The organism is Vibrio renipiscarius (genome assembly GCF_000827885.1).
Classification (GTDB): Bacteria; Pseudomonadota; Gammaproteobacteria; order Enterobacterales; family Vibrionaceae; genus Vibrio; species Vibrio renipiscarius.
Window position 1 is genome coordinate 460,725 of the sequence record NZ_JTKH01000006.1, and the last position, 57,671, is coordinate 518,395.

Sequence of the window (57,671 nt, forward strand, 5' to 3'; positions counted from 1 at the left end):
GCTTTTTGACCGCGCAATAAAGATGCTCGACTTAGAGAAAATCACCAATTCGTATTACCAGCAACCTGACTGGAAGGCGACACTGCAAAGTGAGCAGCAATTGGCTCGTAAAAGCATCGCTATTGTGGTGTTGGGGCTTGTCGTCTCCGTTTTGATGAGCTTATATCTGCACCATCAATCAAACACGGACAACCTCACCCGTCTCAAGAATCGACGTGCATTACAGCGACGCTACAGAAAAGGCATTCAGCCTAATGTGACGTTGGTTTATCTGGATGTGAATAAATTTAAACCGATTAATGATACCTATGGCCATGAAATCGGTGATCAAGTCCTCAAACATATCGCCAAGCAGATATTGCGGTATTGGGATGGGCAGAGTTATCGAATTGGTGGAGATGAGTTTATTCTGATTGGCGCCGTTGATAACATCGCGTTAAGTTATGCATTATTAAATTTACAAAAAATGATGTTCACATCGAGCGATACGGATATTAGTTTAAAGGTTTCCATTGCTTTCGGCGTGTCGAAACCAAGAAAGGAGCTTCGCTCTTTAGAAGATGTGATGCATCAAGCGGACCTCTCCATGTATTCAAACAAACGGCAAGCGGCACAGCATGATATAGATGAGGTGAATCCGCCAATTGCCCATGAGTTTCATCTTAGCTAAATAGATGATAAAAAAGAGTAAAGTGGTGTTTTAAAACTCATGTTGGGTGTTATGTGTCCACTTAAATCAAAAAAACACTTTTTATCAAGTGTTAGGGTTGCAATGCGATCTCTGATGATTGATAATCCTCGCACTCTCTGGAAAACAGAGATGCTCTATGGAGGCTTGGTCCTCCCGCAACAATAACTCGTGAACTCGGTCAGGTCCGGAAGGAAGCAGCCGCAGCGAGTGACTTGTGTGCCGGGATGTGGCTGAGTCTCCACCCAATTTAGAAAAGCCGCTCTTTATGAGCGGCTTTTTGCTATCTGACATTTATGACTTTTCTGGAAACTCATTTACTAAATTTACTTTACAGTAAATGCACCTATTTTTATAGGTTCTATTCGCTTGTAGCCTACTTGCATAATTAATTTTTTTGGAAAAATATGGATTAATTTTTTGCACGTATTATTTACTTAGCTTTGTATGAGCACTACTTTAGTGCCACTTGTTTATTGTTGTAGGAATATTCTCACGAATTTTTGTGTGGCCTTGTTGGGCTGTATGATTACTATTCACTTGTGTTTTTTATTGTGTTTTTGACATTGACTTACGGTATCCTGTTGATTAGAAAGTGCTAATTGTCTTGTTGTTAAATTAACTTTTTTGAAACATTAAATGCATTTATTGGGAAGGTAGTCTTCGGTTTTTAGTGAAAATTGATGTGGAATTTATAAAGAATATTAGTTGTTATTAGTATGCCAATAATAGTTGGACGAAATTATCATGCCTATGCGCTTTAAGAATAAAGTAATAGTGATGATTTGCATGCCTATAAATATGATTTTTGTTCATTGTGTTACTTGAAAAGTACTTGAGCAGTTAATTTTAGCGTTGTGAGAAATAAATGAAGAAAAGTGCATTAGCGATATTAATTAATGTCGCCTTGTTAAGTGGGTGTCAGGAAGAGTCTTTGATCATTGCTGGTCCTGCCACTGAGTTGCCTGATGTTGGTATACCAGAGCCAGAACTACCAGAGCCAGAACTACCTATCCCTGATCCTGATGGGCCGGCTGTCCCTGGCGGTGAGCTACCAGACATCGGGGTAGAAGACCCTATTATTTTAGGTGAGTTTAGCCTTGATGGTCACGCAGTATTTGACGACTCTGTTTTATGTAACGATCAGCCCGCGGATGCTTTTGAGTTCTTTCAAAAAGAAACTGTAACGTGTACCAAAGACTCGTTAATTTTAGCTACTTTTATTGATGTTTTTTCACCAGCTTTATTGTCTGAATCAGAGGGACGTGAACGTTTAGTTCTTAAAAATGCTGAAGAGTATCTAGGTTATCCAGACAAAGCGACCAATGCAAAAAAGTTGATTGAACACAACGCTTTGATTGTGGGTGATCAAGTAACGCTTAAATTTGGCAGTACGAAGGACAGACTAGATTTTGAAAACATCTTTAACAATGATTTAGACTTGGAACCAGAGGCATTCCTGGAACTTGTCCAGGAAGAAGAGGCCAACGATAGTTTAGTCGACAAGTTACCTACAACGCATGTTCCAGATATTGAACCAGAGGTATCACCGGGTACCTCTAGCAATCTAAATGACGATTTTATTTCGGCTAATGCAGAAGAAAGCTACCAGCATAAGCCTGAAAAAGCGATCCTGAGTAAGGCAATCTTGAAAGATTCGAAAGGGTTGCCTGTAGTAGGCATTTCATATTTTAGTGCATCTTCACGCGGAAAAACAAGTGATGGGAGAGATCCTGGTAGCTTACCAGGAGAGTTTGAGTTTTTATGGGGTGAATCGGTAAGCTTTGGCATTGATACGTTTGAATTGGGGTCAGTTCGAGGCAATCAAACCCAATTTAAATTATCAGATCTTGGTGATGAGCAGAAAGGGCGAAACGCCGATGCTTTAGTTCGTCGATATGGTCAAGATATTAATGGCATGCGTATTTTACGTGACGGTGTCGAGCCTACATTCGCTCGATACCCAAATGTAATCAATGAAATTATTTCGCTTAGCCTAAATGATAAAGACACTGCGTTAGATCTTGGTAACGGTACCACCGAAGTGATTAAAGCAGAGTTTAATTCGCAGTTTTCTCAGGGTCTTGCGTTAGAAATCGATCAATCGATTTGCGGAGGAGCCTGTACTTCTGCTCGTGGGCAATATACCCAAGAAATCCATAGTGCAAAGAGTGATATGTCAGCTATTCAAGCTGATATAGCAAAACTGTGGGGGTTTATTGATCCTGAAATAGAAAGTGGATGGAAACCGGTGGAACGGTTCCATGTATTCCATGACAGTACAAATTTTTATGCTAGAACAGGGGATGCTCGAGGCCAAACAGCGGTAAACATTTCCAACACGGCATTTCCTATCATGATGGCACGTAACGATCATAACTATTGGTTATCGTTTAATGAGAAAAAAGCTTGGAGTGAAAGCAATGTTGCTTACATTACTGAGGCACCGTCTACAGAACAGCCGGCTTTAGTTTCGGGTGCGACTGCAACATTTAACTTACCTTTCGTTTCACTGGGTGAGATTGGCACCGGTAAAGTAATGATGGTCGGTAACTCTCGTTATAACTCTATCTTGGTATGTCCAAATGGGTATAGTTGGGATGGTGGTGTTGGCGTCGACAACGTTTGCAGCCTAACGACAGATAGTGATGATATGAAGCACTTTTTCCAAAATAGCTTTAAGTATCTCACCGATGGTAAAACCGATTTCACTGTTGGTACTAATATCCCACATGTATATTTTAAGCAGCATGGGCAAGTAGCGGGTCGTTCAGCTGAATTTATTATAGATAAGAATAGTTTTAGCGTAACAACTGAACAGCTCAATTCTTTTGTAGATTTAAGCCCTAGTGACTACCCACTACTGATATTGAATGGATTCGATTATAAAATCCATCCGAACGGTAATGATTATTTATTACCATTAGCTGCGAATCAGGAAGCACCGAAGTTTGATGATCAAGACGTTACTCATTTGATTGACTATGTCTCTCGTGGTGGTTCCATTTTGGTTATGGAAACCGTACTAGAACATACAAATGGTGGTGAATTAGCGAGGCTTTTAGACAGTGCTGGCATAGCATTTGCGAGTGCTAATTCCGTCGTTCGTACACCTAGCGCGACCAAAACAGGCCCACGAGGTCAGCATGAGGAAGCTATTTGGGTACTTGAGCGATACGCATCAGAAAACGTAGATGGAGAAATGGCACTTCCATATAAGATTGTTGATGGAAAAGTCATTTGGACATTCTTGGAAGGGGCAACACCGGGTAAGACACCAGAGTTGCAGCTAGCTACATGGACCGAAACTGATGATGCTGGTAAACAAACAACTTACCGTGCTTTTCTTGAGGAAAAAGGTCTTGCACCGGAAGTAATTGAGCTAGAGAAGCAACGTATTTTAGATGGTCTCGGAGGCGTTTATAAAGAGTGTACAGACTCAACTTACCACTATGAGGTGAATTGTCTTGAACGTCGACCAGGCAATGGTATTCCAGTTAGTGGTGGTTGGGGTGATTACCTCAATTTTGTTCCTCGTTATACCGAATTAAACCTTGGTGCAGTGGAAGCGCGTGCGATGATAAAAGCGGCTGACTTAGGGACGAATATCGAGCGTTTGTTTAAGCACGAAGAATATTTCCGCTCTGGTGGTAAAAAAGGTGAACGTTTAAGCAGCGTTGATCTTAATCGTATCTATCAAAATATGACGGTATGGTTGTGGAATGATTTGGATTACCGCTTTGTGCCTGAGACGGGCGCTGAAGATCCTGATCCTCTTGGCTTTGAACGTTTTACCCAATACCTAAACTGTTACACCAACGATCAAGCTGGAGGCAACACAACTTGTCCTGCTGATTTAAAAGCTTCGTTGAATAAGCTGACAATGGTTTATGGTAACGATGTGGTTGGCTACGAAGGCTTAATGAACCCGAGTTACCCACTGAATTACATGGAAAAACCATTAACTCGTCTAATGTTAGGGCGTTCATTCTGGGATTACGACGTTAAGGTTGATATTCGTCAATTCCCTGGTGAACCAGCAGGCATTGAGGGGGGCGCTTCTATTGATCTTAATATGACCAGTAACGGAGCTGTATGGTACGCTGGTAATCGCCAACCGACTGGTCAGTGGGCAGTTGCTCATCAACCATTTACCGTTATTGTTACTGATGAAACACAGCCAGTAATTGTAACTGTGGCATTACATGACGATTTGACTGGTCGCGACAAGCATGAACTAGGTCTAAAACGTCCGCCAAGAATGACTAAGAGCTTTACTGTTGGTGTTGATAGCCAACCATTCGTCGTACCTTATGGTGGATTAGTCTATGTTCAAGGTGGCGGAAGTGAAAGTGTCAAAATAGACTTAGCTGGTACTGTTGATGCTCCGCTGTTTGATAGCAGACGTAATCATTGGATTAACCCGATTGATTCACCAGCACCGATTGGTGAAGTTATCTCATCAAGCTTTGTGTATACAGCACCTAAAAACAACTTGAAAGCCAGCCGTTATGATGGCGATCTTTCTGTATTTGGTAATGAGTTAGATCAGTTCGCCAATGACTTAAATGATTTCTATGCGCGAAATGAAACGGTGGTAGGAAGCCGAAATCGTAAGGCAACGGATAAGACAATTCCGACTAACCGTCATCATTTTGTTAATGATATTGCGATTAGTATTGGTGCAGCACATTCCGGCTATCCAGTCATGAATAGTAGCTTTAACGTAGCAAGTGATAATTTGAGCACAACACCTCTTAATGATTGGTTGATTTGGCACGAAGTGGGGCACAACGCCGCTGAAGCACCATTTAATGTAGAGGGTGCAACTGAGGTAGTAAACAACCTACTTGCGCTGTACATGCAAGACAAGCATCTAGGGAAGATGGAACGGGTTGCTCGTGATATCCGCACAGCTCCACAGTTTGTTAGCGCAGAATCAGGCCACGCTTGGGCGGCTGGTGGCGCGGGTGAGCGATTGGTGATGTTTGCACAACTGAAAGAGTGGGCAGAGACTGAATTTGATATCACTAAGTGGTATCAGCCAGGTAAAGTTCCTGCTTATTACGATACAACGACACCGGGTATGAAAGGTTGGAACATGTTTAAACTAATGCATCGTTTAACTCGTAACCAATCTGTTGGTGATTCGGCGGAAGATGGATTAATTCTGCCAGAGAAAAATAAGTGTTTTCAACAAGGATTAGGTAAGAGTGATGCCTTAATGATGTGTGCGTCTTATGTTGCTCAAAATGATTTGACGCAGTTCTTTGACGCCTGGAACCCTGGAGCAGTTGCACAGTTGTATCCAGGATCACAAGCACCGCAATATGTACCAGCAATTACACCACAAGGCATAAAGTTGGTACAAGGTTTAGGCTTAAGCACACCAATAAAGAATCCGCTGAAGATTGATACCGTGACAGAACGTTCGATTCACTAATATCATAAATGAACACTGAAGGCCCTCATTGCGAGGGCCTTATTATAAAGGTACAAAGAAGTGTTTTATAAAACATGAAGGTCCCACTTATAGAAGGGCCTGAAATTAATTTGTATCCATTATATCTTGGTAAAGTTGCTCGTAATTCGCCTTATCGAGCTCTTCTTGATCCATCAGTTGTCGAATGACGGTGTCACATTGTTTAACCACTTTCATGAGCTGTACATAGTCGCCATCTTTAGGCCATCGGCGTGCAAGCAGTTTGATAATACTCATACAAACCGATTGTAAGAAAGGGCAGCGTTGATTGATTTCGACATAAATCTTGATCAACTCGCTGAGTGTCATTCGGTTCGCTTGAATATACTTGTGCTTACTTTCGAGCCATTCCAATTTGTCGACGTTAGCTTGTTGCAACTGCTTCAACATCGTCATTTGGCTGGCGAAAATATTCTCGTTTTGGTCAGTGTGAATCACTTCACTGCAGCGTGGAATGAGGCGGGCAAACTCACTGTCAAAATTCATGCGGTTCAATATCCAAGCAAATTGATGCAGAGGATAAAAGTGGTTGAAGGTCATTTGACGGTGAATATCATTCAACTTGCTGATCGCTAAAGCGTACTGCTCTTCTTCTAACGCGATATGAGCCAATAACAGATCAAGTTCAGGCTTCAGTTTTGCGGCTTCTCGCATGCCCATTATGTGGTTATAAAGGCTTTTTGCTTCGTTTAATCGAGGCACTTTTAACTCAGGGGGACACTGAAAGCACGAATACAACAGGATACGCACGAGGTTCATCTTCGCGAAGATGGTATTGCGATAGGTTTCTTTATTGATTTCCATATAGGCGCGATAGCGATCGAGTGCGCTTTGATAATCGCCGACGGAAATACAAAGATTAGTAATAACCAATTCACGTTCTGAGTTGCCACGCACAATTTTGCTCGCGAGTTCAAAATGACGAATTGCGGTTGGCACTTCGTTATTCATCAAACTGATACCGGCCGCGGCTGAGCGCACCAGTGTGCTGTTTGGCTTAGTGGTCAGAAGTTTGTTGATCATTTTCTGCGCGGCTTTCTTCTCGCCCAGCTTCATTAATGAGTTTGCCAAACCGATGGTCGCCCAATCACATTCTTTGCGCGTTAGAATATTTTCGTAAAGCGTTTTAGATTGATCATGTAGGTGCAATCGACTTAAGAAATCACCTTTAAAACGCTCAATCGTGTAGTGATATTCAGGATAAAAAGGCAAGAGGTCATTACACAGCGTCACCCCTTCTTCATATTGATGCTTAATCTGCGCGGTATACAATTGATACAAGGCGTTTTTACGGGCCAATGACGCGTAGATGCGCTCACGCAAAGACATGATATTGAAGGGCTTAAGTAAATAGTCATCGGGCTTTAGCTCAATGATCGAGTGTACAACCGTGGAAGAATTTTCTCCGGTTATCAGAATAAAAACGGCTTTTTCATGCAGTAAATTAAAGTGTTTTAGTTCTTCAAAGACCTGTTTGCCATTCATTCCTCGACCCAAATTATAATCACATAAAATGAGATCATATTGAGTTTGGCGCGCAAGTTGAATACTTGCGCGTGCCGTTGAGCAGTAGGTGATCAGGCGGTCACTAAAGCCTAGCTTCAGTAGCATACTTTTAATGGATACAATTACAATCGAGGCATCATCAACGATTAATACCTTTGAAGAAGAAAATTGATTCATTGTTTACTATCTAAATTGCGCTAATTCCACGATGGATTGAATATCCAATTTCTTAAATATTCGATTCTTATAAGTACTAACCGTTTTTTCGCTAATGTCTAAAGTCGTGGCGACTTTTTTATTGTTAAATCCTTTTAGTAACAAATTGGCCACGTTGATTTCTTGCGTAGACAATAGCTGATAGATTTTTTGAATATCGGTTTTATCTCGTTCAATCAGTGTTGAAGCAATGGTTTCAATGTATCGTGGGTTTTTGTTTGCTTTAAAGCAATGGTAACTATGGTTGGAGGTGAATTCATTGACAGGATTATTCCCTTCCAATAGACAAACCGACCCGACGAAATTAGTGGTGTTTAAATTCAGCAGCAACTCATTGATATCAGTATCGATAAAATCGATATCGATAACTAATAAGCCCACTTGTTGGATATTATCATTATCAATGACCTGATTGATCGATTTGACATTAAATATATGACCAAATAGGGCATCTTTTGCCATTGCTTTGCTGATGGCGTGAGAAGACGCCGTATTAGGGCTTAGAATGACGGCGTTGTGCATCGGTTGCTGATGCGGTAGCGTTTTTTCTAGCTCAATATTGTGTGCGACGTATTCCCATAATGCGGCAATAGGTAATGGTTTACACGCGTAAAAACCTTGGTAACTATCAATCCCCAACCCATTGAGATATTGCAACGTCGCTTCGTCTTCAATACCTTCAACAATGCAGTGTAAGCCCAGCGAATTGGCAAGTTGAATACACATGCTGGTCAACTGTTGATTGCGGAAGTTAGTGGTTACATCTTTAATGAAGCTGCGATCAATTTTGAGTTCAGTAAAAGGCAATATGGCCAATTGGCTTAATGAAGCATGGCCGGTACCAAAATCGTCAATGGATAGACAAATGCCGTGCATGCGCAATCTCGCCAAATTGGCTAAAGAGTTGCGAGAATAGCGATAAGCTTCGTGCTCAGTTAACTCAAGTACCAGGCGTTTTGGATCAAATTCGTAGCATTGACATAGGGCGAGTAATTGGTCGCACATGTCATTTTCGAAGTTTGATTGAGTGACGTTGATCGACAAGCTAATGTCGCATTGCAACAATGCGACAGCGGCGATGGCTTTTTCTGCCACATGCCAAAATAAACGATCGCTCATATCCGCTTGTTGAATGGTCTCTAAAAAGCTGATCGGGGTGAGAACACCAAAGCGAGGGTGTAAGCAACGTACTAGCGCTTCAACGCCAATGATACGTTGTGTATGCGCGCTAAATTGAGGCTGGTAATAATTCGCAAACCAATTGTGTTCAAACGCATCATTTACATCTTGTACTGTCAATGTAATGTGGCTGGCGTCTTCGGTTGAGTATGCTGTTCGGCTATTAAAGCGCTCAAACATGTGACTCAATGCGGCCCCACTATGAGGTTTGCTAATGGTGTCTACGAACTTGAAGCCGGCAGCAATACACATATTGCTGGTGAGTTCGATAACATCGTCACGCATCGCACTGTGTATCGCAATGCCCACATTCGTTGAATAGTTCGAGAGTGTGGTCAGAAACTGTACGCCGTCCATGTCAGGCAGGTTAATATCGCAGATACAAAATTCAATATCTTGCCTTTGACAAACCTCTAACGCTGATTGTGCATCACGCGCAAGGATAACTTGATGATAACCCAAGCCCATTAGCGAAAGTTTAAGCTTAGTTGCTTGGATAATGTCATCTTCAACAATTAATATTTGCATCGTTATTACCTTGTTTCTAGCCACTGTTTTACGTGATCAATAATGGCGCTGAGTTCATGAATAATGCGATTTTTGATCAAATGTTTTTCGTCTTTCGCCTCCGTGGCTTCATATTTCTTTGTCAATTCCGTTAGCGTGCTCATGTTTAATAGAGCGGATGACCCTTTAATTCGATGAATGATCGAGTTGTCATCATGGTCACCACTATGCAGGGCGCTAATTTCTTGTTCGAATGAACTAAAAACAACCCGCGCCATTTCCATTTGCTCTTGTTCGCTTCCTGTCGCTAACCAAGCCATATCTTTATTTGGCGAGGACGCAAGTGGTGATTGCTTAGCGACCAAATATTGCGTCAAAATTTGGCTCAGGTCACTTAGCGTATAAGGTTTGTATAGTACATCATTCATGCCGCAAGCCTGTGCTTTTTCGGCAATAATTCGAGAATCTTCCGCCGTGCATCCTATGATGGGTAGCGCACCAAATTGTTCGGGTTTCGCTTTGATTGATTTGGCTAATTCAAACCCATTCATCTGCGGCATGTGGCAGTCGGTGAGGACTAACGACACATGCTCTGTAAACTGTTCTAAATATTCCAGTGCTTCTTGGCCATTACTCACTATATGAAACTCTACGCCCAGGCGCGCCAGTTGCTTGTGCAGAAGCATCTGGTTGATCATGTCATCGTCAGCGACGAGCACTAAGCCTTGCGCATCATCAATCGCTTTCGTTGCGACGATATCATTGTGATTCGTTCTCGACGTCCAACGTTCAAATAATCGATCGGGATAAATATTACCCGGTGTGCCATTGGCATTCGTCACGGCTACATTCTTGCCTCGCCACGCAGATAGCCATTGTGCTTCTCTGTCCGAGTCGGCGAGTAAAGTATCTTCGGCAAGGAGAGGTGTTGTTGGTGTACTTTTTATTGGAATCACGCACATCACCGTCGTACCAACGCCAAAATCACTGTAAATGTTGATTTCGCCGCCCATGAGGGCAATCAAGTTCTTGGTAATACTCATCCCAAGCCCTGTGCCGCCATAGCGTCGTGAAATATCTTTATCCGCTTGTACAAAAGGTTCAAAGACCGTTTCTAGCTGTGCGCTGGTCATGCCGCAGCCAGTATCCACAACGCTTAGGGTCATGAGATCTTCAGTATTACTGATACAAACGGTAATCGAGCCTAATTTAGTAAATTTGAGTGCATTTGAGAGCAAGTTAGCGAGCACTTGATTGACACGCATGGCATCCATTTCAACTTGATGGATGGCTGATGGTTGCCAATCTAAAACGAAATTCAAGCCTTTGACCTTTGCGACCGTTTCAAAACTGCGCAGAGAAGGGCAAAGCTCTTGGTAAACATTGTGGCTGCGAATATCAATTTGCAGCTGTCGCGCTTCAATTTTTGAGAAATCAAGGATCTCATTGACCTGACGTTTCAGGCGTTGCGCAGAATGAACAGCGTTCTTGAGCAACTCCGCATCTTGAGGTTTCTTTAAGTTAAATTGCAGCAGTTCCATTAAACCAAGCATCGCGGCAATCGGTGTGCGTAGTTCATGGCTGACCACCGCCAGGAAGTGATTGCGTGCCTCGATGGCTTGCATTGCTTGCAAGTTCGATTGCTGGAGATCCACTTCGTATTGCTTTTCAACCGTAATATCATCAACCACTGTGATGCGGTGGCTCGAACCTAGCTCAGGGTGAATAATCGCCTGATGACGAATGTGGAAATAGTGGCCGCTGAGTGAGCAATTTGCCACGTCGTAGTAGAGAACTTCATTACTGTCGGTATTCAAAACATCACGAATAAAACCACATGGTTTGATGGGTTTATTGTTTGCCGGCATCTGACAATCGACAACTTTGTCGCTGTAAACGGAGTTCGTAAAGACAATCTCTTCATTTTCATCGGTAATAAAAATAATACTCGGCATGTTGTCTAATAGCGTTGAAAGCCAACTGATTTCGCTTTGTGACAATTGATTTATTTTTTGGGTACGTTTGAGTCGGCCAGATAATACCCAAAGCACGCCGACCCCTAGCAGGACGAAGACCGTAACCAGAATGAACGCCAAGACAACGTAATAATCGACCATGTCTTTCCGATAGCCGTAATTCACAAATAGCTTGCTGTGATTCTGTTTTAATCCTTCTATTTCCGTATCTTCAGTGATCGCCAGCATACGACTCAACATGTTGAGTAGCAGTCCAGAGTCTTGTCTGACCGACATCACTAGAGGGGTCGAAAATGCCATGTAGTCAGGCTTTGTTAACGTCACAAACTCCCCATCATTACTGCCATATAAATGGTCATCAATAATGTCTTGATCGAGCAATAAGTGCGTTATTTTTCCTTCATTGAAATCGAGTAACATATCGGCGGCATTGGAGTAAACGACGACGGGTTCGTGCTGCTTGATGATGTCAATTTTCGACTGCAACGTATCCGTGCGATCAAGTACGGCCAGCATTCGGTCATTATAATAATTACTGGTCTTGACTAAGCCATACTCAATATCTAGGTAGCTTTCTGTTACGTATTGACGGCTATGATCGACACTTGAAATATTGCACCCTGGCAGTAAATCAACCGTGCCATCTGCCAACATTTGGCCAATGTCACGCCCTTTTGCGGGAATGAACTCAAATTTGAATAAGGTTTTCTTTTCAAATAAATTAAGTAAATCATGCACATAACCCTTTATCTCGCCCGTGTCAGAGTCACGATAAGAAAGAGGGTAAGCATGGTCTTTGATTGTGTAGCGAATCGTTTGGTGTTTGTTCTGATTTTGCAGCAATTGCCAATGTGCTTTTTCATTGAGCAAGTGGAGATTCGAGAGCTTAATATTTGTGATATCAAGGCTTTGTTCATGGATCGTGCGGTTAAATCGCGCAAGCAGTTCTGGGCGATCTTTGGCCATCATTAGGCCGATGTCAACGCGGCCCATATCTCGGTCGAGAAAGATGCGGCCTTTTGAATGCAATGGATCAAGGATGTACTGGTTAACTTCCATTAATGTGGTGATCGTGGCATTCGCCATTTGATGACGTAGCATCTGTGCTGCGACACTCAATTTTTTTGTGGTGATGATTTTTTCCGCACCTAAGGCTTTAATTGCCTCACAATCTTCACCACCTTTGACGCACACCCAAGTCCAAGATGCTGGATCTTGTTCAACAAATTTTTCATCCGTTAACCACGTTACTTTCTTTAAAGTGAACAGTGGCGTTGAAAAATTAAAGCGCTGCTCGCGTAAGGAACTTCGCGCAAAACCTAATGTGGCATCGACTTGATGGTTATCGAGCGCGGTAAATAACTGATCAAAATCATCGTAGCCGCTATAAACGAGCTGAACGCCCATTAATTTCGAAATTGTGGTCAAAAAATCGTGATAAAGCCCGGAAGGATTGTCAATTCCACCCCAATATGGTGCCCATTTTGCTTCGGGCATACCAACCACCAAACGGTCTTGGGGAAGGTCGTCTGCATAACTTAAATTGCTAAATAGGGTCGCGTTAAAAAAGGCAAGAAAAATCAGGACAAATCGAAGCACAGGAAGGGGTGGTCTCAGGGTAAATTCGGCCGGCGATTTTATCAGCTAATTCATAAGTGGCAAAGGAAAAAAGATGCTTAATTTTTTTCTTTTAAAACAGCAATTTAAATAAAGTCGGAAAAATCTTACACGTTTTTGGCTTGCTGTTTTGTTGCGCAACAGTGGTGCTTTACTGGTCAGTTTTAGAGTAAAGGTCTGTTCATTTTTCCTGAAACCAGGCTCCCATAAAATCAATAAATGAACGCAAACGTTTAGGTTGGTAGCGATCTTTGTGAAAAATAGCAGAAAAGGGCACAGAGGCGATTTTCCACTGCGGCATAAGTTCGATTAATTCGCCACTTTCAATCTCATTTTCACAATAGACTTTAGGCACTCGAATAATGCCGTTCCCCATTTTAGCCGCCTTGATCAAAGCGCGCCCATTCTTACACGTGAGTTTTCCTTTTACGTGAATCTCAATCGGTTTTCCTGTGACATCTGGGTCGACGAAGCTCCATTTAGTCACAGATCCGGTTAAGGTTCTATGTTGATTCAGTTGCTTAGGATGAGTTAACGCTCCGTAGTTTTCGACGTATTCAGGGCTGGCAAGGGTCACCATTTCAATGTCCATTAATTGTTTGGCAACAAAGCCTGCATCTTCCAAGTTCCCCATTCGGAAGGCGATATCAAATTGATCATCGATAAGGTCGATACGATGACTTGAGAAGTCTAAGTCTATCGTGACTTGGGGATGCAGTGAGAGAAAGTCCGCGATGGCGGCGGCGATCACTTCTTCACCTAGGTAACCCCCCACGCAGTTGACGCGTAATAAGCCTTGTACTTGTTCGGTGTCGTCGATCGCAGCGATCAAAGCTTGGTCAATTTGATGCAGAGCCGTTTCACATTGGCGGTAAAAGCGCTCACCGGCTTGGGTTAAGCGTAAAGTACGCGTGGTTCGTGTCAGCAGCGTTACGCCCATTTGTTTTTCGAGTGCTGTAATTTGCCGAGAAACATGCGAACGTGAAACGGCTAAAGCGTCAGCCGCCTTGGTGAAATTACCCAACTGAGCGATGAGAACAAATGAGCGTATATCGGCAAGGTTGATTTGATTGAGCATAATTTAGGCCTAAATTGAGTGATCACTGGTCTTTGTTTCGTTGTTACCGCGCGATTTCGATGATGCGTCTGTAAGTCTCTCGTTTTACAGCGGTATTTGACTATTGTTGCACAGTGGCAACAGTGAGTGAACTTAAATGCTATATATCAACGATAAAGGCTTTCGTATTATGGCGTCATCGGCAGGATTACTCCCTGGCCCTTCACTTAAATTGATTTAACTCTTTGGAGAACAACATGAAAAAGCTCATTGTGGTGACTGGTGCAAGTTCAGGTATTGGTGAGGCGATTGCGCGTCGCATGAGTGATGCTGGCCATCCACTATTGTTGATTGCTCGTCGTTTAGATCGCTTAGAAGCGTTAAACCTTCCAAATACACTGTGCGCAAAAGTGGATGTTTTGGATAAAGCGGCTTTTGAAGCGGCGATTACGAAAGCAGAAGCGCAGTTTGGCCCAGCAGATTGTATTGTGAACAATGCCGGTGTGATGCTTTTAAGCGAGTTAGACGTGCAAGATGCCAATGAATGGAAACGTATGTTTGACGTGAACGTGATCGGCCTAATGAACGGTATGCAGGCAGTATTAGCGCCAATGAAAGCGCGCCGCAGCGGTACGATTATCAATATAAGCTCTGTCGCCGGTCGCAAAACATTCCCGAACCATGCTGCGTATTGCGGAACGAAATTTGCGGTTCACGCTATTTCTGAAAATGTGCGTGAAGAAGTGGCGAACTTTGACGTTCGTGTGACGACTATTGCACCAGGGGCGGTTGAAACAGAATTGCTTTCACACACCAGTAATCAAGACATCAAAGACGGTTACGGTGAATGGAAAGAAGAAATGGGCGGCGTACTTGCTGTCGATGATATCGCTCGTGCGGTGGAATACGCTTACGCCCAACCGCAAGGTGTTTGTGTGCGTGAAATTGTCATTGCTCCAACACGCCAGCAACCATAAAGAACATAAATTATGGTACGAAAAGCCCCTCACGAGAGGGGCTTTTTTGTGTATGCATAATTAGTTCGAATATTTAAATAATTACGCACCATTTTGGTGCGATTACGTAAGTGGTGCAGGCTTTTTGAGCGACCGTCGTTCTCGAATGGGCGAAACGCCTATCGATTAGTAACGCCTGTGTGGCTTTATTGTTAATGTTTTTGCGTTATAAATTAAAGGTGATGCTAAATTTCATCGTAATCATTATACTCTTGGATTTAAATTCTGCATATTGTGACTAATTTAAGCAAAAAAATGGTTATTTTAATATTAGGTGGTATTTCTGCGGTGTCATGTTGTATTTGTGAGGGATTATTCAATTTTTAATACATTTTGATGGCAAATTACTTTGGGGATTGCTAATGTGTGCCACAACCTTTGTGAGGTTTTAGTTATTTATGCTTATTTATTGAGCGAACAAAAACTAAACCACTATTCGTTCTAGTGGACTTGCAAAGGAGTCATGGATGCAATAAAAAAACTTGGAGTTTTACACATGTATAAGAATAAAATCACCCAAGCCCTTCTTCTAGGCGCTGGTCTGGCCGTCGCTGCCACTTCGACCGTTTCATTTGCAGCAGACGTTCCTGCAGGCACTCAACTTGCAGAAGTTCAAGAACTGGTTCGCGGTAACGGCACAGAAGTTGCGACGATTGACCCACACAAATCTCAAGGTGTACCAGAGTCTCATGTTATCGCGGATTTGCTTGAAGGCTTAGTTGGCCAAGATGCAAATGGCAATATCATCCCAGGCGTGGCTGAAACTTGGGAAACGGCAGACAACAAAACTTACACCTTCCACTTACGCAAAGATGCAAAATGGTCTAATGGCGATCCAGTAACTGCACACGATTTTGTCTTCAGTTTTCAGCGTTCTGTCGATCCTATGACGGCATCTCCTTACTCTTGGTACATGGAATACACCAAGATGAAGAATGCAAAAGACATCATTGCAGGAAAAGCAGATAAGAGCACATTAGGCGTGAAAGCGCTGGATGATCAAACCTTAGTGGTTGAGTTAGACTCGGCAGTACCATACTTTGTGATGATGATGGGCCACACCACAACGAAACCTGTTCATAAAGCGACGGTTGAGAAGTTTGGTGATCAATGGACCAAGCCAGAAAACTTTGTGGGTAATGGCGCATTTGTTGTCGACAAATGGGTTGTGAATGAGCGTCTCGTTCTAAAGCGTAATGAGCAATACTGGGATAACGATAAGACGGTACTGAACCAAGTTACCTTCTTGCCAATCGAAAACCAAGTTACAGAGATGAACCGCTTCTTGTCTGGTGAAATCGACTTTACGAACGAACTGCCTTTAGAGCACTTCAAGCGTTTGTCTAAGCAGCAGCCAGAATCGGTATCCGTGGTTGGTAACCTGTGTACTTACTACTACCTATTTAATACCAAGAAAGCGCCGTTTGATGACGTTCGAGTTCGTCAGGCTGTTTCTTACACCATCGACCGTAACATCGTTGCGAATGCCATTATGGGCCAAGGCCAAAAACCTGCGTATTTCTTAACACCTGAAATCACCGCGGGCTTTGAACCAGAAATGCCAGCATACGGTAAGATGACCCAGCAAGAGCGTAACGCAGAAGCGAAACGTCTACTGGAAGAAGCGGGCTACGGTGACGACAACCCACTGAAATTCACCCTGCTATACAACACGTCTGAAAACCACAAAAAAGTGGCAATCGCTTTGGGCTCTATGTGGAAAAAATCACTGGGCTTGAATGTTACGCTTGAAAACCAAGAGTGGAAAACCTACCTATCAACAAAAGATTCGGGCGACTTCGAAATTGCTCGTGCGGGTTGGTGTGGTGACTACAACGAAGCCTCTTCGTTCCTAACTCTGATGAAGAGCGGCAACACCACTGGTGGTATTCACTACGATAGCAAAGCGTACGACGATTTGATGGAACGCGCGATCACCTCAACGTCAGAAGAAGAGCGTAAAGCCCTTTACGCCGAAGCTGAGAAGTTGATGGCGAAAGACATGCCTATCGCCCCTATCTACCAGTACGTGAAATCACGTCTACTGTCTCCTAAAGTTGGTGGCTTCCCAGCAAACAACCCAGAAGAGAAAATCTACTCGAAAGATCTTTACATCATCGAGTAATTATTCACCCGATAGAATTATAAAAATAGAGCTACTGCATAACGTGTTGAGCGTATGCAGTGGCCAATTGTACCTTGGTTTATCGACAGACTAAGCGGGATAGTTGCGTCTGTCGCCTGGTACACATTCCTATATTTTACTGTCACAGACTGAAAGAGTGAGTTTATGCTTAAATTCATCGCAAAAAGGATATTTGAAGCGATCCCAACCATGTTGGTGTTGATCACAGTATCTTTCTTTCTCATGCGTTTCGCTCCGGGTAACCCATTTTCAAGCGAACGTCCTTTACCACCAGAAGTTATGGCTAACATTGAAGCGAAATACGGCCTTGATAAGCCAGTCGCTGAGCAATATTTCACCTACCTAACCAACGTTATTCAAGGTGATTTTGGCCCATCGTTTAAATACCTTGATTACTCAGTGAATGAGTTGATGGCAGACGCTTTGCCAGTCTCGGCAAAAGTAGGGGTGATTGCCTTTATCTTCACCGTGATTCTAGGTGTCTCGATCGGGACGTTTGCCGCTTTGCGGCAGAACAGTATCGTTGACTACGCCATTATGTCGACCGCGATGCTCGGGGTGGTATTGCCCTCCTTTGTTTTGGCGCCGGCACTGATTTACCTTTTCTCGCTGCATTGGAAAATATTCCCAGCGGGCGGGTGGCAAGATGGTGGGTTCCAATATTTAGTGTTACCTGTTATCGCCATGTCATTGCTTTATGTCGCCACCTTTGCGCGTATTACGCGTGGTTCAATGATTGAAACCTTAAACAGTAACTTTATTCGTACTGCGCGTGCGAAAGGTTTGAGCTACCCGTATATCGTGGTGAAACACGCACTAAAACCTGCATTGTTACCTGTAGTGTCATACATGGGGCCTGCGTTTGTCGGCATCATCACCGGTTCGGTTGTGGTAGAAACCATTTTTGGTCTACCGGGTATAGGTAAGCTGTTTGTGAATGCTGCCTTCAACCGTGACTATTCGCTAGTAATGGGTGTCACCATCTTGATTGGTTTCCTCTTTATTCTATTCAACGCCATCGTTGATATTTTACTAGCAATGATCGACCCGAAAATTCGCTACTAGCAGGGATGTATGGTTATGTTGACGAAAAAAGAAAACCTTGAAGCGATCGAGAAGTTCTCTGAAAACTTAGAAATTGAAGGTCGCAGTTTATGGCAAGACGCTCGTATCCGTTTTATGCGTAATAAAGCGGCGATGGTGAGCTTGTTTATTTTAGTGTTGATGACATTGGCGGTGGTCTTTTTGCCGATGTTTTCTCCGTATGCCTTTGATGATACGGATTGGTATGCCATGCACGTTGGACCGAACGCTGAGCACTGGTTTGGTACCGATAGCCTAGGACGTGACTTATACGTTCGTACTTTGGTTGGTGGCCGCATCTCCTTGATGGTCGGTGTGATGGGCGCTTTTGTTGCGGTATTGATTGGTACGCTTTACGGCGCGGCTTCTGGCTTTATTGGCGGTAAAGTGGATCGCATCATGATGCGTATTCTAGAGATTCTATACGCCGTACCATTTATGTTCCTTGTGATTGTGTTAGTCACCTTCTTTGGCCGTAATATCGTGCTGATCTTTGTTGCTATCGGTGCGATTGCTTGGCTCGACATGGCGCGTATTGTACGTGGTCAAACGCTGAGCTTGCGTAGTAAAGAGTTCATCGAAGCGGCGCATGTGTGTGGTGTGAGTAACTGGAAGATCATCACGCGTCATATCGTGCCGAACGTTTTGGGTATTGTAGCGGTTTATTCAACCTTGCTTATCCCAAGTATGATTCTGACAGAATCTTTCCTTTCATTCCTTGGTCTTGGTGTTCAAGAGCCAATGACAAGTTGGGGCGCGCTGCTACAAGAAGGCTCGCAAACGATGGAAATTGCAATCTGGCAGCTGGCATTCCCAGCCGCGTTCATGGTTGTGACTCTATTCTGCTTCAACTACGTTGGTGATGGCCTGCGCGATGCGCTGGATCCTAAAGACAGATAACCAATAATAACAATGATAAGGAAGCGAAGATGAGCTTATTAGATGTCAAAGATCTGCGCGTCGAATTTACCACTCAAGATGGTATTGTTACCGCAGTTAACGATTTGAATTTTTCACTGAACCAAGGTGAAACCTTGGGTATCGTTGGTGAGTCAGGATCAGGTAAATCACAAACCGTATTTGCCATTATGGGTCTGCTTGCAAAAAACGGCATTATTTCTGGTAGCGCAAAATTTGAAGGACGTGAAATCCTTAATTTGCCAGAGAAAGAACTGAACAAAGTGCGCGCTGAGCAAATTGCGATGATCTTCCAAGACCCGATGACGTCGCTTAACCCATACATGAAAGTGAGCGATCAGCTTATGGAAGTGTTGATGCTGCACAAAGGCATGGGTAAAGCAGAAGCGTTTGAAGAGTCAGTACGCATGCTGGAAGCGGTAAAAATCCCAGAAGCGCGTAAACGTATCACCATGTATCCGCACGAGTTTTCAGGCGGTATGCGCCAACGTGTGATGATTGCCATGGCGCTGCTATGTCGCCCTAAATTGCTGATTGCCGATGAACCAACCACGGCATTGGATGTGACGGTTCAAGCGCAGATCATGGATTTGCTTAACGAGCTGAAACAAGAGTTCAACACGGCGATTATCATGATCACGCACGACTTAGGCGTTGTGGCCGGTTCATGTGACAAAGTGTTGGTGATGTATGCTGGCCGTACCATGGAATATGGTTCGGTGGATGATATTTTCTATAACCCAAGCCACCCGTACGCGGAAGGTCTATTAAGAGCGATCCCGCGCCTTGATACGGAAGGGGAGATACTGCCAACGATTCCAGGTAACCCGCCAAACCTACTGCGTTTGCCAACCGGTTGTCCATATCAAGAACGTTGTCACCGTGTCACCGAGCGTTGCTCGCAAGAAGCGCCGATCTTGTTGCCATTCGGCGATGATCGTCAGCGCGCGTGTTTTTCTGATTGGGAGGCTTGGAACCGATGAGCACAGATAAAAAATTACTACTGGACGTTAGAGATCTTAAAGTTCACTTCAGCATTGCCTCTAAATCGGCATGGCCATGGGCCAAACCTGCCAGCTTGAAAGCGGTCGATGGCGTCAATGTTCGTCTGTATGAAGGTGAAACCTTAGGTGTGGTCGGCGAGTCTGGTTGTGGTAAATCCACTTTTGCGCGAGCGATCATTGGCTTAGTTGAAGCGACGGAAGGCGAGGTGGTGTGGCTAGGTCAAGATTTGACTAAGATGCCCAGCGCTCAGCGCCGTGAAACGCGCAAAGAAATTCAGATGATCTTCCAAGACCCACTGGCGTCACTGAACCCTCGCATGACCGTGGGCGACATCATCGCTGAGCCGCTAGAAACCTTCTACCCAGAGCTTTCAAAGCAACAAGTTAAAGACAGCGTCAAAGAGATGATGACCAAGGTAGGGTTACTGCCGAACGTGATTAACCGCTATCCGCATGAATTTTCAGGTGGTCAGTGTCAGCGTATTGGTATTGCCCGAGCTCTGATTTTAAAACCAAAAATGATCATCTGCGATGAGCCGGTCTCTGCGCTGGATGTTTCGATTCAAGCTCAGGTTGTTAACTTGCTGAAAGAGCTGCAAAAAGAGCTTGGCTTGTCATTGGTTTTTATTGCTCACGATTTGTCAGTGGTGAAGCACATTTCTGACCGCGTATTGGTGATGTACCTAGGAAACGAAGTGGAATTGGGTGAGACCGATGCGTTGTTTGCGGACCCAAAACACCCGTATACCCGAGCATTGATGTCTGCGGTGCCGATTCCCGATCCAAGATTAGAACGAGCAAAGACGATTCAAATGTTGGAAGGGGATTTGCCTTCGCCAATTAGCCCGCCTTCGGGTTGCGTGTTCCGCACGCGTTGCCCTCAAGCAAGTGACATGTGTGCACAGCAAAAGCCACAACTAGAAGGTTCCGACATTCATGCCGCTAGATGCTTACAAGTAAGCATCTAGCGGTGTCACTGTTCCGTCATTAAGATTTTGCCTGTGACAGGCATAAGCGCGGCTTCTTTGTAGGTCGCGCTTTTTTTATCTGGTGAGAATGCAAACGTTAAAATGGCATTAAAATCCACAATTAAATGATGGCTTTATTATAGTTGTGAGCTCTATCAATAAACTGCATGACGTGCGCTTGATCTCATTCTGAGACTGCGATTAAATCCGCCACGCGCAATATCGCGTTATGAACATTGATAGCATGTTAACGTAAATGAAAAATTCTCTTGTTGCTTCGGCCCTTGTCGGCCTTCTCTCTTCTTCTCCTGTTTGGTCTTCAACAACACTTAATATCTATAATTGGTCTGAGTATCTTCCTCAGTCTATTATCGAAGACTTCACCAAAGAAACCGGTATTAAAGTTAATTACGCCACCTTTGAAAGTAATGAAACCATGTACACTAAGCTTAAGCTTATCGATGGTGAAGGTTACGACATCGTTGTGCCATCGACTTACTACGTCTCTAAATTGGCGAATGACGGATTACTGCATCGTATCGATAAATCGAAAATCGATGCCTTTGCTCATCTTGATTCGAGCATCATGAATCAAAGTTTTGACCCAGAAAACCAATATTCTTTGCCTTATATGTGGGGCAGCACAGCAATTGGTTATAACTCTGACGTGATCGACGGCAGTCAGTTAACGGGTTGGGCTGATTTGTGGAACAGCGAATATGCAGGCCAGCTGTTATTGACCGATGATGTGCGTGATGTCATGGGAATGGCATTGATCTTAGATGGTCACAGCGTTAACTCTCAAAATACAGAAGAACTGCAACAAGCGTATGAACGTCTAACAAAGCTTAAGCCTAATGTTATGGTGTTCAATTCAGATGCGCCACATGTACCGCTTATTACCGGTGAAGTGAACGTTGGTATGCAGTGGAATGGTACGGCTTATCGTGCCCTGCAAGAAAATCCAGCGATTCGCTTTGTGTACCCAGAAGAGGGCGCGATCTTTTGGATGGATAACATCGTTATTCCTGAAAAAGCCCAGAATAAAGAAGCGGCTTATGCCTTCATTAACTTCTTGCTAGAAGCTGAAAATCAGGCGACGGTTGTGAAAGAGATCGGCTATGCTGTGCCAAACCTACAAGCACTGACACATCTACCCGCAGAAATTCGCGATAGCGAAATTATTTTCCCGCCAGCCGACGTTAAACAAAAAGGTCAATTTCTTGGTAGTGTCGGTGACGCAGTAGGATCTTATGAGCGTTACTGGATGGAGCTTAAGAAGTAGTGAAAGTTATTTATAGCGAGAAGCAGCGTTTACACCGCGTGAAATACGAGTTTCTTTCTGGTGAACCAACCGCGTGCTTTGAAAAACCCGAACGTGCTGACATGGTGCTAAACGCCATTGATCAGCATGGCGGCTTTAGTGTGGTTGCGCCTAATAGTTATGGCACAGAACCGATGCAGTGGGTGCATACCGCTGATTACGTTGAGTTCTTACAATCGGCATGGTCAGAGTGGGAAGCGCGTTTCGGTAGCGAGCACGATGCTTCACCATACTGTTTTGTGAGTCCGCGTCATTTACGCCATCGTATCCCGAAAGATATCGAAGGTAAGCTGGGTTACTACAGTTTCGACATGACGGCGGCGATCACTAAAACCAGTTGGGAGGCGATCCAATCGGCTGCGGATTGTGCGTTAACGGCAGCAGATTTAATTGCCCAAGGTGAGCCATCTGCGTTCGCTTTGTGTCGTCCGCCAGGTCACCATGCTGCGCCCGATTTGATGGGCGGTTATTGCTATATTAATAATGCTGCATTGGCAGCTGAATCTTTGCGTCGTCAAGGCAAAGAGAAAGTGGCGATATTGGACGTGGACTACCATCATGGCAATGGCACACAAAGCATCTTCTATGAGCGCGATGATGTGCTGTTTGTGTCGATCCATGGTGATCCTGATTACGATTACCCGCACTATATCGGCTTTGCTGATGAAGTGGGGGAAGGTGCTGGTGAAGGCTTCAACCTCAACCTGCCTCTACCTCAAGGGAAAACGGACTGGACACTCTATGGTCCTGCGCTGCAAACCGCGTTGGAAAAAATCCAACAGTTTGGCGCGGATGCTTTGGTGATCTCTTTGGGTATGGATACCTACGAGCACGACCCAATCAGTTACTTCAAATTAAACCGTGATAACTACGCTGAAATTGGTCGTCAATTAGGTCAGTTACAACTGCCAACCTTGTTTGTTTTTGAAGGTGGGTATGCGGTCGATGATCTTGGCTACAACACCGTCGCGGTGTTGGATGGCTACATGAATCCTCAAATATAACGCTCGTTTTTTAACGCTGACCTCTCAAACGCCTACTTAATGTGGGCGTTTTTTATCCTCGCTATCCCCTCTACGGCCTCGATTGAATGGGCTGACTTCCTTTGAAAAAGTTGAACATCTAGGGCAATTTCTTCTGCTTATCTCTTGTGGTATACCGATTATACTTTCTCCAATCTAAGGATGAAGGAGCGAAGAAAATGGGGCAACTGGTTAACGGTACCTGGCACGACACATGGTATGACACTAAATCAAATGGCGGGAAGTTTGTTCGTGAAGACGCGGGCTTTCGTGATTGGGTGCAAGATAGCCCGCAAGCTCAGTTTCAAGCAGAATCCGGTCGCTACCATCTCTATGTGTCCCTTGCTTGTCCTTGGGCCCATCGCACGCTCATTCTACGAACGCTAAAAGGGCTAGAGCCGCATATCGATGTGACGGTTGTTTGTCCTGATATGCTCGGCGAAGGTTGGCAAATGGGCTTGCCAGAGCCTTTATTCGGCTACACTCGTTTGCATCAAATTTACACGCACGCAAAGCCAGATTATACCGGGCGTGTCACCGTCCCTGTTTTGTGGGATAAGCAAACCCAAACCATCGTCAGTAATGAATCGTCAGAGATCATTCGCATGTTTAACCGCGAGTTTGATCAACTCACGGGCAATACCGTCGATTATTATCCCAAGCCGCTACGCAGTTTAATTGACGAGTGGAACGAGTTCATTTATCCCGCCATTAATAACGGTGTTTATCGCTGTGGTTTTGCCACCACTCAAGAGGCGTATGAAGAAGCCTACGAGCAATTGTTTAGTGCCCTTGATCGCGTTGAACGCCATCTTGAAACACATCGCTACCTTGCGGGTAACCAAATGACCGAAGCGGATTGGCGTTTGTTCACTACATTGATTCGTTTTGATGCAGTCTATGTTGGTCATTTTAAATGCAACAAGCAGCGCATAGCCGATTATCCCAACCTCAATGGTTACCTTAAAGAACTCTATCAAGTGGAAGGAGTCGCGCAGACCACCGATTTTTATCACATCAAGCGTCATTACTATTTTAGCCATACCAGTATCAATCCGACCCAAATTGTTCCAACGGGTCCAGAATTGGATTTACTGTCTTTCCATGGTCGTGAGGATTTATAAAGCCCATTTTTTATTCCGCGATCATCATCTTGAGTACGCTTTGATTCCTCATTGCCCGAGAGAATAAAAGCGTCTTATCGTGCAATGTTATGTGGCGATTTCTCGTCATGCAGAGAGCGAAAGTGAAGGCTACTTATTGCATATGCCCATTGTGTGCAGTAAGTGTATTTTTTGTAATGAACTTGAGTGCAATCGGCGGCTTTGTCATCAATTAATCTAAGTGGGCATTAAAATGACACAATAACGCGCATTAAGTGTGATTTTCGTTCAGATATTCAATGTAACAAAGTGCAAATAACGTTAGAATTCAGTGATAAAAATTAAATGATTGACTGACTTTTTCTTACTTATGCTGCTCAAACCTCGAAGCCATACCTCTCGACGTTGTACACGTCGAAACGAGACCGGTTTTACACTTGTCGAGTTGGTGGTGACAATCATCATCCTTTCAATTTTAGGGGCCGTGGCTTACACGAGGTTTCCGTCCATCTCAGGTTTTACATTGCCAAGCTACTGCCACGTTGCCAGATCGGCGGTACGCCGCGTGCAAACACAAGCAATGAATGATGTTGCGAGCAGCTCTGCTTACCAAATTATTGTGACACCCACAGCACTCAACTGGCAAAACAGAAGTCTAGACCTCAATGATAGCGCTCACTGTAGCGGTCCATTCTGTAGTCGCTTAGTGACCATTAGTGATGCGGATCTGCAGCGTGGTATTCGTTTTTCACCCCAGCAATTCTCCTTCGATACCATGGGGCGTGTTGTCAGCGCTGCTCATAACAGTAATAACCAAACGGTGATTCAGCTCTCTTCGTCACAAGAAGCGAGTAAGCAGTTCATCATCTATCAAGAAGGGTACGTTGATGTTTGCTCATAAACGAAGCCACTCCTCGGCATTCTATCGTCGTGTGCATCAGCGTGGTTTTAGCTTAATTGAAAATGTCATCGCTATTTGCCTTGCGGGCTTTCTCATGATTGCGTTTTCTTCATTATTGGCACCCGCGGCGGTGCAAAGTGCCGATGTGTTAACTCAACAGCGTGCATCGCAACTCGCCACATGGCTATTGCAAGAAATGTATTCGCGTGAGTTTGATGAGGTCAATATCCAGCATGTTGAGCGATGCGGTAGCGCATCACTGCCGTGTTCTACTGGCATTGGCTTAGACGATAACGATCTTAATCATCGGCGCGATGATTTTGATGACTACGACACGCGCGGTGTGGCGAAGCCGATCAACGAATTTGGACTCGATACTGATGGCGCTTATCAAGGTTTTTTAGTGACGATAAGCGTGCGCTATGCCAATGACCAATTTCAAGCCTTGCCGCTAGGCAGTGCGCCAACCCCAACCAAGCAAGTCACTCTGACTATCCAACGTGGCCAAAATGGGCAAGCGCTGACGTTTAATGCGTTCCGGAGCAACTATTGATGAATCAACGTATACAAACGTCGATGTCAGCGGGGAATAAAGGTTTCACGCTGATTGAAATGGTCGTCAGCATGGTGATTATTGGCATCATCAGCGTGGGTTTAATCAACTATGGTGTGATCAGTTCAACGCTGTATATGGGGACGCAATACCGCTTATCTGCGCTCGAAGAGGCCCGCTTTCTGCTCACTCGTTTTAGTCGTGAATTACCCAATACGGTGCCGATGAGTCCCCGCATTCTGGGTCAAGGTGAGTGCATCGAATATATACCCATGCTTTATGTTGGCGAGTTTTTACCCGATCAACTGGATCTCAGCGCTCGTCATAGTGGTACGGAACTGCCTCTTGCTCATCCAATCCGCCGCTCGTTACTCGCTCAATGCTTTGTCGATCCCGCTCAACCGTGTTTGGTGAGTATTTATCCACGTAAGTCGGAAGAGTTATACCTTGGCGCCAATGTGAGCAATCAAATTTTCACTTTGACCTCTGTCGGTAGTCAGTCCCTTACGGTGGCTGAAAGCCTGTTGAGAAGACCTTTAACGCCTTCAAATCGGTTATTTGTTTATCAGCCTTTTGCGCGACAGATGTGTGCCACGGCAGCACAAATACGTTACTACCCAAACTATCCCATTAACGTGGCAGGGCGAGGCGTGCTCAACGGTGCAGCTTGGATTCCATTTGCCCAAGGAGTAGAGAGCAACCAGCCGATTTTTTCGCTGGGTTTCAATGGCACCTATTCCAGCACGGTCAGCATGAAATTTTCATTAAAGGTTAATCAAGGTACTGAAAAAGTGGAGTTTATGCAAAATGCACAAATCCTCAATGGCCAATAAACAACAGCAAGGCAGTGCGCTGTTGGTGATTTTGTTTTCGATGGTTATCGCGACATTTTTTGCCGCACAGTTGCTGCAATTGAATAAGCAATCCAGTCAAGCCAACACTTATGAAGTGCTCAGTACTCGAGCGTATTGGGGAGCTCGCTCATTGGTAGAAAGGTTGGTGTATGAAATCGTGCCAGTGACGGGGAGTAAACAAGAATCCTGCTTGCCTTCTTATCAGATGGCGGCTTTTCCTAACTGCCGTTTTGAGGTGACGTGTACGCCTAATGGCGACGCGACCATAGTGACATCCACTGCGATTTGCTCCGAGCAATCTTATCGCGTGAGCCGTCGATTTGAAGTAGAGGTAAGACCATGAAGAACATTTGGATTGTCCTTGTTTTCGCTTTATTGAATGTCTCTTTTGCGTCCGCGGAGCCGACGGATAAAGGATACCATTTACAAGGCTATGTCTTTGAACATTATGATTTTGGTGGCACTCCAAAGGATTTTCATAATGCCAATAAAGGCAAAGGGATGGCGGTCTTAGATCGAGTTGCGGTAAGAATTGAAGGGAACGGAGTCGATCAAACAGTGACCACTAACGGCGGTGGTAAATTTCACTTCAAACATCTACCGCGCGGTGATTACAAGATAACCTTGCCACAACCGAACCAATTGCGCTCCGAGCGGGGGAGTTGCCGGGAATGCCGACCAGTACAAGTATTCCCTTTTGTGAGTGAATACTATCAGTTTAATGTCACCGTTGATGGCAATGCGAAAGATGAGAATATCGGTATTTCTTACAGCGCAGTGACCAACAACCGTGACTCAGGCGTAGGTTCTTTGCGCCAGTTTACGATCAATACTGAGCAGCTAAAAGGTGGGCTTGGAAAGGCGTCTTTGCAGCAAGAAGGTCATCCTGCTGGCTACGATAATGCGATTTTTATGCTGGCGGAGAACGAGCGTCAGATAACCTTGAGCTCGCCGCTAGAATTAGAGGATGTCTTCTATACTAGGATCGATGCAACTCAATATGCTGAAGGTGCGTCTTCGCTTTCGATTAAGAGCCCAAATCAAAGCCCCGAAAAAGAACAAAACGGAATCGAGATCGAAGATAGTCAGTATTTGGTCATTGCGGGCATAGATTGGCTCTATTTTGACCATGCCATCAGGATGAAAGACAGCCAATTCGTGACGATCGAAGGTAACCGGTTTGCGCACACCCGAGGTGCGGCGGTTCGATTTTATAACAACGATGATAATAACATCGAGCGAAACGTTTTTTTTGACACCGTCAACCGCGAAGATACGCCGGGAGAAGCTGCGGCGTTATATTTAGACGCCTCAGAGCGGACAAGCGTTGTAAATAATACATTTGAAAAAAGTGGTGATGATCATCTATCCCCCGGTGCTCACAAAGCTCATGTATCGGCGATTCGAGTTTACTACGGTCACCAAAACTACTTAAGTCGCAACCAATTTCGTGATACTCGAGGTATGTCAATAGACCTCCGCTTTAATGACCATGTAGGTTATATAACCAAGAATGATGGCCATTATACTTGGGGGGCAGGTATTGCCAATAACGGCATTGATTACCCGACGTTAGAGCGAGTGTCAGTGGGCGGAGTGGTGAGTGGAAGAGTGGTGCTTGATGATATGGATTCATATCTATCCTCTTGCCAACAAGATATGACCGATGTGGTGATCGAGTTATACAAAGCACAAGGGCAATTCAGTCATTCTACTCTTGAAGGAACGGCTTATCTCGGTACGTGCCATCTTGATGCAGCCGGTAATGTATCGAGTTGTTATTTGGATGGTTCAAGCTTTGATGGTGGAGACCTCATCACCGCTATCACCATTGATAAATGTGGTAACACGTCAGAAATGGGACCAACCGTTGTTGCGCAAGGGGGCACATACGATTTTGGCGATGCGCCAAATCACGATCTTGGCACGGGTTGGGAAGAGACTCGCTACCCCGTCACGAAAGAGGATGAGGGGGCGCGTCATGCTATTGTTTCCGATGTCTGCTTAATGCCGGAGGCGGGGACCAGTTGTTTATTCCATATTGACGCGGAAAATAATGGCACGCCATCACGCACCGCAACGAGCGATTTAACGGATGACGGTGTACGCGTTAATGGGAGCAGCGCTGCCGAAATGAAAGTTTTGCTGACCGATTACCTCGATCACAATGGTGATGCAGAATCGGTTGAAAATACCATCATAGTCAACGCTTCAAAATCGGGGTACGTTTCGATTTGGTTGGATAAAAATCAAGATGGTAGCTGGCAAGGGTTTGAACGTAATAGTCAGTTTGTGTCTGAAAAAATTGTCGATCGTGTTGCGGTTCAAGCGGGGCAAAATCGACTCTCAGATTTCCACCTCTCACCATATGATGTCCACGGCGAAACGTTTATGCGTGTCCGTTACGCGACGGAAAAAGGCGATGTTGAGCATTTTAGCGGCAGTGCGAAAGACGGCGAAGTTGAAGACTATCAAGTGTGGATAGCCGCGCCGTCAATTGAGGTTGCAGGCTGTGAAGCTGGGTTACAAAATGGCTCGTTTGAGCACTTTTATACAGAGCGAACGCACAATGGCTGGGATACCCCTGAAAGCTCGGTCGCGGGCTGGTCAGTACAGCAGCTCGATCCCGCGGCGGATGCACAGCAATACCCCATATCTCATCGGAATAACATTGAGTTTAACCACTATGATCATTACGTGGCACAACGGCCGTTAGATAATAGCCATAATGTCGCTGAGTTGAATGCCTACCACCCAACCATGATGTATCAAGACATTGTGACGACGCCGGGTGAAAAAATTCGCTGGTCTTTTGACTACTCAAATCGCACGAAATCGGCTCCTAGAGACGACCAACAGATTGCTTTGCTGTTCGGTGCCCCAAATGGCAATTTGGTCGAAAACCAGACCATTGAAGGTAAAGACGACTGGGAAACATACTCAGGGTTGTATACGGTTCCTCAAGGCCAGTATGTGACTCGAATCGCCTTTAAGTCGCTTAAACCGTTAGATGGTGCGTCAGGCAATATTCTTGATAACGCAAAATTTGGCTGTGAAATTGGTTATGATTTCGGGGACTTACCGAGTCGCTATCGAGAGGCGCTTAACGTTGGCTATCATGTCGTGCCGAATCTCTACATTGGCGAAGAAGCGCCGGATGTAGAAAGGGAAGCGATCAGCTCTGACTATGCTAAAGGGGATGATCAACATGGCTTTAATGATGAGCTCACGTTTTCTTCTCCGATTATGATTACGAGAAATCAATCGGTTGAGATAGAGGATGTGCAAGTCTACAACGCCACGGGTAAACCTGCGATGCTCAACGCTTGGATTGATTTTGATGGCAATGCTCGTATGGATGCCGATGAAATGGCACAACCCCAACGTATTGCTTCTCAAGGAAATTCACAACGAGTCACCTTGAATTGGAATGGGCATAGGGATTGGTCGAACAACATCGGTCACACGTTTATGCGCATTTCGCTTGCACAAGCGAATGGCAGTATCAGAGAGGGTGAGGTTGAAGATCATCTTGTCTACATCACCGAGCAAGAGTTAACACCGCAACCGGGACGTTGTGATGGGTTTATTCAGGTAAAAGAACCGCAAGGCAGTGGCCGTTATCAATACGCAAAGTGGGTTGCCAATGGTGGGCAATTAGCCATTGAAAGCATTAACCCGGCACTGGCTACGGATGAAATCAAGGTGGTTGGGTTAAACCCGCTTGACGGCTTAACTTACGGTGTGGGTTCTGACCGTCGGTACGGCTGTACATCAGGAAGTCGACCAAGGTGTGAAGTGCACCTTTTTGTGGCGGATCAAAGCCATAATCCGGCCGCGGAATTTATTCACCTTGTCCCATTGAGAGCCGCGCACGATGGCGTGACGATTGAGGATAAAAATGGCAGTCGTTACCGCTTTAATGCCAATGAAATCTTCGATACACAAAAAATGGCCGACAACAACAATACGCGCCTATCTCGCCCGAATGCCGGTGATGTGAGCCTTGATGGCCGCTATCTCATTGTGGGTCGAGGTTCATGGCATACCTTAGTGCGTATTGATTTGGCAACGGGTGTGTTTGACACCATTCAACTCGACATTCCGAGCCGGCAGAATACACCGTGGAGCGCCGACTTTGCCTTTAACCCACAAAGTGGTGATAGCCGTTATGTCTATGCTCTAGCGGGGGATTTAAGATACCTTTATCGCATTGCTCTGCAAGACATTTCCAGTTCAGTTAAGGCCGGTAGTTACACCCGTTTTCCCTTAAATTTGGTACTCAATTCGGATGATGGTGGTAAAGCCGTTTGGCCTCAGAATTTCGCTGGCAAACTGGGGGCTGGTGGGATTGGTATTAATAAAGGCGGTATTTTATTCGCGATGGCCAATGGCGGTCTGCATGACTTAAACCAAAACGGCCGATGGGAGCACGTTGAACTTATAACGCCAACCACCGCGCTCTATTCGGTCGATATTGCGAAACAAGAAATTCGCTTTGAGCTGCGTGGGTTGGAGGAATCGACCACCAGTAACGATGCGGGCGGTTGTGCCATTCATGCGGACTACGGCGATGTGCCTGAAGTGCTAGAAGCAGGGGACCCAGCTCGCCATTTAGGCACCAGTGAATGGTTGAAATTGGGGCACCATTGGTCGGCTGACCTAGGTCCCGGCCATGATGGCAATGCCGATTCAGACCTTTCCGATGATGGGGTTATCATTCGAGATAAAACCACGGGTTCGGAAATTAGTTTGCCAAACGGCTCATTGCTGCCTTTGCGCAGCTACGCGATTTCGCTTGATAAGCGTGGGGGTGGGCAAGCAACCGCATGGGTGAACTGGGGGAGTGATGCTCAGTGGCGCAGTGTGGACCTTAATAAAGGCATTGATGTGCCCCTCAATGCGGGTTCTCGAGGTTATTTAAGAGTGCGCTATGCGGAAACTGCCGTCACAAGCCCTCATGGTGAAGCGCCATCCGGTGAAGTGGAAGACATCAGTTTTGCGATTGGCAATCCCATTAAAGGCATCAACGTGACGGCTCCTGGATCGCCACTGACCTGTGAAGTGGCTGAATATCGTATTTTGCTTGATGTTGAAGGCGGAGAGTTGTCGCAAGATCTTAATGTTGATGTCCGTTTTGACAATCCACCGAGTGGCTGTTGGTTTGATGCATCGCCTTTTGGTCGCGCGGAAGCGAGTTCTCGCACGCGCTGCTCGGGGAATAGTAAGACGATATTATTCAACAAGCATGGCAGTCTAAGTCGCTCAATTTGGGTTGCGACCGATTCTGAATTGGGGCCAGTCACCTTAACCGCCAGTGCCATCGATGTGGGGTCTGATAGCGACTCCGTGCATTTTAGCAAAACGGGTTTTAAGATCACGCCTTACCAAGCGCCTAAGTATTACCGAGCGGGAGAAGAGTTCTCCTTGCAACTGACGCGAAAAATCGCCTTAGAAGATCAAGCAAGTTGCGCGATTGATACGGACTACCAAGGGAATAAGGTCTTTACACTGCGTTATAACAAAGCCTTCGAGCCTGTTCTTGGCGAGATGGCATTGCAAGGAAAGGTGCTGAATCCCAATGGTGAGAAGCGTACGATTTCGTTCTCCAATGGGGTGAGCGAAGTGTTGCCTGCCAGCTATTCAGAATCAGGCCATTTAAATGTTGAGGCGGATTATCAGCCCCCGGAAGGCTTACTAAAATCGGCCGACATCAGTTTCACCGTTAACCCCTATGCGTTGGTGGTAAAGCGGAACTATAGCGCCAACGATGACAAGATTGAGAATAATGGTCTTCAGCAGCCCTTTGTCTCTGCCGGTACGCCATTTATGGTTGAAGTCGCTGCGGTAGAAAAAGGCGGAGCGATTACTCGTAACTTTAACGCGTCGCTGGCGAGTGGTAAAACGGGTTTTGACAGCAGCGTTGTGATGCCCGCAAGCCAAGTCAGTAGCGCGCCAATACTGAGCATGCCTAATGGGCTAAATCGAGTATTCAGTTCAGGGCGACTCATTAACCGATTTGAATATGACAATGTGGGAGCGATTCGCACTCGTTGGGCAGTCGATCGCTATGCAGGGCAGAGTGGTTTGGCCAACTTCTTGGATACGAAAATAACGCATGATTCGTTGAATAACGATGATCAAGTGGGCTATTTCTATCCCGACTATATGCTGCTATCGAGTCAATTCACGGCACCGATGAAGCATGCTGACAAGCCGTGGACGTATTATGGCAAGCCAGATATTGCGTTGGCTTTTTCACTCAGTGCTAAAAGTGCGAACCATCGTGATCTTAGTTTCTATGACGCAAGTGCATTGAGCGGTGCCGAGCAGCCGCTGTTGGCGGATCTTCATTTTGATTATGGCGATTCTCCACAACCAAGTTGTGGTCAACCGCGGTTAATTGATGAGAATAATCAGCCAATAGATTTTGAACAGTCATGGAATAAAGGCCAATGGCAGATCAGTAGCCAGACGGCGATGTTCTATCGGGATATTGATTGTAAGCAAGCTTTACGTGGTATCTCATTGCAAGCTTCAGTCGCGACTAGTGTGCCGGGCCGAACGATTCCGATTTATCCAAGTCGCGACATGAGCGTCGATCTCAGTGGTGGGCCTATCCCGCTTGGTGATTCGATGGATGTTCTGTTTGGTCGTTTGGCGATAAATAATGCTTCAGGACCGATAGACCAATTGTTGCCGATGGCGATACATGCGGAATATTGGCAAGGAAGTGGTTTTATCACTAACGAGTGGGATAAATGGTCTGAGATTGGCCAAGGTGGCATCGCCAGTCTCCCAGAGATTGAGCACATCGAGCGTTATTCCGCGCAAGACGGACAAGCTATCCCTGTGATCATGGACGGTTCTATGGATGCAAAGAGTATCGCTGATGGTCAAGTGACAACGCATATTGGGGCTGACGCGCCAGGTTACGCCAAAGTCCCGTTGACCTTTAGTGATGGCGCTGAAAAATGGCTTGGTTACTGTTGGCAAATTGAGGCGTTCGCTGTCGTGTCCAATGAGTGCCGTCTTCAAACGGATTATTGGCAAGCGCCAGAGGCGATGGCCACATTTGGCGTTTCGACAGGGTCGAATAATGTGATCTATTTTATGGAAAAATATTAGCAGTGGCTCACGATTGGCCAGTGTTAAGTTGAATAAACCAGATAAGGAAATGAAAAACCAAGATCCGGTTAACTAAGTTCCGGCTAATTGAACGGGCCCCCAATAGTTGAACCGAATTATTGGGGGCTTTTTAGCATTTGCGAATGGCGAATGGCGACCATTGATGTGCTCGTAAAGCGAAAAATCAGCCGGCTAGGTTAATCGGTTTGGTTTAAGGCGCAAATGCGCGCACTATCGTGGTCACAATGAGGTCGATTTTTCTATCGAGCTCTTCCTGTTCGGGTTGCGGAAGAATATCGAGTACATACGGCCAAAAGAGTAAACCTTGGAAAATACTCACGTACACACTGGTGATGGTTTGTGCATCACCCGCTTCCAGCTTGCCACTGGCGAGCGCTTTCTCAAACCAGGTGCTGACTGAGCGAGTACGGTAAAGACGTTCGGTCACGCTTTTGGCTAAATCGGGCTGACGGAAAAACTCCATGATGATAGTACGCGATAGGGCGATGCCATAGATGTTGTACATCACGTCGATTTCACGCAAGGTCACCAATCTGAGTTGCTCTTCAAGTGGCGTTTGTTCGTCAAACGGGTAGTCGATGTTGCGCACAACACTTTCTTGAATTTGCACTAAAACTTCTTCGAACAAACATTCTTTACTTTCAAAATGGCGATACAAAGTCCGTTTTGAAACCTCTGCATTCGCGCAAACGTTATTCATGTTTGCGGCGGAAAAGCCATTCTGAATAAACTCGTCTTTGGCAGCTTCGATAATCGCGAGCCGTTTTTGTTCTGAGCGGGTCATCTCGCTTCTCCTTAAATGCGATGCGACACGTGTAATCTCAGTAGTTTAACAATATGCGCGCACAAGGTAAACTTTTGAGTTTACTTTGTGTTCGTGCTCAAATAGAATCCAAAAATAAACTCGTGAGTTTACCTATATTCAATCTTATTCAGAGTCGATGAAATCTTTGCCTCTTAGGAGAACAACGTGAAAAATGCACACAATACCGCCATTTCCGCGAAGCTAAAATTGCTCGCATTGGCGATAGGTCTCTCTTTATCTGGTGTGGTATTGACTGGGTGTGGCACTGAAGCTGAAGCGCCAGTGGTTCAACCTTCGGTTAAACCTGCCTTAATAGAAACCATCACGGCGAGCCGCGGTGACAATCTCAGCTTTAATGGCGTCGTTCGCGCCGCTGAACGCGCAGACTTGTCGTTTCGTGTGGGTGGTCGTTTAACGGACATTTTGGTGAAAGAGGGCGATAGAGTTAGCCAAGGCCAACTTTTAGCGCGTTTAGATTCACGTGATGCAGAGATCGCATTGGCATCGGCTCGTTTGGAGCTGAATAATATTGAAGCGGAATATCAGCGTGCAAAAGCGATTTATGAAAAGAGCAAAGCGATTTCAAAAAGCAGCTTAGATGAGTTAACCACTCGCTTTAATTTGGCGCAGAACCGTCGTGACGAAGCGCAACGTCAATTAGACTACACGCGTATTGAAGCGCCATTTGATGGCATCATCGGCCGTAAACTGGTCGATAATCACATGCAAATTCAAGCGAACGCCGTGGTGTTCACGTTGCATGATTTGAATGACATGGAAGTGGTGATTCACATTCCAGACAGTGTCATGCTTTCAGGGCTGCGCAGTACAAAAGCTGCGGCTGAGCTGAGTACGATTCCAAATCAGTTGTTTGATTTGAACTTACGTTCATACGCTACTCAAGCCGATCCTATCTCGCAAACTTACGCGGTGGTATTGGGCTTTGAAAATTTGAACGGTTATCGCGTGCTTCCAGGCATGACGGTGAAAGTATTACCGGCAGAGCAAGAAAACAATATAGATAACCCGCTGATTACCTTGCCGATCACGGCTGTCGTTCCCGACAACCAAGGCAAACAATTTGTTTGGTTAGTCGGTAGCGATAATAAGGTCACCAAACGCTTTGTTGAGGTGGGCGCATTAAGTCGCGATCGCGTGGTCATTAGTGCTCACTTAGCACTCGGTGAAAGAGTGGTGATTGCGGGCGTATCAAGTCTGCAAGAGGGAATGGAAATTCGCCCAATGGATGATGATAAATCTGGCAGTAACGAGGCTCGCTAATGAACATTGCTCGCTATACCATCGCCAAACGCACCAGCGTGTGGGTGATGATTGCCCTGATCTTATTGGGTGGTTACATCAGCTACTTAAAGCTTGGTCGTTTTGAAGACCCGGAGTTTGTCATTCGACAAGCGGTGATTAATACCACGTATTCTGGCGCGACAGCGCAGGAAGTATCGGACGAAGTGACCGATGTCATTGAAGGCGCGGTGCAGTCATTGCAAGAGCTGAAAGAGGTCAAATCCGTCTCTAAGCAAGGCATGTCGGAAGTCACCGTTGAGATCAAGCTTGAATTTGCTAAGAGCTCAGCTGAATTGCAACAAGTATGGGATAAGTTAAGACGCAAGATTACCGATGTGCAGCGTCAGCTTCCTCCAGGTGCTGGTCCCTCGATCGTTAATGACGACTTTTCCGACGTGTATGCGCTGTTTTTCGCGGTAACGGGCGAAGGTTACAGTGACAAGCAAATACAAGATTATGTCGACGGTCTACGCCGCCAATTGGTTTTGGTTCCGGGAGTGGCCAAAACGGCCACGCTCGCTGAGCGTCAAGAAACGATCTTCGTTGAGATCTCGAGTGAGCGCTTAGCCAAGTTTGGTGTATCGGCGCAGCAAGTGTTCCAAGTATTGCAAAAGCAGAATTTGGTGACAGTCGCTGGTGCAATCGAAACCACCGATATGCGCATTCCAGTGATCCCAGACTCGAACATTCGTTCGTTCGATGACTTGCGTAACCTACAGGTGGGTGTGGGTCAAAGCAATACCGTGATGCGTTTAGGTGACATTGCAACGGTCACGCGCGGTTACCAAGAGCCTGCGAGCATGTTGATGCGTTACAACGGCGAGCGCGCAGTGGGTTTTGGTATCTCGAATGTGACAGGCGGGAACGTGGTGGACATGGGGGACGCGGTAAAAGTGCGTCTTGCTGAGCTTGAAGATCAGCGTCCGCTGGGGATGGAATTACACGTTATCTCGATGCAGTCGGATTCCGTTCGCGCTTCGGTGACCAACTTTATTGATAACTTGATTGCGGCGGTGGCGATTGTTTTTCTCGTTCTACTGCTATTTATGGGCGTGCGCTCGGGTGTGATCATCGGTTTTGTATTGCTACTGACTGTCGCAGCAACACTGTGCATCATGTTCATTGAAGATATTGCCATGCAGCGTATTTCGCTCGGTGCATTGATCATTGCACTGGGGATGCTGGTGGACAATGCCATCGTTGTCACCGATGGTATCTTGGTACGCTTGCAACAAAACCCAGACGAAGATAAAGAAACGATCGTGTCAGAGGTGGTGGATGCCACTAAATGGCCACTGCTTGGCGGTACCGTTGTCGGTATCTGTGCGTTCAGTGCGATTGGTTTGTCGCCGTCGGATATGGGGGAATACGCGGGATCACTATTTTGGGTAATCCTTTATTCCATGTTCTTAAGTTGGGTGTTTGCCGTGACCATTACTCCGATGCTTTGCTTTGACTTTTTAAAAGTTAAAGCCAGCAAAGGGGAAGTCAAAGTAGGCCGTATGATGGCGATGTACAAAGCCCTACTGGCTTGGGTACTAAGACACCGTTTGGCGAGCATGATGATGCTCTTGGGTTTAATGGCTGCAGCGGTCTATAGCTTGAAGTATGTGCCACCGGGCTTTATGCCTGATTCACAACGCCCACAATTTGTCGTGGATGTGTACTTGCCGCAAGGGTCAGATATCAGTCGCGTAGAGCGCATGATTGCCAATATTGAGCAAGACGTTCAAGCGAAAGAAGGCGTCACTAACATTGCGAGTTTCATTGGTGGGGGTGGTTTGCGTTTCATGCTGACGTACTCACCCGAAGCGCGTAACACCAGCTACGGCCAGTTGCTGATCGACATCGATGACTACAAAAAAATTGCGCCGTTATTGGTTGAGTTACAAAACGAGCTGGCTGTGAAATACCCAGACGCGTCGATCAAAGTGTGGAAATTCATGCTAGGGCGTGGGGGCGGTAAGAAAATTGAAGCGGCCTTTAAAGGCCCTGACAGTGATGTGTTGCGTCAATTGGCTGAGCAGGCTAAAGCGGTCATGCAAGCCGATAGCAATTTGATTGCGGTACAAGATGATTGGCGTCAGCAAGTACCAGTGCTTCGTCCTGTTTATTCGGCAGAAAAAGCGCAGCGCTTTGGTTTAACCACGCAAGAGATTAACCTTGCGATTGCCCAAACCTTGTCTGGCCGTAATGTTGGTGTGTACCGTGAAGGGGATGATTTGATTCCTATTGTGGTGCGATCGCCACAAAATGAACGTGACCACCAACGTGCGGTAGAAAATACCGAGGTGTATAGTGCTACGGTTGGCGGGTTTATTCCGGTCAGTCAGTTAGTGGATTCGGTCGATGTGGTTTGGCAAGACGCGATTTTGCGTCGTGTGAACCGTATGCCAACCATTATGGTACAAGCTGATCCGGCTCCGGGCGTATTAACATCCGATGCCTTTAACAATGTACGCAGTCAGATTGAAGCGATTGAATTGCCTGCGGGTTATGAATTGGTTTGGTACGGTGAGTACAAGGCATCAAAAGACGCCAATGAAGGGCTCGCCATTTCAGCGCCGTACGGTTTTGCTGCGATGATTTTATCCGTCATCTTCATGTTTAACGCCGTGCGTCAGCCATTGGTGATTTGGCTAACCGCACCGCTGGCAGTGATTGGTGTGACGGTTGGTTTGATTGTATTCCAGACGCCATTTGAGTTTATGGCCATCCTTGGCTTCTTGAGCTTAATCGGCATGATGGTGAAAAATGCCATCGTATTGGTGGATCAAGCGGATGTGGAAATCGCGCAAGGTAAAGTGGCTTATTATGCGATCATTGATGCTGCGACCAGCCGTGCAAGGCCGGTGTTGCTAGGCGCTCTAACCACGATTCTCGGTGTTGCCCCGCTGCTGGTTGACCCGTTCTTTAAGAGTATGGCGGTGACCATTATGTTTGGTTTGTTGTTTGCCACCATCTTAACGTTGATCGTTATTCCGCTCTTTTACGCTCTGTTCTTTAGAGTCAAAGTCGAGTAGCCATCGGCGCTATCATCCATCTACAAAGCCATCGCGATGCGGTGGCTTTTTTTGTGAATCGTTATTGTGGTCTACTTATGACGGTATTGAACAGGTGTAACAATTACGCCTAAATAATCACGTGAAGCGCATAAATTTGCGTAGTCAGTAAGCTCTGAATGGCCCTGACTAATAATTGATGAATTTGACAGTTGTGACTACGGGAGAATGCGCATTCAATCGCATGTTAAATAAAACAATGACTTATTAAGAATACACCATGTTATTAGCCAGGGTGTATGGTTAGTATAAGGCGTTGATTTTATGGTTATGGATGACGCATTGATGAAAAAAATACTACCTTTTTTGCTGCTATTCAGTTCGAGTGTATTTGCTGATGATTATTTTTATGGCGGCGCGAGTTTATCGTTTAATGATAAAACCAGCTTGAAATATGAAGGCGTGACCATCGATGAGAATAACGATCTTGGTTTTAATGTTTTTGCCGGTTACAGCTTTTTGGTGTCTGAAACGGTTGATCTAGGTTTTGAACTTGAATATCAAAATTTTGGAAAATCCGATTTTGGCTCAGGACAGAGTGTGGAAGGGGACGCGTATTTTTTTAACGCTAGACCTAAGTTTATTGAAGCAAACAACAACATTTACAGTGCTTTCATTCTGGGTGTTGGGTCGATGTCTGGCAAGGTGAAGGCGGGTGGGCAATCTGCCTCTGATTCCGAGATTATCTATCAAGTCGGGATCGAGATTGGCTATATGGTGGATCAATACGACATCGGTGTCGGCTATCGCTACCGCGTTGCTGAGTTTGATGACGTCGACTATACCAATGAAGGGTTTGTGCTAGGCATTCGATATAAGTTTTAACTAGAAATCGTTCACTTCAAGTCTATGCGATAGGCCAGGAACGACGTCCTTTGGGGGGATATCCGTTTTGGCCTCGAGAGTTTGATTCTCGGGGCTTTGGTTTCTCTGGCTTTTGCTATTATTTGGCGAGTAGCGCTATTTTAGCGATGAACGAGTCCTTATTGTGGCTCTGTTCATAATTAAAATGGTAGGTGTTGTGAAAACCGACGGAAAGCTCAACGCCATTACTTTTTAGATAGACGTTATACCCATCGTAGTCAGAGTACGCTTCGACGCCTTGATAAATTTTGCCTCGTTCCGTTTGGGTGCCATGTCGGATGATGGATTCGTAAGCGCGTAGTATGAGGCTGGGTTCAAGATCATTCTTCATTGTACACTCCTTCGTCTTTTTCCTTCTCGGCAGTGCTCACTGAGAAGGGCTCGTTCAACAAGTATGGTTAACGCTCGTCTACTCTGCCAGTGGCATTTTGCTCGCAATCATTTATACCTGTTTAAAGCCTCCTTTGATCAATCCAAACAATGCCATGGCCATAATCGGCTGAAATGGCTATGTCTTTAGGTGCGTTAAATCATTGAATTTAAGATACAAAAAAGCCCCCATCTCTGGAGGCTTTTCAATTACTCAATTCAATAATGAATTAGGCAATAATTATTTGTTCGCTTGGTCAGCTTGATCCGCTTGGATAGCCGTTAGAGCTACTGTGTACACGATATCGTCTACTAGAGCGCCACGAGACAAGTCATTTACTGGCTTGCGCATACCTTGAAGCATTGGACCGATAGAAACTAGGTCAGCTGAACGTTGTACTGCTTTGTAAGTCGTGTTACCAGTGTTTAGGTCTGGGAATACGAATACAGTCGCTTTACCGGCTACTGGAGAGTTTGGTGCTTTAGAAGCAGCAACGTTTTCCATGATAGCAGCATCGTACTGTAGAGGACCGTCGATGATGAGATCAGGACGCTTCTCTTGAGCTAGCTTAGTTGCTTCACGTACTTTATCAACGTCTGCACCCTTACCTGATTCACCAGTAGAGTAAGAGATCATTGCTACGCGTGGTTCGATACCAAATGCCGCTGCAGAATCAGCAGATTGGATAGCGATTTCAGCAAGTTGCTCAGCCGTTGGATCTGGGTTGATCGCACAGTCACCGTAAACCAATACTTGATCAGGTAGTAGCATGAAGAACACAGAAGATACGATTGACGCATCAGGTGCAGTTTTGATGATTTGGAACGGAGGAACGATCGTGTTTGCTGTGGTATGAACCGCACCAGAAACTAGACCGTCAACTTCACCCGCTTCAAGCATCATCGTGCCTAGGAAAACAGAATCTTGAAGTTTTTCACGAGCCACAACTTCAGTCATGCCTTTCGCGCCGCGTAGTTCAACCAAACGAGCAACGTAGTTTTCACGAACTTCATCAGAGTTGATGATCGTTACGCCAGCACCTAGTTCAACGCCTTGTTGCGCTGCAACGCGACGGATTTCATCAGGGTTACCTAGCAGCACACATTCAGCGATACCGCGCTCAGCACAGATTGCTGCCGCTTTCACTGTACGTGGCTCGTCACCTTCAGGAAGAACGATACGCTTGCCAGCTTTACGAGCGAACTCAGTAAGTTGGTAACGGAATGCTGGTGGGCTTAGACGACGAGATTTTTCAGAACCTTCCGTCATTGACTCGATCCAGTTGCCGTCGATGTGACCTGCAACGTGATCGTTGATGAACTCAATACGCTCTTTATCGTCAGCAGGTACTTCAATGCTGAAGCTTTGTAGGTTCAGCGAAGTCTGCCAAGTGTTACCTTGCGCTTTGAAGATTGGAAGACCAGTATCGAATGCAGGCTTACATAGAGTCGCGATTTCTTCTGGGATATCGTAACCGCCAGTCAATAGGATCGCGCCAATTTCAACACCGTTCATTGCTGCTAGTGCCGCTGCAACGATAACGTCAGGACGGTCAGCAGAAGTCACAAGTAGAGAGCCTGGTTTAAAGTGCTCAATCATGTTTGGTAGTGAACGTGCACAGAACGTGATGCTCTTGATACGACGAGTTTTGATGTCACCTGCGCTGATGATGTCAGCGTTTAGGTGTTGAGCCATATCGATAGCACGAGTTGCGATAAGATCGATAGACCAAGGCACACAGCCAAGCACACGAATTGGAGAAGTGTGGAAGATTTCCATCACTTTCATTTCGTTGGTTTGCGCGCTGTCTGCATCATCAAACATTTCTGATAGGTCTGGGCGAGTACGGCCAGCTTCGTCAACAGGTGCATTTAGCTTGTTGATGATAACACCAGAGATGTTTTTGTTTTTAGTGCCACCGAAGTTAGAACATGCTACTTCGATACGCTCTTTAAGTTGAGTCGGGTTATCTAGACCAGGTGTCGCAACCAATACGATTTCAGCGCCAAGCGTTGCCGCGATTTCCGCGTTCACTTGGTTAGCAAATGGGTGCTTACGAGTTGGTACTAGACCTTCGATTAGCGTTACGTCCGCATCTTTGTTGATTTGGTTGTAACGTTCAACGATAGTTTCTAGAAGCTCATCCATGTTGTCGTTACCGATTAGGCTTTCAGCAACAGACATTTGTAGTGGAGTACCGATCTGCATATCGCTGTTTGCGCCAACGATAGTTGAAGTTAGATCAGGTTGATCGCCGCCAGAACGTGGCTGTGCGATAGGCTTGTAGAAAGAAACTTTAACGCCCTTGCGCTCCATAGTGCGCAGAACACCCATGCTAACACTAGTAAGACCAACACCAGCGCTAGTAGGGATAAGCATAATAGTACGAGACATCGACTAATTACCTTACATTATTGGATGATTAAAAGCTCAATTACGTATTCCATAACGACTCATAGAATAGGAGTTGAGCCCCTAAAAATTTTATTTATAGGGAAAACTGGCCAGCCGAGGCTAGCCAGTTGAGTCTATTAAAGACCAGTTAGACGCGCAGTGTCTTCAGCGATAACTAGCTCTTCGTTAGTCGAGATAACCATTGCTGGGATACGGCTGTTTGCAGTAGTGATAGTACCTTCACCACCGAAACGTGCTTTAAGGTTTGCTTCGCTGTCTACTTCGATACCGAAGATAGCTAGACGGTTAAGAACCATTTCACGGATTGGGCCAGAGTTCTCGCCGATGCCGCCAGTGAAAGTGATTGCGTCTAGACGACCTTCTAGAGTTGCAGTGTAACCAGCAACGTATTTAGCTAGACGGTGACAGAATACATCCATCGCACGAGTCGCTGCTTCGTTCTCACCGTAGTTGTCTTCAACGAAACGACAGTCAGAAGTCACTTCAGTTAGACCTTGTAGGCCAGACTCTTTAGTTAGCATGTTGTTGATTTGCTCAACAGAGTAACCAAGTGCATCGTGTAGGTGGAAGATGATCGCAGGATCTAGGTCACCACAACGAGTACCCATTACTAGACCTTCAAGAGGAGTAAGACCCATAGAAGTATCTACAGATTGACCGTTCTTGATTGCACATACAGATGCGCCGTTGCCTAGGTGACAGTTGATGATGTTAACTTCTTCAACTGGCTTGTTTAGTAGACCAGCTACTTCACGAGTGATGAATAGGTGAGAAGTACCGTGCATGCCGTAACGACGGATGCCGTGCTCTTTGTACAGGTTGTACGGTAGAGCGTATAGGTAAGACTCAGAAGGCATAGTTTGGTGGAACGCAGTGTCGAACACAGCAACGTTCTGAAGCTCAGGGAAGTTGTGCTTAGCTGCTTCAATACCGATTAGGTGAGCTGGGTTGTGTAGAGGTGCGAAAGTCGCAGCGTCTTGGATACCCTTAAGAACTTGATCACAAATAAGTGCTGATTGAGTGAACTGCTCGCCACCGTGAACGATACGGTGACCGATCGCGCCTAGGTTAGCTTTAAGCTCTGGCTTAGAACCAAGAATAGTTTCAACCATGAACGCTAGTGCTTCTTCGTGAGCTGCGCCTGCGCCTAGTTGAGCTTCGTGCTTGCCATCAAGTTTCCACTTCATGCGAGCTTCTGGAAGACCAAGACACTCAGCAAGACCGGTTAGGTGCTCAGCACCAGTTTCTGCATCAACAATCGCAAATTTAAGAGAAGAACTACCACAGTTTAAAACTAAAACTAGCTTAGACATGTATGACTACCTGTTAATCGTCTGATATAAATCAGTTAGGATGAAATTTAACCACAAGAATAGTCGAGTCTATTATCAACTGCGTAACCATTCTTGCTTAAAAGCGCTAAAATCCGTGTATAAAAGAGGTCGCTTTACCATGAAAGCAACTTATGCAATCCTTGCAGATGTCTCTCAACGTTGCCTAAATTGTAAATAAGAGCAACAATGAGATTGAGGGCGTGCCAAGGATAGCGATAATAGACAAAGATAACAAAAAAAATTTGAAAGAATATTAACTTTCGTCAATTTTTTACGCGTTTAGTTGAATCTTTCAACTTATTTTAAGTGAAGCGCCTAGTACTGGAAGCGAGAGAATCTTATGAATAATAAAGTCGGCATCGTTCACAGCTTACGTGATGGACAAAAGTACATGGACACTTGGCCTGTACGCAAAGAGCTTGCGCCACTATTTCCAGAGCAACGCATGATCAAAGCGACGCGCTTTGGGATGAAGGTGATGCCTGCGGTTGCGGCAATCAGTGTGTTAACACAAATGGTATTTTCTAACCACCAAGCGCTACCACAGGCGGTGATTGTGGCTTTGTTCGCGATCAGCATGCCGATTCAAGGGATGTGGTGGTTAGGTAACCGTGCAAATACTCAGCTTCCACCGTCATTGGCGGGATGGTATCGAGAACTGCATCAAAAAATACTTGAAAGTGGTTACGCTCTTGAGCCATTAAAAGCTCGCCCACGTTATAAAGAGCTTGCCCGCGTCCTCAATCGTGCGTTTCGTCATTTAGACAAAACCTCGTTAGAGCGTTGGTTTTAATACATGCAGGTTTTAAGCGGTACCACGAGAAAATCGGCATAACCAAAAGAGCATTCATCTGTTTTTTGAGTGCTTATGAGGCGAAGGTTTTGGCGGGCCAAAAATCGGGATAGTACTTAACTTGTTTTTTTATAAGCACTTGCAGTCATAAAAATAGAATGTCTAGAATCGTATTGTGAAGCAGGGGATACGACTCTAGACAGATGGCGCGAATGCATTAGTTATACATTTCAATCGCGGTTGTTGGTTCAACGTATTCTAGGTTAAATGCTTCCGCCACTTCTTTACACGTGACTTTACCGTGAATGACATTGAGTCCGGCCAAGAAGCCTTTATCTTCAAGCAAGGCTTGGCGATAGCCCTTATTCGCCAATTTAACGATATAAGGCAGCGTGGCGTTGTTGAGTGCAAAGGTTGAGGTACGAGCGACAGCACCTGGCATGTTAGCAACGCAGTAGTGAACCACTTCATCGACGATATAAGTTGGGTCCGCATGCGTGGTGGCATGAGAGGTTTCAAAACAGCCGCCTTGATCGATCGCGACATCAACCACAGCAGAGCCGGGTTTCATGTTCTTGATATGTGCTTTGGTGACGAGTTTTGGTGCGGCTGCACCGGGGATTAATACCGCGCCAATAACAAGATCGGCTTGTAGAACGTGTTTTTCGATGGCATCTTCAGTCGAATACACCATTTTTGCTCGGCCTTGAAACTCTTCGTCTAATTTGCGAAGCGCATCAATGTTTCTGTCAATAATCGTTACATCGGCACGCAGACCTACCGCCATTCTAGCCGCGTTCGCACCGACGACACCCCCTCCAATTACTACGATTTTCGCCGGTTCGACCCCAGGAACCCCACCCAGTAATAAACCACTGCCACCATGGGATTTTTCCAGTGTTTGAGCCCCAGCTTGGATAGACATGCGTCCTGCGACTTCGGACATTGGTGCAAGTAGTGGTAAGCGACCCATATAATCTGTTACAGTCTCGTATGCTATACAGACGGCTTTACTCTTGATTAGCTCATCAGTTTGTGGAAAATCTGGAGCTAGGTGCAGATAAGTAAACAATATCTGCCCCTCTCGGAGCATTGAACGCTCGATTGATTGAGGCTCTTTGACCTTAACGATCATTTCTGCTTTCAAAAAAACGTCAGCAGCAGTAGGAAGAATGGATGCGCCTACAGCGATGTAATCATCGTCTGAAAATCCGACGCCAGCTCCGGCTTGGGTTTCAACAAAAACTTGGTGACCTTGAGACACTAGCTCGCGAACGCTAGCTGGAATCATGCCAACGCGGTACTCGTGGTTCTTGATTTCCTTTGGTACGCCAATGATCATCCTGACTCCTCATTTTTTTTGGTTGTAATAACTGTATGTAGGGTAGAATTGTCGAATTAATATCTAGTATACGAATAAATGTGTAACATTTTATGCTTAATATTAAAAAGATGTAGTATATATTTTTGCAAGGAAGTAATAAGGTGGAATAAAAAATGGCAGACAACAATAAGAAGCCGTCCAAGGATCTAGACCGTATCGATCGCAATATTCTTAATGAATTGCAGAAAGATGGTCGTATTTCAAATGTAGAATTATCAAAGCGTGTGGGCTTGTCTCCAACGCCATGTTTAGAGCGTGTACGCCGTCTTGAACGCCAAGGGTACATCACGGGTTACACAGCGCTACTTAACCCTCAATACCTTGATGCGTCTCTATTGGTATTTGTTGAGATCACGTTGAATCGTGGTGCGCCAGATGTGTTTGAGCAGTTTAATACCGCGGTTCAAAAACTGGATGACATTCAAGAATGCCACCTCGTTTCTGGTGATTTCGATTATCTATTAAAAACGCGAGTAGCGGATATGGGTGCATATCGTAAGCTACTGGGCGATACCTTACTGCGTTTACCTGGTGTGAATGACACACGTACTTACGTAGTAATGGAAGAAGTCAAACAAACCAATCAACTCGTTATTAAAACCCGCTAATTTCGTTCATTAGCAAGATGGGACCGTGTGAGCAAATTTGCTTACCAGCTTGTAAAAAGTCCGTTAATTCGAGGCTTTTTTGGCCAGTGTTCACCATTGTCATACTCAGAGAGTGATTGAGGTTGCATCCCTTTCGATATTCTGACGTTAGACAATTGGGTTTTTAGCTTCGATATGGTTAAATCTATAGTCCGAGTGGTCTTGCCGCTCGGGCTATTTTTTTCCTAATAAAGATAAGTAAGTTATGTTCAAAAAGAACAGCGTCAAAGTTGAAACAATCATTAAAACAGGGGAAGAGCCTCTGGCGACTCGTCTATCGGGCCCAGAGCGTTTGAAGGAGTGCAGCCTAATTGTGGCGGTATTGGCTTCCATTCTTCTCTATGTCGCGTTACTGACCTTTAACCCAGCGGATCCATCATGGTCCCAAACGGCGTGGGCGGGCGATATCGCTAATGCTGGCGGTATGGTTGGCGCGTGGTTTGCGGATACACTGTTCTTTTCATTTGGCTCATTGGCTTACACCATTCCATTGCTATTCACGCTGACGGCGTGGATCCTACTGCGTAAACGCGATGAAGATGACCCTCTCGATTTTATGCTTTGGGGCACGCGTTTTCTTGGCTTTAGCATTTTAGTCCTGACGAGTTGCGCGTTAGCCGATATCAATTTCGATGATATTTGGTATTTCTCTTCTGGTGGCGTAATTGGCGATGTCTTGACCAGTTTGGCGTTGCCTACATTAAATGTATTAGGCACAACGTTGGTGTTGCTTTTCCTTTGGGGGGCAGGTTTCACGTTGCTGACGGGGATTTCATGGTTAACGATTGTCGATTGGTTAGGCCATGCGGCGATCTCCGGATTTACGCGTCTCTTTAATCGCATCCGTGGAGAGCAAGATGAAGTGATTGAACCGAAACTTCAGCCGATTGCGGATTTCTCTCGTCCGGTTACGTCGCCTCATGCTCACGAGGTTCGTGAGGCTGAGGAACGCATTGAACCTGCTCAAGCACCACGTCGATACAATATTCATATGCCGGAAGCGGCGACGTTAGCGACAGCAGTCGTCGCTATGCCATCGGCAAATGCGACTGAGAGCATTGAGCCTCCAGTGATTGAAGACATCGCACAAGAGGGGAGAATCGAGCCGACGTTCTCACTTGATAGCACTCCTGAATCGATTGATGAAATGGATTTGCCGTCGTTTAATCATGATGCGGTACCAGTACATAACCCTGTAGACATGCGTGATGAAATGGAGGAGGCTCAGTTCTTCTCTACGGCGCCGCATAGCCAACAAGCGCCTGTCGAACCAGAATCTAGTGCGCCGTTTGTAGAGCGTACTCGTCAACTTGAAGCGACCATTGAGCAATTAGAGCAAGATGCGAACAATGCCGATGATATGGCAGAGCAAGAGAATGCTGATCAAGTGGTTGCCCCTTGGCAACAAGGTGCCATTTCAGATGCGACGCCTGACGCCGATGCCTTAAATATCCAATCCCATTCCGCGCTAGGGTTTACCGACGGCTCGCCATTGCCTTCAGTGGCACAAGATCTTGCCATGGTGACAGGCGCGGGTGCCACTTCTGCCGCCGCGATGGTGGCAAGTGCTGCGTCAGAACCAACGGCTCCGGTGGACGAACTGGATTTGCCTTGGCATGAATTCAGCACAGACGGTGCATCGAGTGCCGAATATGACGCTATGCCGCCTATGTCACCAGCATCACCCGATCTGGCTACAGACTCTTCCCCTGAAGGGGTAACTGAGGCCGGTTTCGAGCCTGCTACGCCGAACGTTTTGGTCGATACGCCAGCCACTCATCAACCTAGCGATCCGGCGATGAATACGTCGGCAGCGCCCGAGTTTACGCATACGCAACATTCAGCGCCGTTTGAAGAAGAAACGGTGGCCGTGAGCACACAAGATCAAGACGTGTCAGCTTTTCAATCGATAGTGGCCGATGCTCAAGCGAAAGTGGTCGCGCAACAAAATCCATTCTTAGTACAGCAAGATGCGAATTTACCAAAACCCGCTGAACCTTTACCGACGTTGGAGTTGCTCTACCATCCTGAAAAACGAGAAAACTATATTGACCGTGATGCCCTTGAAGGCATTGCCCGTTTAGTGGAATCAAAACTGGCGGATTATAAAATCCAGGCGAGTGTGGTGGATATCTTCCCAGGTCCCGTTATCACTCGATTTGAACTTGATTTAGCGCCGGGTGTGAAAGTAAGCCGTATCTCAAGCTTATCCATGGACCTTGCGCGTTCATTGTCGGCTTTAGCTGTGCGAGTGGTTGAAGTGATTCCAGGTAAACCTTACGTTGGTCTAGAGCTGCCTAACATGAGTCGCCAAACGGTTTATTTCTCAGATGTGGTGGGTAGTCAAACCTTTATCGATGCCAAATCACCAACCACAGTCGTACTGGGTCAAGACATTGCGGGTGAAGCCGTGATCGCTGACATCGCAAAAATGCCACACGTATTGGTGGCGGGTACCACCGGTTCAGGTAAATCGGTCGGTGTGAATGTCATGATCTTGAGCATGCTGTATAAAGCGGGCCCAGAGGATCTTCGCTTCATCATGATCGACCCGAAAATGTTGGAATTATCTATCTACGAAGGCATTCCCCATTTGCTATCGGAAGTCGTTACCGATATGAAAGACGCGTCTAACGCACTGCGTTGGTGTGTGGGCGAAATGGAACGTCGTTACAAACTGATGTCTGCGGTGGGTGTACGTAACTTAAAAGGCTACAACGAAAAACTGAAAATGGCGGCCGATGCGGGTCATCCAATCCACGATCCATTGTGGAAACCGGGTGATAGCATGGACCCAGAAGCGCCGTTGCTAGAAAAATTACCCGCGATCGTGGTTGTCGTCGATGAGTTTGCCGATTTGATGATGGTGGTCGGTAAAAAAGTGGAAGAGTTGATTGCACGATTGGCACAAAAAGCACGTGCGGCGGGCATTCACTTAATTTTGGCCACACAGCGCCCATCGGTTGATGTTATTACTGGTTTGATTAAAGCCAACATTCCAACTCGTGTGGCATTTACGGTATCAACGAAAACCGACTCTCGTACGATCTTAGATCAAGGTGGCGCAGAATCGCTGCTTGGTATGGGTGATATGCTTTACTTACCTTCAGGTTCTAGCCATACCATTCGTGTGCATGGCGCCTTCGCTTCCGATGACGATGTGCATGCGGTGGTGAACAACTGGAAGGCACGCGGTAAGCCAAATTACATTGAAGAGATCATCAGTGGCGACCAGAGCCCAGACAGCCTGTTGCCGGGTGAGTCAATGGAAGCTGATGAAGATATCGACCCATTGTTTGACCAAGTGGTTGAGCATGTTGTTCAATCACGTCGTGGTTCGGTGTCGGGTGTTCAACGCCGCTTTAAGATTGGTTATAACCGTGCGGCGCGTATTGTTGAGCAGCTTGAAGCACAAGGTATTGTAAGCGCGCCAGGGCACAATGGTAACCGTGAGGTTATTGCTCCTGCTCCAGGCCGAGATATGAACTGATTGTTCGTATGATGAAGTATAAAAAACGCAGGCATTCGCCTGCGTTTTTTTATGTCTGTATTTTGTCGGTAGGTCGCACAACCTCATTGAGATCAATCAACATAAGCTTCTGAGCGTTTACTTATCTTGATTGGTATTAAAGCGTCTTAAGGTGTTATTTGCTTTTTGCAAACTGAGCCACAATGATGAACGCCAGTGCGATGAGATTGCCAGCAAAAATAACCACTAACCACTGCGGCATCGAGAGCGTTAAGAATTGCCAAACCACTTCAGCACAATCGCCATACGCTTCAAACATCCCAGGGATCCATTTGTTTAATGGTGCCCAGGTTGGGAAGGTGACGAAGAGATCACAAGTTGCGAAAGGCGAAGGATTGAATTGGTAGTCTACGTGCTGCATAGCCAATTCTAAGCCCTTATACGCACTCGCACCCCAAGCGGCAAGGCCAAGGTAACGAATCACCGAGTTTTGTGGGGCAATAAAGCCGATGATTGCCGCACCAGCAATTCCCATCATCGCGACACGTTCGTAAATACACATCACACAAGGCGGTAGCCCCATGCCATGTTGAAAGAAAAGAGCACAGGCTTCAAAGATAACGATAAAGATAAACAGAAGAGACCAAGATAGTCGGCTTTGGGAAAATGTTTTTAGTGTCGAGAAGTAGTTCACGTATGTTGTCCTTTACCAGAAATAAAAAAAGCTCTGAATAGTCAGAGCTTTTTAACGTGTAAACGTTCCCTAATCAAGGGAAATTTAGTGACCGCCAGTAACGGCTGGAGTTGCGTCACCTACGTGTGCAGTAATCCAACCCGCATCGTAGAACCATGCTGTTGCCGGTTCTAGGAAGAAGATAATGCCCGCTAGGCCAACAAGCGCAAGCACGATAGTGTATGGCAACGCCATAATAACCATGCGTCCGTAAGAAAGACGAATTAACGGTGCAAGTGCTGAAGTAAGTAGGAATAGGAATGCTGCTTGACCATTTGGTGTTGCAACAGACGGTAGGTTCGTACCAGTGTTGATCGCAACAGCAAGAAGGTCAAATTGATCACGAGTGATTTGGCCATCGATAAGCGCTGATTTCACTTCGTTGATGTAAACCGTACCAACGAATACGTTGTCCGATACCATCGACAATAGACCATTGGCGACGTAGAACAGCGCCAACTGAGTACCTTTGTCTTCAACAGCAAGTACCGCATCGATTACTGGCTTAAATAGCTCTTGGTCGATGATTACAGCAACAACCGCAAAGAAAACGGCCAGTAGTGCGGTAAACGGTAGTGCTTCTTCAAACGCTTTACCCATTGAGTGCTCTTCAATAACACCCGTAAATGCAGTCGCAAGAATGATCACTGACAGACCGATTAGGCCTACAGCCGCAACGTGCATCGCAAGACCCACGATTAGCCAAACAGCGATAGCACCTTGAACCCAAAGCTTTGCCACATCTTGGTTAGTACGCGTTTTACGCTCTTCGTTATCGAAATCAACTAAGATTTGACGCACGCTATCAGGTAGTTCTGCGCCGTAGCCGAAGACTTTGAACTTCTCAACCAGTGCACACGTTAGCATGCCGCAGAAAAATACAGGGATGGTAACCGGTGACATACGAATAAGGAATTCTGCAAATAACCAGTCAGCTTGGTCAGCAATGATCAAGTTTTGTGGTTCACCAACCATGGTCATAACACCACCAAGCGCAGTACCCACACCGGCATGCATAAGCAGTGAGCGTAGGAAAGCACGGTAGTTCTCTAGGTCGTCACGCGTTAGCTCAGTGATGGTTTCATCTTGAGTATGGTCGTGATCACCAATCGTGTTGCCAGAAGCCACTTTATGGTAGATAGAGTAGAAACCAACCGCCACACTGATAACAACCGCGATAACGGTTAGTGCATCAAGGAAAGCAGAAAGGAATGCTGCGGCGAAACAGAACGCCATTGATAGCAGTACTTTCGAACGGATACCGAGCAGTAACTTAGTGAAAATGAACAGCAGAAGCTGTTTCATAAAGTAGATGCCAGCAACCATGAAGACCAAAAGAAGCAGTACTTCGATGTTCGCCACGAGTTCGTGTTTGACTTGATCCGCACTGGTCATCCCGATTGCAACCGCTTCGATTGCTAACAGACCACCAGGTTGAAGAGGGTAGCATTTTAGAGCCATTGCTAGCGTGAAGATAAACTCAGCAACGAGCAGCCAACCAGCTGTGAAAGGATCGATAAAGAAAAAGACGATCGGGTTGATGATGAGGAATGAGATAATGGCAACTTTGTACCAATCAGGCGCTTTACCAAGAAAGTTCTTAATAAATGCATTTCCGAGTGACATCGGCATGATTAAATTTCTCTTAAATGTTGTTTCAAATAGACACTGCGCACGCTTGAATTTAATAATTGGATGGAAAATAACCTAACCAATTTAACAGCGACTTAGAAAACGACACTCCGAAAAACTGTCATGCGGTCTTGCCAAGCCACTCCATGAAAAAGACAAGCACTTCAAACTTTGGTCGCCACTCTACTCTTCGACATTATTTAGTCAATGATTATGTTTATATTGACAAAATACGCCGCAATAAAATTATAAAAAACGCGATCAAAGTTGCGTTAGCGTAACATGAGAGTTGTTATAAGTTCTATTTAATGTCTCACGACATGCGAAAGTTCAAAATATGATAATTTACCCTGCTATTTATTGGCTAAAAGTCGTTATATTTTTGCGTTTTCGCAAAATAAGATTGAATAGATGAGCCTTATATAACAAGCCCTACAGAGGGGGGGGTAATCGAGAATTGTTTTATTTTACGTTTCAGAAATATTATGCAACAGGCAACGTTGCCTGAATATATTTAGTGTTATTACTCTATTATTATTTTGCGAGAAGTTTACAGTTCGTTTGTTTCCGATAGGTAATAACTAGTGGTATGATGAGTTTATCAGATTCCCTATAAATACAATATTGGACAAATCTTAATGGTCATAAAGGCAAAGAGCCCTGCAGGATTCGCAGAAAAATACATAATTGAGAGTATTTGGAAAGGGCGCTTCCCTCCTGGTTCCATTCTTCCCGCTGAACGAGAGCTTTCTGAGTTAATTGGTGTGACACGAACCACACTGCGCGAAGTTCTACAAAGACTGGCGAGAGATGGCTGGTTGACGATACAGCATGGAAAACCAACCAAAGTAAATCAGTTTATGGAAACGTCAGGTTTGCATATTCTTGATACTATGATGACCTTAGACGCTGAGAATGCGACGTCAATCGTTGAAGATTTGCTTGCAGCACGTACAAATATCAGCCCGATTTTTATGCGTTACGCCTTTAAAGTGAACAAAGAAAACTCACTGCGCACGATGCAAAATGTGATTGAATCTTGTGAAGCGCTGGTGACTGCTGAGTCGTGGGATTCATTTATGACGACGTCTCAATATGCCGATAAGATCCGCCCACATATTAAAGATGATGGTGAAAAAGACCCACTTAAACGTGAAGCTATTTTGATTGCTAAGACATTTAATTACTACGATTACATGTTATTTCAACGTCTTGCCTTCCATTCAGGTAATCAAATTTACGGCCTAATTTTTAATGGTTTGAAAAAGCTGTACGACCGTGTGGGTAGCTACTACTTCTCTAACCCAGAAACGCGTCAATTGGCGTTGAAATTCTACCGTGATCTATACGAAGTTTGTGAAACGGGCAACCGTGAGATGATCCCTGCGATTGTGCGTCAGTACGGCATCGATAGTGGCCACGTTTGGAATCAAATGAAGACGACATTGCCAACGAACTTCACTGAAGACGACAGTTAATCACGCGTTGTTGAACTAATTACGCATTGTTGAATTAACTCGCTCTGTTACGTTAAAGCCCGCCATAGAAATATGGCGGGCTTTTTACGGTTTGAAAGTGAGCCGTGATTTAAGACGCTTAACCAATTTGTACGGCGAGATCGTTCTCAATGGTGGACGAACAAGCGAGAACATACCCTTGCTCAATCTCGTCTGCGGTCAGTGTTTCATGGCTCGTGCTATTCACCGAGCCTGGCGTCACTTTGCATTTGCATGATCCACAAATACCACTGCGGCAGGCCACAATGAGTGGTAAACCAGCCGCTTCAAGAGTGTCAGCTAATACCGCGCCTTGTTGGGCGACGATCTCTTTCCCAAACGCCTCTACCGAAACGGTCACGTTTTTTTCGTTGACCTGTTGTTCTGCTTCTTCTGATGACATCTCAGCGTCTTTGGCGGGGGTAAAACTTTCTTGAAAGAAGTTACCCATATCAAATGCCAAAACTTGTAAGTTATCGCGGGTGTCTTGCATGAACTGGTTTGGGCCACACAGATAAACGGTGCGTTCCAACAAATCAGGTACGAGTTGTTCAAGCCATGCTTTGTCTAATCGACCTTGTGGATGAGCGGTTCCCGAGGCATCTTTTAATAGAAGCGAAAGCTGAAATGAGTCGTGTGTGACGGCAAGCGCTTCAAGTGCATCAAAATAGATCGTGTGCTGAGCGGACTTCGCGACATGCAAGAAGTGAACGTCGATATCGATTTGGCTCTCCAGCCACTGTTTTGCCATCGCATAGACAGGGGTAATGCCACAACCGGCACTAATGAGTAGTGCTTTACGTTTACCATTAATGAGTTTGGGTGGATGGTCGATGCTATTGAATTCGCCATTTGGCGCTAACGCAAGCAGAACGTCACCCACTTGAAACGTATCGATCAAGTAGTTCGAGACTTTGCCTGCTTCCACTCGTTTGATGGTGAGCTGCAAATGAGATTCTTCAGGCACGGAACTGAGTGAATAAGCGCGATATTCGATCTTTTGCGCAATTTCAACCCCAATGGTAATGAATTGACCGGGCTTAAAGTCAAAGGTAACAGGGTTAGCCGCGGCTGGCTGGCATTCGAGCGGCGCGAGCTTAATGCTGATGGTATCTGGCGTTTCAAAATATTTGTCGATGCAACGCAATTGGACGGGATTAGGCCCCTGCCATTCAAAGTACATATCTGATCTCGTTTACGGTTATCACGTGGTGGTGGCAAGTGCTATTACTCACGTTCAATTAAACGCTCGCCAGCTTGCTCATGAGAGTTATCACCAATTTAAGGGGGTTGGTAGAAACCTTAAAAGACCTACTCCCAGCGGCGTGAGAGTAGGCCGCTCAATTACGCGCCTAGAATGGCTTGAAGGTCGTCTTCTACGTTAGAGATAGCACGCATATCGAACTTCTCTTGAATGATCGCCAATAGATTGTCAGTGAGGAATGCTGGTGCCGTAGGGCCGGTGTAAATGCCTTTTACGCCCAGAGCGAATAGAGTGAGTAAGATAACGATCGCTTTTTGTTCAAACCAAGACAGCACTAAGGTCAGAGGCAGTTCGTTGATGCCACAATCAAATTCGCTCGCTAACGCTAACGCCAATTGGATGGCTGAATAGGCATCGTTACATTGACCCACATCGAGTAGGCGAGGAATGCCATTGATGTCGCCAAATTGATTTTTGTTGAAACGGAATTTGCCACACGCCAAAGTTAAAATCAGCGTATCTTCAGGCGCATTTGCGGTGAAATCGGTGTAGTAACTGCGCTCCGCTTTGTCACCATCACAGCCACCAACGAGGAAGAAGTGACGGATATTGCCTTGTTTTACCTGATCGATAACCGCAGGCGCGGCGTTCATCAGTGCGTTGCGGCCAAACCCGACCGTGATCATTTGCTCAATTTCGTTGTATTGGAAACCCGCTTGGTTCAAGGCACATTCGATCACCGCAGAGAAATCATCCCCTTCAAGGTGCGCCACACCCGGCCAGCCCACGATGCTGCGCGTGAATAGACGATCAGCATATTGACCGACATCTGGATTCAGCAAGCAATTAGAGGTCATTACGATTGCGCCTGGGAAGTTAGCAAACTCTTTTTGCTGATTTTGCCATGCACTCCCGTAGTTACCCGCAAGGTGAGGGTACTTATTCAGTTCTGGGTAACCGTGTGCCGGTAGCATTTCACCGTTGGTATAAACGTTGATGCCTTTGCCTTCGGTCTGTTGCAGGATTTTTTCAAACTGTGGGCTAAAACCAATCATTTCACCTTGTTGAGAGCGGGCTTGGTAGATCAGCGTTTGGGTCACGGAGTGATGCTTGCGGTTTTGCGCTTTGAGGTGTTTAAACTGCGCGATATTACGCAACGTGGCGGCAGTTAGGGCGGCAAATGTTTCGACTTCAACCCGGTCTAGGTTATCGAAGGCTCCAACGGCAAGCGCATCCATGGTCAATACGCCCACCAACTGGCCTTCGACATAGAGACTGCAACCTAAACAGTCATGGACATCAATGCTTTGATCTTCGGTGAGTAGTACACCATCAAATGGATCGGGCAGTGGGCAATTGGCATCAAAGCGTACGGGATCGCGGCTATGCATTATTTGCTCAAGGCGTGGATGTGCACTTGGGTAAAAGCGTCGTCCTAAGATAGAGGCGGAGAGACCTTTGACCGCAACCGGTGTTAGGAACCCTTGTTCATCTAAGATAAACAAAGCCGAAGCATCGCAAGGAAAAACCGTACTAACCCCTTCGACCAGTTGTTGGTATTGCTCTTCACTTGTTCGATTAGAACTGAGGTTTAAAGCGATATTGAGAAAGGTACGCGAGAAAGATGAAACAGGTAATGAAGACATAGCAATGCTCGAACAAAATGACGCGCTTATGCTAGCGGCATGATGTTAAAAGTACATCGCAGTCATGTTAGGGATGGCGTACGTTTGATTTAGATCAAATAAAAAAGCCTCGAATCAATCGAGGCTATTGGCTTTATTGCGTATTGACGTCGTCAATACGTTGCGGTTAGCAGTCTGAACAGTCTTCAGAGCCACCGGCTTCCACAAACCATTTGGTCAGGTAATTTTTGAGATCTTTGAGTTCTT

Annotated in this window: 37 protein-coding genes and 1 other RNA gene (2 of these 38 cut by a window edge); 24 read left to right on the forward strand and 14 right to left on the reverse strand. The window is 45.6% G+C overall.

Features of this window, described 5'->3' with window-relative positions; genetic code table 11:
• The 3 genes from OJ16_RS05380 to OJ16_RS05385 all read left to right on the forward strand — a co-directional run.
• Positions 1-670 carry the final stretch of a diguanylate cyclase gene (locus tag OJ16_RS05380; protein ID WP_408063500.1) on the forward strand. 1,259 nt of this gene lie to the left of the window's left edge, so 670 of the gene's 1,929 nt are visible here — the last part of the coding sequence; the start codon falls outside the window, past its left edge; it ends in the stop codon at positions 668-670.
• 163 nt (positions 671-833) lie between these two features.
• Positions 834-930: signal recognition particle sRNA small type (ffs, locus tag OJ16_RS19725), an RNA gene on the forward strand.
• Between the two features lie 626 nt (positions 931-1,556).
• Complete coding sequence (locus tag OJ16_RS05385; protein ID WP_040988158.1) at positions 1,557-6,131, forward strand: SslE/AcfD family lipoprotein zinc metalloprotease; 4,575 nt, start codon at positions 1,557-1,559, stop codon at positions 6,129-6,131.
• A 105-nt stretch (positions 6,132-6,236) separates the two neighbouring features.
• On the opposite strand, the gene OJ16_RS05390 is transcribed toward OJ16_RS05385, so the two are convergent.
• From OJ16_RS05390 to OJ16_RS05405, 4 genes are all read right to left on the reverse strand, one after another.
• The gene (locus OJ16_RS05390; RefSeq protein ID WP_040988160.1) at positions 6,237-7,853 is read right to left on the reverse strand and encodes a response regulator; all 1,617 of its coding nucleotides are present in this window, start codon (positions 7,851-7,853) and stop codon (positions 6,237-6,239) included.
• A gap of 6 nt (positions 7,854-7,859) precedes the next feature.
• A complete protein-coding gene (locus OJ16_RS05395; RefSeq protein WP_040988162.1) occupies positions 7,860-9,599 on the reverse strand; it encodes an EAL domain-containing protein in 1,740 nt (579 codons plus the stop codon).
• Between the two features lie 5 nt (positions 9,600-9,604).
• The gene (locus OJ16_RS05400; RefSeq protein ID WP_040988164.1) at positions 9,605-13,051 is read right to left on the reverse strand and encodes an ATP-binding protein; all 3,447 of its coding nucleotides are present in this window, start codon (positions 13,049-13,051) and stop codon (positions 9,605-9,607) included.
• Between the two features lie 301 nt (positions 13,052-13,352).
• Complete coding sequence (locus OJ16_RS05405; RefSeq protein WP_040988166.1) at positions 13,353-14,249, reverse strand: LysR family transcriptional regulator; 897 nt, start codon at positions 14,247-14,249, stop codon at positions 13,353-13,355.
• Positions 14,250-14,485: 236 nt separating this feature from the next.
• Here OJ16_RS05405 and OJ16_RS05410 point away from each other — a divergent pair, with 236 nt between their 5' ends.
• The 14 genes from OJ16_RS05410 (at position 14,486) to OJ16_RS05475 (ending at position 34,248) form a co-directional block, all read left to right on the forward strand.
• A complete protein-coding gene (locus OJ16_RS05410; RefSeq protein WP_040988169.1) occupies positions 14,486-15,205 on the forward strand; it encodes an SDR family oxidoreductase in 720 nt (239 codons plus the stop codon).
• A gap of 535 nt (positions 15,206-15,740) precedes the next feature.
• Entirely contained in the window at positions 15,741-17,369 is a 1,629-nt protein-coding gene (locus OJ16_RS05415; RefSeq protein WP_040988830.1) for an ABC transporter substrate-binding protein, read from the forward strand.
• A 165-nt stretch (positions 17,370-17,534) separates the two neighbouring features.
• Positions 17,535-18,455, forward strand: a complete 921-nt coding sequence (gene oppB / locus OJ16_RS05420) for an oligopeptide ABC transporter permease OppB (RefSeq protein ID WP_040988170.1) — start codon at positions 17,535-17,537, stop codon at positions 18,453-18,455.
• A 15-nt stretch (positions 18,456-18,470) separates the two neighbouring features.
• Complete coding sequence (oppC, locus tag OJ16_RS05425) at positions 18,471-19,373, forward strand: oligopeptide ABC transporter permease OppC (RefSeq protein WP_040988171.1); 903 nt, start codon at positions 18,471-18,473, stop codon at positions 19,371-19,373.
• A 29-nt stretch (positions 19,374-19,402) separates the two neighbouring features.
• Positions 19,403-20,374 (forward strand): ABC transporter ATP-binding protein, encoded by a 972-nt coding sequence (gene oppD, locus OJ16_RS05430; protein ID WP_040988173.1) that lies wholly within the window; start codon positions 19,403-19,405, stop codon positions 20,372-20,374.
• Complete coding sequence (oppF, locus tag OJ16_RS05435) at positions 20,371-21,363, forward strand: murein tripeptide/oligopeptide ABC transporter ATP binding protein OppF (protein WP_040988175.1); 993 nt, start codon at positions 20,371-20,373, stop codon at positions 21,361-21,363. The genes oppD and oppF overlap by 4 nt, the downstream gene beginning before the upstream one ends.
• Positions 21,364-21,619: 256 nt before the next feature.
• Positions 21,620-22,648 carry an ABC transporter substrate-binding protein gene (locus OJ16_RS05440; RefSeq protein ID WP_040988178.1) on the forward strand — a complete coding sequence of 343 codons (1,029 nt, stop codon included), beginning with the start codon at positions 21,620-21,622 and terminating at the stop codon, positions 22,646-22,648.
• The gene (locus OJ16_RS05445; protein WP_040988179.1) at positions 22,648-23,691 is read left to right on the forward strand and encodes a histone deacetylase family protein; all 1,044 of its coding nucleotides are present in this window, start codon (positions 22,648-22,650) and stop codon (positions 23,689-23,691) included. The genes OJ16_RS05440 and OJ16_RS05445 overlap by 1 nt, the downstream gene beginning before the upstream one ends.
• A 197-nt stretch (positions 23,692-23,888) precedes the next feature.
• Positions 23,889-24,833 carry a glutathione S-transferase family protein gene (locus tag OJ16_RS05450; RefSeq protein ID WP_040988181.1) on the forward strand — a complete coding sequence of 315 codons (945 nt, stop codon included), beginning with the start codon at positions 23,889-23,891 and terminating at the stop codon, positions 24,831-24,833.
• Positions 24,834-25,182: 349 nt separating this feature from the next.
• Entirely contained in the window at positions 25,183-25,713 is a 531-nt protein-coding gene (locus tag OJ16_RS05455; RefSeq protein ID WP_052810326.1) for a type IV pilin protein, read from the forward strand.
• The gene (locus OJ16_RS05460; protein WP_040988183.1) at positions 25,700-26,266 is read left to right on the forward strand and encodes a type IV pilus modification PilV family protein; all 567 of its coding nucleotides are present in this window, start codon (positions 25,700-25,702) and stop codon (positions 26,264-26,266) included. The genes OJ16_RS05455 and OJ16_RS05460 overlap by 14 nt, the downstream gene beginning before the upstream one ends.
• On the forward strand, positions 26,266-27,099 hold the full coding sequence (locus tag OJ16_RS05465) for a PilW family protein (RefSeq protein WP_052810325.1): 834 nt from the start codon (positions 26,266-26,268) through the stop codon (positions 27,097-27,099). Before OJ16_RS05460 ends, OJ16_RS05465 begins: the two co-directional genes overlap by 1 nt.
• The gene (locus OJ16_RS05470; RefSeq protein WP_040988185.1) at positions 27,074-27,463 is read left to right on the forward strand and encodes a hypothetical protein; all 390 of its coding nucleotides are present in this window, start codon (positions 27,074-27,076) and stop codon (positions 27,461-27,463) included. Before OJ16_RS05465 ends, OJ16_RS05470 begins: the two co-directional genes overlap by 26 nt.
• Positions 27,460-34,248, forward strand: coding sequence for a DUF6701 domain-containing protein (locus tag OJ16_RS05475; RefSeq protein ID WP_052810324.1), 6,789 nt, complete (start codon positions 27,460-27,462; stop codon positions 34,246-34,248). Before OJ16_RS05470 ends, OJ16_RS05475 begins: the two co-directional genes overlap by 4 nt.
• Positions 34,249-34,459: 211 nt before the next feature.
• Here the strand turns inward: OJ16_RS05475 and OJ16_RS05480 are convergent, their stop codons facing one another.
• The gene (locus OJ16_RS05480) at positions 34,460-35,053 is read right to left on the reverse strand and encodes a TetR/AcrR family transcriptional regulator (protein ID WP_040988187.1); all 594 of its coding nucleotides are present in this window, start codon (positions 35,051-35,053) and stop codon (positions 34,460-34,462) included.
• Between the two features lie 186 nt (positions 35,054-35,239).
• On the opposite strand from OJ16_RS05480, the gene OJ16_RS05485 reads away from it, so the two are divergent.
• The 3 genes from OJ16_RS05485 to OJ16_RS05495 all read left to right on the forward strand — a co-directional run bounded on the left by OJ16_RS05485 (position 35,240) and on the right by OJ16_RS05495 (position 40,263).
• Positions 35,240-36,355: an efflux RND transporter periplasmic adaptor subunit gene (locus OJ16_RS05485; RefSeq protein WP_040988189.1), complete on the forward strand. Its 1,116-nt coding sequence runs from the start codon at positions 35,240-35,242 to the stop codon at positions 36,353-36,355.
• Positions 36,355-39,399, forward strand: coding sequence for an efflux RND transporter permease subunit (locus OJ16_RS05490; RefSeq protein ID WP_040988191.1), 3,045 nt, complete (start codon positions 36,355-36,357; stop codon positions 39,397-39,399). The genes OJ16_RS05485 and OJ16_RS05490 overlap by 1 nt, the downstream gene beginning before the upstream one ends.
• Positions 39,400-39,723: 324 nt before the next feature.
• Complete coding sequence (locus OJ16_RS05495) at positions 39,724-40,263, forward strand: outer membrane beta-barrel protein (RefSeq protein ID WP_040988838.1); 540 nt, start codon at positions 39,724-39,726, stop codon at positions 40,261-40,263.
• A 118-nt stretch (positions 40,264-40,381) separates the two neighbouring features.
• Here the strand turns inward: OJ16_RS05495 and OJ16_RS05500 are convergent, their stop codons facing one another.
• The 3 genes from OJ16_RS05500 to OJ16_RS05510 form a co-directional block, all read right to left on the reverse strand.
• Positions 40,382-40,633, reverse strand: coding sequence for a DUF3081 domain-containing protein (locus tag OJ16_RS05500; RefSeq protein ID WP_040988193.1), 252 nt, complete (start codon positions 40,631-40,633; stop codon positions 40,382-40,384).
• A gap of 279 nt (positions 40,634-40,912) precedes the next feature.
• Positions 40,913-43,066 (reverse strand): phosphate acetyltransferase, encoded by a 2,154-nt coding sequence (pta, locus tag OJ16_RS05505; RefSeq protein WP_040988195.1) that lies wholly within the window; start codon positions 43,064-43,066, stop codon positions 40,913-40,915.
• Between the two features lie 137 nt (positions 43,067-43,203).
• The gene (locus tag OJ16_RS05510) at positions 43,204-44,400 is read right to left on the reverse strand and encodes an acetate kinase (RefSeq protein WP_040988196.1); all 1,197 of its coding nucleotides are present in this window, start codon (positions 44,398-44,400) and stop codon (positions 43,204-43,206) included.
• A gap of 361 nt (positions 44,401-44,761) precedes the next feature.
• On the opposite strand from OJ16_RS05510, the gene yfbV reads away from it, so the two are divergent.
• Positions 44,762-45,214, forward strand: a complete 453-nt coding sequence (gene yfbV / locus OJ16_RS05515; protein WP_040988198.1) for a terminus macrodomain insulation protein YfbV — start codon at positions 44,762-44,764, stop codon at positions 45,212-45,214.
• Positions 45,215-45,431: 217 nt separating this feature from the next.
• Here the strand turns inward: yfbV and ald are convergent, their stop codons facing one another.
• Positions 45,432-46,556, reverse strand: a complete 1,125-nt coding sequence (gene ald / locus OJ16_RS05520; RefSeq protein ID WP_040988200.1) for an alanine dehydrogenase — start codon at positions 46,554-46,556, stop codon at positions 45,432-45,434.
• Between the two features lie 155 nt (positions 46,557-46,711).
• On the opposite strand from ald, the gene lrp reads away from it, so the two are divergent.
• Together lrp and OJ16_RS05530 are read left to right on the forward strand one after the other, a co-directional pair.
• The gene (lrp, locus tag OJ16_RS05525) at positions 46,712-47,206 is read left to right on the forward strand and encodes a leucine-responsive transcriptional regulator Lrp (protein WP_006710825.1); all 495 of its coding nucleotides are present in this window, start codon (positions 46,712-46,714) and stop codon (positions 47,204-47,206) included.
• Positions 47,207-47,450: 244 nt separating this feature from the next.
• The gene (locus OJ16_RS05530; protein ID WP_040988204.1) at positions 47,451-50,735 is read left to right on the forward strand and encodes a DNA translocase FtsK 4TM domain-containing protein; all 3,285 of its coding nucleotides are present in this window, start codon (positions 47,451-47,453) and stop codon (positions 50,733-50,735) included.
• Between the two features lie 154 nt (positions 50,736-50,889).
• Here OJ16_RS05530 and dsbB read toward each other — a convergent pair whose 3' ends face one another.
• A complete protein-coding gene (dsbB, locus tag OJ16_RS05535) occupies positions 50,890-51,408 on the reverse strand; it encodes a disulfide bond formation protein DsbB (protein ID WP_040988206.1) in 519 nt (172 codons plus the stop codon).
• 84 nt (positions 51,409-51,492) lie between these two features.
• A complete protein-coding gene (gene nhaB / locus OJ16_RS05540) occupies positions 51,493-53,079 on the reverse strand; it encodes a Na(+)/H(+) antiporter NhaB (RefSeq protein WP_040988208.1) in 1,587 nt (528 codons plus the stop codon).
• Between the two features lie 638 nt (positions 53,080-53,717).
• Between nhaB and fadR the strand changes: the two genes are divergently transcribed.
• Positions 53,718-54,557 carry a fatty acid metabolism transcriptional regulator FadR gene (gene fadR, locus OJ16_RS05545; RefSeq protein WP_040988210.1) on the forward strand — a complete coding sequence of 280 codons (840 nt, stop codon included), beginning with the start codon at positions 53,718-53,720 and terminating at the stop codon, positions 54,555-54,557.
• A gap of 118 nt (positions 54,558-54,675) precedes the next feature.
• On the opposite strand, the gene OJ16_RS05550 is transcribed toward fadR, so the two are convergent.
• The 3 genes from OJ16_RS05550 to OJ16_RS05560 form a co-directional block, all read right to left on the reverse strand.
• The gene (locus OJ16_RS05550; RefSeq protein ID WP_040988212.1) at positions 54,676-55,758 is read right to left on the reverse strand and encodes a hybrid-cluster NAD(P)-dependent oxidoreductase; all 1,083 of its coding nucleotides are present in this window, start codon (positions 55,756-55,758) and stop codon (positions 54,676-54,678) included.
• A 161-nt stretch (positions 55,759-55,919) separates the two neighbouring features.
• Entirely contained in the window at positions 55,920-57,425 is a 1,506-nt protein-coding gene (gene hcp / locus OJ16_RS20205; protein WP_152613822.1) for a hydroxylamine reductase, read from the reverse strand.
• A 166-nt stretch (positions 57,426-57,591) separates the two neighbouring features.
• A protein-coding gene (locus OJ16_RS05560) for a DUF1887 family protein (protein ID WP_040988214.1) crosses the window boundary here: on the reverse strand, positions 57,592-57,671 show its 3' portion. It continues 1,090 nt past the right edge of the window; only the last 80 of its 1,170 coding nucleotides appear in the window; its start codon lies beyond the right edge, outside the window — the gene reads right to left on this strand; its stop codon occupies positions 57,592-57,594.

Coding starts and splice junctions, on each gene's coding strand:
- OJ16_RS05475 (WP_052810324.1), top strand. CDS start 27,460: ATGAAGAACATTTGGATTGTCCTTGTTTTCGCTTTATTGAATGTCTCT.
- OJ16_RS05405 (WP_040988166.1), bottom strand. CDS start 14,249: ATGCTCAATCAAATCAACCTTGCCGATATACGCTCATTTGTTCTCATC.
- nhaB (WP_040988208.1), bottom strand. CDS start 53,079: ATGCCGATGTCACTCGGAAATGCATTTATTAAGAACTTTCTTGGTAAA.
- OJ16_RS05470 (WP_040988185.1), top strand. CDS start 27,074: ATGCACAAATCCTCAATGGCCAATAAACAACAGCAAGGCAGTGCGCTG.
- OJ16_RS05480 (WP_040988187.1), bottom strand. CDS start 35,053: ATGACCCGCTCAGAACAAAAACGGCTCGCGATTATCGAAGCTGCCAAA.
- OJ16_RS05530 (WP_040988204.1), top strand. CDS start 47,451: ATGTTCAAAAAGAACAGCGTCAAAGTTGAAACAATCATTAAAACAGGG.
- OJ16_RS05410 (WP_040988169.1), top strand. CDS start 14,486: ATGAAAAAGCTCATTGTGGTGACTGGTGCAAGTTCAGGTATTGGTGAG.
- ald (WP_040988200.1), bottom strand. CDS start 46,556: ATGATCATTGGCGTACCAAAGGAAATCAAGAACCACGAGTACCGCGTT.
- yfbV (WP_040988198.1), top strand. CDS start 44,762: ATGAATAATAAAGTCGGCATCGTTCACAGCTTACGTGATGGACAAAAG.
- OJ16_RS05400 (WP_040988164.1), bottom strand. CDS start 13,051: ATGCCCGAAGCAAAATGGGCACCATATTGGGGTGGAATTGACAATCCT.
- lrp (WP_006710825.1), top strand. CDS start 46,712: ATGGCAGACAACAATAAGAAGCCGTCCAAGGATCTAGACCGTATCGAT.
- OJ16_RS05490 (WP_040988191.1), top strand. CDS start 36,355: ATGAACATTGCTCGCTATACCATCGCCAAACGCACCAGCGTGTGGGTG.
- OJ16_RS05390 (WP_040988160.1), bottom strand. CDS start 7,853: ATGAATCAATTTTCTTCTTCAAAGGTATTAATCGTTGATGATGCCTCG.
- OJ16_RS05440 (WP_040988178.1), top strand. CDS start 21,620: ATGAAAAATTCTCTTGTTGCTTCGGCCCTTGTCGGCCTTCTCTCTTCT.
- OJ16_RS05455 (WP_052810326.1), top strand. CDS start 25,183: ATGCTGCTCAAACCTCGAAGCCATACCTCTCGACGTTGTACACGTCGA.
- OJ16_RS05450 (WP_040988181.1), top strand. CDS start 23,889: ATGGGGCAACTGGTTAACGGTACCTGGCACGACACATGGTATGACACT.
- fadR (WP_040988210.1), top strand. CDS start 53,718: ATGGTCATAAAGGCAAAGAGCCCTGCAGGATTCGCAGAAAAATACATA.
- OJ16_RS05500 (WP_040988193.1), bottom strand. CDS start 40,633: ATGAAGAATGATCTTGAACCCAGCCTCATACTACGCGCTTACGAATCC.
- OJ16_RS05385 (WP_040988158.1), top strand. CDS start 1,557: ATGAAGAAAAGTGCATTAGCGATATTAATTAATGTCGCCTTGTTAAGT.
- OJ16_RS05395 (WP_040988162.1), bottom strand. CDS start 9,599: ATGCAAATATTAATTGTTGAAGATGACATTATCCAAGCAACTAAGCTT.
- oppC (WP_040988171.1), top strand. CDS start 18,471: ATGTTGACGAAAAAAGAAAACCTTGAAGCGATCGAGAAGTTCTCTGAA.
- hcp (WP_152613822.1), bottom strand. CDS start 57,425: ATGTCTTCATTACCTGTTTCATCTTTCTCGCGTACCTTTCTCAATATC.
- oppD (WP_040988173.1), top strand. CDS start 19,403: ATGAGCTTATTAGATGTCAAAGATCTGCGCGTCGAATTTACCACTCAA.
- oppF (WP_040988175.1), top strand. CDS start 20,371: ATGAGCACAGATAAAAAATTACTACTGGACGTTAGAGATCTTAAAGTT.
- OJ16_RS05415 (WP_040988830.1), top strand. CDS start 15,741: ATGTATAAGAATAAAATCACCCAAGCCCTTCTTCTAGGCGCTGGTCTG.
- OJ16_RS05550 (WP_040988212.1), bottom strand. CDS start 55,758: ATGTACTTTGAATGGCAGGGGCCTAATCCCGTCCAATTGCGTTGCATC.
- pta (WP_040988195.1), bottom strand. CDS start 43,066: ATGTCTCGTACTATTATGCTTATCCCTACTAGCGCTGGTGTTGGTCTT.
- OJ16_RS05510 (WP_040988196.1), bottom strand. CDS start 44,400: ATGTCTAAGCTAGTTTTAGTTTTAAACTGTGGTAGTTCTTCTCTTAAA.
- oppB (WP_040988170.1), top strand. CDS start 17,535: ATGCTTAAATTCATCGCAAAAAGGATATTTGAAGCGATCCCAACCATG.
- OJ16_RS05495 (WP_040988838.1), top strand. CDS start 39,724: ATGAAAAAAATACTACCTTTTTTGCTGCTATTCAGTTCGAGTGTATTT.
- OJ16_RS05460 (WP_040988183.1), top strand. CDS start 25,700: ATGTTTGCTCATAAACGAAGCCACTCCTCGGCATTCTATCGTCGTGTG.
- OJ16_RS05465 (WP_052810325.1), top strand. CDS start 26,266: ATGAATCAACGTATACAAACGTCGATGTCAGCGGGGAATAAAGGTTTC.